Source organism: Actinoplanes sp. G11-F43, from assembly GCF_050589265.1.
GTDB lineage: Bacteria > Actinomycetota > Actinomycetes > Mycobacteriales > Micromonosporaceae > Actinoplanes.
In genome coordinates, this window is sequence record NZ_JBNZCE010000009.1 from 113588 (window position 1) to 171258 (window position 57671).

A 57671-nucleotide genomic window follows, 5' to 3' on the forward strand; every position below is an offset into this window, starting at 1 on the left:
GAGAGCAGCAGCTCGACCGCGCGGGCGCCGAGCTCCTGCAGTGGCATCCGGACCGTGGTCAGTGGGGGGTTCAGGTGTTCGGCCAGAGGCAGATCGTGGACCGCCACCACGGAGACGTCCTGCGGGACGCGCAGGCCGGCCCGGCGGAGGGTGTCCAGGACGCCCACCGCCATCGCCACGTTCGCCACGAAGACCGCGGTCGGGGCCACACCCTTGTCCAGCAGGCCGGACATGGCCTGCGCGCCGCCGCCGGGCGTGTAGTCGCCGCGGGCGATGTCGATGGGGCGGACCGCTATGCCCGCCGTCTTCATCGCCTGGCGGTAACCGGCCGCACGCCGTTTCGCCGTGTCCGTCGCGGCGGGGCCCGCCACATGGCCGATCCGGCGGTGGCCCAGGGACAGCAGATGTTCCACCGCCAGTTTCGCGGCCTGCGCGTCGTCCAGTATCACGTAGCGGTGATGGTCGCCGGTGTCGCGGCGGTTCACCATCATCCACGGCAGGCCCAGGCTCTGCAGCTTCTGATGTTCGCGGGCCGTCGTCGGGCCGGCCAGCAGCAGGCCGTCCACCCGGCCCTGGCCGAGCAGGTCCAGGTAGCGGTCCATGCTGCTGGACCTGGTGCCGGACGACGACCCGGCCACCAGCACGTGGCCGCGATCCAGGGCGGCGCTCTCCGCACCGGTGATGATCTCGGCGTAGACCGGGTTGGCGAAGTCCGGGATCACCAGGCCCAGGGTGCCGGCCTTGGCGGTACGCAGACTGCGGGCGGCGATGTTCGGGCGGTAGCCGAGACGCTGAATGGCCTCCACCACCCGCTCCCTGGTCTCCGGGCGGATGACCAGGGTGCGGTCCTCGTTGACCACCCGCGAGACGATGGCCTTGTCGACGGCGGCCAGCCGTGCGACATCGACGAGCGTCACCCGCGGTTTGCTGGCGCGTCGCGTCGTCATCGAGTCTGTACTCCCGGGTCGTCGAGTGGTGTGTGCATGGTACGTGTCAGGATGGCAGCCGATGCCGAGGCGGCTGGACCAGCTCCAGGGTGATGTCATCCGGGTCCAGGAAGTAGCAGGTGAATCCACCGGTGTTGATCCCGGCGGTGATCTCCTGCGGTTCGCTGACGAAACGCACCCCGGCCTTGCTCAGCCGGGCGTGCTCGCCGGGCGCGTCGGCGACACACATGGCCAGGTGGGCGGCGCCCGGACGGTTGCGGTGCGGGCCGAAGGGCGCACCCCTGGGCGTACGGTATTCGACCAGCTCCAAATCGTGGGTGGAGACGCCCCGTGGCTGGCCGGGCACCGCCAGCTGGGCGATCCGCAGGTCCGCGTCCGGGTAGCCGACCAGCCGCCGGGTGTAGTCGTTGTCCTGCTCCTGCCGGTGCACCAGCTCGAAACCGAGCAGGCCGGCGTAGAAGTCCACCGAACGGTCCAGGTCGGCGACGGTGAAACTGAAGTGCCAGACGCCGTACACGCCGCTCACCGCCCGGTCAGCGCGCGCAGCGCCGACACGATGTCACCGGTCTGCGGCAGCACCGCCTGCGCCAGCTGCACAGCCGCGGGAATGCGGGTGTCCAGTGCGCCGATCCGGCGCGGTGGGGCGCTCAACGGCACCCCGGACTCGCACACCCGGGCCACCACCTCGGCGCCGAATCCGCCGGTCAGGTTCGCCTCGTGCACCACCAGCAGGCGGCCGGTACGCCGCACGCTGGCCAGCACCGCCTCGGTGTCGAACGGGTTCAGCCACACCGCCTCGATCACGTCCGCGCTGATCCCGTCACCGGCGACCAGGTCCACCGCGGCCTCCACCGACCTGGTGATCGCGCCCCAGGTCACCACGGTCACGTCGTCGCCGGCGCGGCGCAGCCGGTGCCCGCCGATCGGCTCGACCGGGCCGCCGATCCGGATCTCCGACTTGGGACCCGGGTACAGCGTCCGGTTCTCGATCACCACCACCGGATCGTCGCAGCTCACCGCGGCAACCGTCAGGTCATGGGCGTCCTGCGCGGTGGTCGGCATGGCCACCCGGATGCCCGGCACGTGCAGCAGCAGCGCCTCCAGGTTCTGCGAGTGCTGCGCACACGCGCCCGGAGCATTCCCCTGCTGGGTACGGATCGTCAACGGCGCCGACATCCGGCCCTCGGAGACGTAACGGACGTTCGCCGCCTGGTTCACGATCTGATCGAACGCCACCAGCATGAAATCCGCCCACATGATCTCCACGATCGGCCGGCGGCCCATCATCGCCGCGCCGACCGCCGCACCCAGCATCGCCGTCTCCGAGATCGGGGTGTCGAACACCCGCTCACCGAACACCTTGCGCAGGCCACGGGTCACCCCGAAGACGCCGCCGGGCAGGGCCACGTCCTCGCCGTACAGCAAGGTCTCCGGCATCTGCTCCAGGCAGCGGGCCAACGCCGCGTTGATCGCCCCACCGTAGGTGAGCTTGGCGGTCTCAGACATAGAGGTGCTCCCGGGCGGTCGACGGGTCGGCGAGAGGTGCGGCCAGCGCGCGGTCGGTCGCGGCGGCGATTTCGGTACGGGCCCGCTGCTCGACCGCGTCCAGCGTCTCGGCGGGCACACCCTGGGTGGACAGGGCGCGCTTGAGCCGTACGATCGGCTCGTTCTTCTCGTCCTCGGCCAGCTCACCCGCCGGCCGGTAGTTCTGGGCGTCACCGATGTAGTGGCCGACGATGCGGCGGGTGGCCGCCTCGATGAACGTCGGGCCCCGCCCATGCTCGGCGGTGGTGATCGCCAGGCCGACCGCGGTCGCCACCTGGGCCGGGTCGTTGCCGTCGATCCGCACCGCCGGGATGCCCAGCGCGTGGGCGCGGGCCGACAGATCCGGGTTGCGGACCATGTCGTTGATCGGGGTCAGCTCCGAATACTTGTTGTTCTCGCAGATGAACACCACCGGCAGATCCATCGCGGCGGCCATGTTCATCGCCTCGGACACGCCACCCTGGTTCATCGCGCCGTCACCGAAGACGGTCACCGCCACCCGGCCGCTGCCGTCGAACTTCGCCGCCAGCGCCGCGCCGACCGCGATCGGGGCGCCCGCGCCGACGATCGAGTTCTCGCCGAAGAAGCCGTACTCCGGGGCGGAGAAATGTGCCGAACCGCCCCGGCCACCGTTCACACCGGTGCGCCGGTACAGCAGTTCGGCCAGAATGCCCACCGCCGGAACCCCGCGGGCCAGCGCCCAGCCGTGCCCCCGGTAGGTGCTGAACAGCGCGTCCTGCGGCCGCAACATCCGGCCGGCGCCGACCGCGATCGCCTCCTGCCCGTTCTCCAGATGCACCGACCCGACGATCCGGCCGTCCAGCCGCAGACTCAGGATCGTCTCCTCCAGCACCCGGATGCGCCACATCGCCAGCAGATCCGCCAATTGCTCGCCACTCACGGGCAGAGTCCTCTCCATCAGTTCATCTCCAGTCCGCCGTCGACGTTCAGCGCCTGGCCGGTCATGAACGACGCCAGGTCGCTGACCAGGAACGCGACGACGGAGGCGAGTTCGCCGGGATCGCCGGGCCGGCCCAGCGGGGTGCGGGCGGCGACGTCGTCCAGGTAGGCCGCGCCGGCGCCGGGACCGAACTCACGATCCCGGTCGGCGAGGATGCCCGACCACATGTCGGTCATGAAGACACCCGGGCAGACCGCGTTCACCCGGACCTTCGGGGCGTACGCCATCGCCGCCGACCGGGTCAGCGACAGCAGGGCGGCCTTGCTGGCGGCGTAATCCATCGCGTTCGGCCGGCCCGAACGCCCGGCGACCGAGCTGAGCAGCACGATGCTGCCACTCTCGGTCATCTGCTCGGCGGCCGCCCGGACGGTGTTGAACACGCCGGTCAGGTTGATGTCCAGGGTGCGCTGCCACTGCTCGTCGGTGATCTCGGCGGGCGGGCGGGTGCGCATCACGCCGACCGCCGACACCAGGATCCGCAGCTCTCCGCCGGCCAGCCGGGCCGCCTCGGCCGGGGCCTGCCGGCTCCGGACCGGATCGGACAGGTCGGTGCCGAGCGTGTGCACGGTGCCGCCCAGCGTGGCCAGCTCGGCGGCGGCCTTCTCCAGGCGCTCGCCGGGCAGGTCGGCCAGCACCACCGGGGCGCCACAGCGCAGCAGGGCGGCCGCGACGGCCCGCCCGAGCCCTCCGCCACCACCGGTCACCAGAGCGGGGCGTCCGGTGAGGTCGGCGGTCAGTGCCGGGCCGGGTTCGTTCTGCATGTCCGCCCACCCATTCGATCGTTCAAACGTTTGACCGACAGTATGTCGCGCACCACAGGATCGTCAAGAACAGTGGGCGTGCGCACCCGGACGGGCAGAACCGCATCCGCGCACGCTCGCGGGGTGCGGCGGTCGCGGCTCGCGCGAGTTCGACCTTCGGGCAGGGCACCGGACGTCCCGGGGTGGGCCCGGCGGAGGGAATCCAGGTCCCGTGACCGCCGACTTCGGGTGAACCCGGACGGGACCGCTGTCGACAGAGGCAAAATGGGCTACGGTTCTTTCGTTGACGAGTGGTTTCCCCCGCTCGTGCGGATTCTGCCGGGAGTTGTATGTCGTCGCGTTCACCGCACATGACCCGTTCAGGGGCCTTGCGATCTGCTGTCGTCCGCCGGCTGCGGCGTCTGCTGGCCATCGTCGTCACGGTGCCCGCGCGGGTCGTCCGGAGGGATGCCGTCGCCCCGCTGCCGGATCGGCCCCCGGAAGGCTCCGGGGCGCCGGTGGTGATGCCGGACCTCACCGCGCCCCGGCGTCCGAGTGCCGCGATGCTCGCCCATCAGCGCAACGCCGCCGCGCACCGCCTGTCCCGCGATCCACGGGGCACCCGTCGGCATGGCAGCCGTGAGTCAAATGATCTTCCTGGTCCGGCGAATGGCGTGAAACCCTGTGATGGCGGGCAAGAATCGATCTCGTGAGCCCGATTCGTACCTCTCCGCCGCCGTTGGACGCCACCGAGTTGACCGTGTGGGTGCTGGACTCGCCCAAGGAGCTGCGTGTGTTGCGCGCCGGGCTGATCGCCGCGCTCAACGAGCACGCGCTGTCATCGTGGGATGCTCTGGCCGACATTCCGGATCGTATGGTCTTGGTCGCTACCGAACTGGCCACCAACGCTATTAAACACGGCATACCGCCCACCATCGTCCGGCTGCTGCGCACACGGGACCAATTCGTCCTCGACGTCGCCGACCACGACCTCAAGACCTTCCCGGAACTCGCCGACACCCGGCCGCTCAACGCCGGCGGCCGTGGACTGCACCTGGCGCAGGCGTTCGCCCTCGTCGTGGGCTGGTACGCCACCGATACCACCAAACACATCTGGGCGGCCTTCCCGCTGGCGCCCTGAGGACCGCCGGGCCGGTTCCATTGTTCCGACACGTGTGCGAATCGTTGTACGATCTCCATCGGCTCGCAGATATTTGCTGGTAGACAAATATCCGTGGATCAGGAGTACTTCACCATCACGCGCCGGGCCCGCAGGCTGAGCACCGACGGGGTTCGGGAGAGTCTGATCCTGCTCAGCGGGGAATTCGACCTCGCGGCCCGGGACGAACTACGCGACACACTGCTCGCCGTCGTCGACAGCGACCGGCCGGGTCGGCTCATCGTCGACCTCGCCGACGTCACCTTCATCGACTCCGAAGCCATCGGCGCCCTCATCGACGGCTATCTCGCCGCCCGGGACGCCGGCACGGTTCTCCGGCTGGCCAACGCCGGCCGAATGATCAGGCGCGTCCTGCAGATCATGGAACTGCAGGAGATTCTGGATCCTGAACCACGGGAGACAACGCACCGGCCGAAGTGACGCACCGGCCGGGCGCTACCGGATTGCCACCGACCCGCACGCTTCTGCTCCGCAGTCATGGGCGTTTGTGGCGATGCGCTGCCGATGCATCGGGAATCCGGTGCCCCGCTCCAGGCGTGTCACCCGTACGTCGAAGGATGGCATCTCGTGGCCCGTCTCGCTGATCTTGGCGTTGCCAAGCGTCTCTCGCTGATAGTGGTGGCCGGTTCGATCACTCTCGGCACCGTCGCCGGTGTCGGCATGTACACCCAGAACACCATGGCGGACCAGTCGGAGCTGACCGCTTCGCTGCTCCGGGGTAAATCCGCGCTCAACCATCTCGACACCCGCGAGAGCGAACTGAAGGTGGACGCCCACCGGGCCGCCGCTGGTGACGATGTCACCCAGGACGTCGCCGACGACATCGCCAGCGTGGACGAGGCGTTCCGGGCCCTGGACGACGCGGGCATGCCCGCCGACCTGGACGCCCAGGTCGGGCAGGTCCGCGACGAGGTGCAGGGGTTCACCGCCTTCATCACCGAGTTCACCGGGAAGGCCGCCGAGGATCCGGGCGCGGTCGCCGGACAGACCGCGCAGATCGGCGAGAACAACGATGTGGTGGACGACGCGCTCAGCGCGCTGCACGAGCAGATCGATGCCGCCGTCGACCGCGAGCAGGCCGCCATGCAGAGCACCATCAGCCGGGGCCGGACGATCTCGATCGTCATCGCGCTGGCCGGTCTGGCGCTGCTGATCCTGTTGTCGATCCCACTGGTCCGTTCGATCCTTCGTCCGGTCACCGCGGTCGGCCGGGTCGTCGACGCGCTGGCCGCCGGTGATCTGACCCAGCGCACCGGCGTCTCCAGCCGGGACGAGCTGGGGCAGATGGCAGCCAGCCTCGACAGCACCCTGGACGGGTTGCGGGAGAGCGTCACCACGATGGGCGGCAACGCCGACACGCTCGCCACGGCGTCCAGCGAGCTGGCGGCGGTCGCGGCGCGGATCGCCGGTGCCGCACAGAGCGCCACGGCGCAGACCGGCGAGGCGGACACGGCCGCGAACGAGATCAGTTTCAACGTGCAGACGGTGGCGGCCGGCTCCGAGGAGATGCGGGCCGCGATCGCGGAGATCTCCAGCAACGCCAGCGCCGCGGCACAAACCGCGGGGACCGCCGTGAACGAGGCCCGTACCGCCGGTGACGTCATCCGCAAACTGGGCGAGTCGAGCGCAGAGATCGGCAACGTCATCAAGCTGATCACCGCGGTCGCGGCGCAGACCAACCTCCTCGCTCTCAACGCCACCATCGAGGCGGCCCGCGCCGGCGAGATGGGCAAGGGGTTCGCCGTCGTCGCCAACGAGGTCAAGGACCTGGCCCAGGAGACGGCCAAGGCCACCGAGGACATCAGCGCCCGGGTCGCCGCGATCCAGGCCGACGCGTCCAACGCGGTGGACGTGATGGATCGCATCAGCCTGGTCATCGAGCAGATCAACGACTACCAGACGACCATCGCCTCCGCCGTGGAGGAGCAGACGGCCACCACCGCGGAGATGAGCCGCAGCATCGGTGAGGTGTCGGCCAGCAGCAGCGTCATCGCCGGCAGCATCAGTGACGTCGCCGCCGCGAGCGCCTCGACGCTCGACGGGGTGAACCAGGCCAATGCCGCCGCCGGCGAGGTCAAGGCCGCCGCCGCCACCCTGCACTCCATCGTCAGCCGATTCACCGTCTGACACGATCCCGCCGCGGCCGAACCGTCCCGCGTCGGAAGGCTTCATCCGCACGGATGATTGCCGGGAACTCATGAGCCCGCTTAACTGGCCACAATCGACATCAAGGTCAGGACGCGTCATTGGGTGACACCGCACGGATCGAAGAACTTCGCCGGGAGTTCGGGCCCGCCTTCGATCCGGGGATCACGCGTGCCACGGACAGCCTCGATCTCCCGGACCCGCCGCCGGACGACTACAGCGACTTCGCCCAGCTGATCCGGGACCGTTTCGCCGCCACCGACGGTGACACGGTGGCCGTCCGGTTCCGGGGGACGAAGCTCGGCGTGTGCTCGCGCGCCAGCGTCGGGGCCGCCGGCGGGACCCTGTCCCAGGCGGAGCCGGTGCCGGTCGGCTCCGGGGATCGCGCCACCCTGCCCGGCGAGTCGGGGCAGTACCGGGCGATCCGCTACTACTGCACCGCGCACGACCACCAGGAGTTCCACATCTTCCACGACGACCGGATCCCGCGGAACTGTCCCGTCGGTGCGGAGCCGCTGGAGTTCGCATGGACCTGAGTTCACTGGACAGTCCGCTGGAGAGCCTGCGGGCCGGGCGGTTCCTGCTCGTCGGCTATCTTCCGGCCGCCGCCTCGGTCCTGTTCGTGCTGGTGCTGGTCTGGGCGGGCGCGCCGCTCGGCCCGCGCGGCGGCGACCACCTGTCGTTCAAGCACGCGTGGACGGTCGCGTCCGGGCTGAGCGTCGGCGAGGTGGTGCTGCTGGTGATCGGCGTGACGCTGATCGCGGCGGTGCTCGCGCCGCTGCAACTGTCGCTGATGCGGGTCCTGGAAGGCGGCTGGCCGAGGTTCCTCGGCTCCGGCCTGGCTCTGAAGCTGCAGCGCCGCCGCCGGGACCGGCTGGTGACGGCCAGCGCGCTGCCGGACCTCACCCCGGCCACCGTGGTCCGGGCCGGGCGGGCCGCCGCGAGACTGCGCCGCCGCTTTCCGCTGCCCGACCACCTGCTGCGGCCGACCGCCCTCGGCAACGCGCTCGCCGCCATGGAGGACCTGGCCGGCCGCGACTACGGGCTCGACGCCGTGGTGGCCTGGCCCCGGCTCTACCCGCTGCTCGGCGAGCCGGTCCGGGCCGTGGTCGACGACCGCCGGGACATCATGGACGCCGCCGGGCGCCTTGCCGTCACCGCCGCCGTCACCGCCCTGGTGACCGTGGGGCTCACCTGGGACGCGGCGTGGTGGTGGCTGCTCGCGCTGGTTCCGGCGGTGCTGGCGGTCGTCGCGTACTCCGGGGCGGTCGCCGCGGCCGTCGCCTACGGTGAGGCCGTCCGGGCCGCGTTCGACCTGCACCGATTCGATCTGCTCACCCCGCTGCGGCTGCCGATGCCGGCCGATCCCGCCGCCGAGCGGGCGCAGAACCAGGAACTGTGCGGCATGTGGCGGCAGGGTGTGCCGTTCACCGGCCCGTACCGGAGGGAATCGTGAAGCCCGAGGACGTGCGGGTCCTGCCCTATCACCTGATCGTCGGGCAGGAGGATCTGCGGCTGGCGCTGGAGATCGCCTATGTGGTGCCGGCGATCGGCGGGGTGCTGGCCACCGGTCAGAGGGGCACGGCAAAATCGACGACGGTACGGGCGTTCGCCAAGATGGTGCTCGGCCGGTTGCCGGTCACGCTGCCGATCGGGGCCACCGACGACCGGGTGCTCGGCGGCTGGGACGTGGAGAAACTCGTCGCCGACGGGACGCCTCAGCTCCGCGCCGGGCTGCTCGAACAGGCCCAGGCCGAGGGTGGCGGGCTGCTCTACATCGACGAGGTGAACCTGCTCGACGACTACCTCGTCAACATCATCCTGGACGCGGCGTCGGGCGGGGTGCTGCCCGTCGAACGTGAGGGCATCGACGAGCAGGCCCGTCCGGTCCGGTTCACCTTGGTCGGGACGATGAACCCGGAGGAGGGGCAGCTCCGTCCCCAACTGCTGGACCGATTCGGGCTGGTCGCCATGGTCGCCGACGAGTCCAGCGGGGAGACCCGTCGCGAGATCCTCCGCAACGTCCTCGCCTTCGACGCCACCCTCGACGGACAGGTCTCCTCCCTCGTCGACCAGGCCCGGCGCGAAGACGAGTCCTTCGCCGCCCAATTGGCCCAGGCCCGCAGTCTTGCCCCGCTCGTGCATCTGAGCGACGACATCATCGGCCTGTGCGCCGACATCGCCGGGAGTTTCGGTTCCGCGGGTCATCGTGGAGATCTCACGATCGCCTATGCGGCCCGTGGCCTCGCCGCGATGAGCAGTACGACGGCGGTACGCCCGGAGCACGTTGCCCGAGTGGCCCCGCTCGCCCTGGCACACCGCCGGGCCGGATCAGAATCGGGCACGATCGAGCCGTGGAACGAGGATGAGAAGGACCGCCTGAAGCAGCTCGTCGACGCGGCGAGCTGACCCGATGGCGCCATCCCGGGTCCACACCCTGCTGTCCTGCCTGGCCTACGACCACCGCATCGGCGGCCTGCTGCTCCTGGACGCCTGCCCCGGACTGCTGACCGCGATGGCCGCCGGACTCGCTCGCGCGCTGGCGCCCGAGGGCGCGAAACCGCTGGTGGTGACGGCCGGGGCCGGGGTCGGTGAGGACGACCTGTGGCTGCGGGCCCGGTTTGCCGACGGCGAGTTCCGGATGACACCGGGACTGCTCGTCGAAGGGGACGTGCCACCGGTCGTGGTGGTGCCCGACCTGGCCCGCGCGGGTGTCACCGTGGCCCGCGCGGCGGTCACCCTGCTCGGGGCGCCGGCCGCCACCGCCGAACGGCACGGGTGGAGCACGGCGTGGGAGCCGCGGGCACGCTGGATCGCCGCCACCGATCGAGGGGCCGCGGCCGGGCTCTCCCCACACCTGCTGGACCGGTTCCCGCTGCGGGTCGACGCGTCCGGAATCGACCCCGGGGATTTCACCGTGCCGGCGCCGGTGCGCGACCCACGTCCACCGTTGACCGACACGGCGCTCGACGCGGTGGTGCGTACCGTGATCGGGGGTCATCGTCTGACGCTGGCCCTGGCCCGTACCGCAGCTGCTCTCGCCGCTCTCGACGGCGACGGCAGAACCACCGACGATCATGTACGCCGTGCCGCCGACCTGCTCGGATTCGCCCGCCCGGAAGGACCGTCGGCCTCCCCGCCACCGGTGCCGGAGCCGATCGAACCGGAGACCGCCGCCGCCGAACCGGGCCCGGAGATCGTGGACGGCGAGGTCCGCACCGCCGACGAGCCGGTCCCGGTCGCCGACGACCCCGGCCTCTACCCGGAGGCGCTGCCGGACGCGCTGCCCGAACCCGCCTCGCTGCGCAGTCCCTGGTCCGGGGTCAGCCCGCGACGGCAACTGCGCGGGGCACGCACCGGCTCCGAACGCACCCGCTCCCGGTTCGACCTGGCGATCCTGCCGACCCTGCTGGAAGCCGCCAAATACCGCCGGGTCCGGCCGGACACCGGACGCCTGATCGTGCGGCCCGAGGACTGGCGGCGGTACCGGCGCGGCTGGACCCCGCACCGGCTGCTCGTGCTGGTCCTCGACCACACCTGCCACCGGGACTGGGACTGGATCCCCGACCTGGCACCGCACCTGCAATGGGCGTACGTGGAACGAGCCGCGGTCAGCGTGATCGATCTCGGGCACGAGTCGGCCGCCAGCGAACTGCGCGCCGAGCACTACCGGGCGGCGAGCGTCCGGGACGGCCGGGTGCTGCGCTCACTCCGGCACCGGCCCGGGAAGGCCACCCCGCTCGCCGACGGGCTGCACCTGGCCGTGCAGGAGTTGCTGCGCCGGCTGCGTCGTAGCCGGGCACACACCGACCGGGCCCGGCTGATCGTGGTCACCGACGGGCGCGGCAACATACCGCTGGAGGCGAGCATCCGCGGGGCCGTCGACGGCCCGGTCGGGCGGACCGGAATCACCGACGCGCTCACCGTCGCCGCCGAGGCCCGCACCATCGCCGGCCTGCACACCGTGGTCGTCGCGCCGGTCCTCGGAACGTACGCCACCCTGCCGTTCGAGCTGGCCGACGAACTCGGTGGGGTAGTGGCCGCACCGGCGAGACCGTCGTGACCGCGCCCACCGGCATGGCCGGCATCGTCCGGCCCGGCACCCGCACCCCGTCCACCGCCGTCGCCCAGCGCCCGTCCGCGCCAGCCGACACCGACGACCTGGTCACCTCCGCACCGACCGAACTGCCGGCCACCCCCGGGCAGGTGCCGCGGACCCTGCCCGCGGGCACCGTCCTGCTGCGGGTCATCCGCCAGCGCGACGACCTCGGCCACGAATGCTTCCGCCTCGAACTCCAGACCGACCGGGAATTCGCCAGCACCGGCGCCGCCCAGGACCTGCGCAGCCAGCGGCGACCGGAGATCCGGCTCTCGGTGGCGGCCGCCCGCAACGAGTGGACGCAGATCCTGCGGAGCATCAATACCTGGTCGGCCAACAAGGCGACCCTGCATGACTGGCTGGGCGCGCTCCGGAAGAAACACGGCACCGGCCTGCGCCTGATCGTCTGGGACGAGACCGGCTTCGAAATCCCGTGGGAACTCTTCGTCCTGCGCGACGCTGAACACCGCTGGCTGGCGGCCGGCGTCGAACTGATCCGCTGGACGTCGGCGAACGCCGGAACGGGCGCCGGATCGGTGTGCCACGGGCCGGTGCTCAGCTTCGTCGACCCGAGCGTCGGAACGGTCGCCGAATACTTCGCCGACTGGCCGTACCGGCAACTCGACACGATGCAACAACTGATCCGGTCACTCACCGACGACAAACACGAAGTGGGTCTTGTCCATGTGTGGGCGCACGGGAAGGTCGGCGCCAACGGGGCGGAGGCCACCCTCGGTGGGATGACCATGGACGATCTGCTATGGGACCCGATGATAGCGCTGGCCGGGCGGCGCACATTGGTGCTGCTCAACGCCTGCGGTAGCGCGCAGCTCATGGATGACGATCGGTTCAACGAGCAGGCCACCCGCAGTTTTGCCCAGGTGTTTCTGGAGTCCGGTGCGCCCGGGGTGGTGGCTACGGTCGGTGAAGTCGGCAGGGACTATTCGATCAACCTGCTCAACTTCCTTCTCCGGCGTACAGCTCATGGGCAGCGCAGTGTGTCGCAGGCGCTGCTCGACTATCGGGCACGGCTCGCCGGCCAGCTTCAGCGGACGCCGACCGATGAGATGGCGCAGAAGTTCGTCAACGGGTTCATGTACCAGTATCTCGGCTCCTTCGACACCACCCTGCACCTGACGACCAAAGGAGACGCCGGGTGACCGTCGAGGCCATTCCCCTGGAACCGGTGGTCAGCTGGCCCAGTGAGGCGGCGCCCGGTGGGCGGTATCTGATCACCGTCGATCTGCGTTCCGGTGGGCCGGAGGAATGGCCGTATCCGGATGAGGAGTATCCGGTCGGGCTCATGCTCAGCGGGCGACTCGGGTTGACCGTTGAGACGCTCGGTGAGGCCAGCGTCGTCCTTCACCGATTTGGGGGTACGTATGGTGAGGCTCGTTTTGTCCTGAGTGTTGACGAGAATCTTCGCGAGGGTACGAATACCGAACTCCGGCTCACTCTTCTGAGTAGCGGTGGTGTGCCCCTGCATACCGTTCCGTTGCCGATTCTGGTCACCCGGGACGCCCCTTATCGTCAGCCGGCGGCCGGTGTGGTGCTGCCGAATGCCCCGGAAACCGTGCGCTTCCGTTCCGCGGCGCTGGTCTCGTCGGTTTTGGTGCTAGGTGCGGATGACGGGTCGGTGCACCTGTGGGAGCCGGGGAAGCCGATGGTTCGCTGGGGTGAGGTCGGCCGTGGACCGGCTCTGGTCGTCGCGTCGAGTGTCCCCGGCCGGATAGTGACCGTTGCTGACGGCGCATTGTCGATCATGTACCTGGCTGTTCCGGGCACAGTCCGGTACTCCCGTGAGGAGAAGGAGTACTCGGCGCTCTGCGTAGTGCCTAATCCCTCCGGTGAGATAGCCGTGCTCTCCGGTACCAGCGGTGGCCTCGATCGCGTTCCTCTGGAAGTGCCTCTGTCCAACTTCGGTGAGGTCCTCGTCTCGAACGTGGCTATCCACGCCCTGTGTCACGTGTCGGCCATCGATGGTTCCGTTCTCGTGGTCGGCAGGGCCGACGGAGTGCTGGATGTCGTCGACTTCGCCTCGATGCGGGTTGTCGGCACGATGCGCGGGCACACCAGCCGGATCCGGCACCTGGTCACCATTCCGAGCACCCAGGGCCATGTCGTCTCGGTCAGCCATGGCTCGGTGCGGATCTGGAACGTCGCGGCCCGCCGGGAAGAGCGCCGGTTCGACCTGACTGAAGAGGTCAACGCGGTGACCGTACTGCCCGGGGACCCTCCGCGGATCGTCTGGGGTGACAAGGCGGGGGCGCTCACCTGGCTCGACGGCCCGCATCAGCCCGTTCGCGTCGACCGTCGGGCTACCGGTGCGGTGACGGCTCTGTCTCCGTTCCCGACGGCTGACGGCATAGCCCTGGCGGTCGTCCGGCGCGATCAGGTCACCCTAATCGAGGTGCCCACGGAGCCGGACCCGACCGCCCTGACAGGTCAGCGACTGATCGCGTACTTCTTCGCCTCCCTCGACGGACCCACTGCGCAGATCAGTGCACTCTGGCGCAACTGCCACAGCCATGTCGGAAGCGCGGATGGGGTACGGCGAGTACGTGAGGCCGGACGGCTTCTCACCGACCCGAGATCAGTTCCGGAAGGTACGTCCACCGACCTCCGGGAATCGGACACCGGGTTTTCGGCGATCCTCCGCCGGGACGAGGACTCGCTCAGCCTGACCATCACCATGGCATCGACGGTTGACGGGTCCAGCCTGTCGGGGCCGGGCTGGAACTACTTCGAGCGGGACTGGGCAAAAATCACCGAAGGAGGAATCGACGAGCTTCTCGGTAGTGCTCGGATCTATGTGGCGAGATCCCGCGAGGTGCGGGACTCCGCCATCGAGAGCGCCCTTCCGCTGGGCGCCGATGTGTCGCTTCGTCGCCTCGATCTCCGCGGATGTTCGGCATGGGACGCCACCGCGAGGGGGAACGAGACACATCGGCGTGTCGTAGTGGTCGGCGATGACGATGCGATCGAATCGGCCCTGTCATTGCTCGATGAGTATCTGATGTATGCCGTGGAGCTGGGGTTCTCGGCCCGCACCTTCCGGCCGAGGCCCGTCTCCGGTGACCTGGAAGCACTGCGGATATCGGTGCAGGAGACCAGACGGCGTGCTCAGTACCTCTGGGACCGGATGGCCCTGGCCCTGGGATCTCTGTTGCCGGGTGACCAGGCGGTGGCCACAGCTTTCATCAACGAACTTTACGACGTCGACACCGAGATCGATCGTGCCCTGGCGGCCCGGCCCAGAACCGAGGACCGCATCGGGTTCGCCGTCGACATCACCGGCTACGGCAGCCGTCCCGGTTCGTGGCAGCGGGCCGCCCGACGCCAGTTGCAGGATCTGTTGGAGCAGGTTGTCGAGGATCTCGGGCTGACGATGGACCAGGTCCACCTTCAGAGCCGGGGCGACGGCACGTTCGTGGTGCTTCCGCCGGAACTCTCGCCGGCCGCAGCCCTACCGGTCCTGTTGCGAGGCTGGCGCAACCTGCTGGCACACCGGCCGATCACTGCTGCCGACGGCCTGCGGCTCAGACTGGCCGTCGGGATGGGCGCCATGTCCCCGGCATCCGACGGTTTCGGTTTTGTCGGCGCCGAGATCGTCCAGATCAACCGTCTGCTGGACAGCAACGCGCTTCGCCGCGCCGCGAAAGATGATCCGATCGCCGCCTTGATCGCCGTCATCACCGATCAGCTGTACCAGAGTGTCGAAGACACGATCGACCTTGGTTTCGAGCAGATCCAGGCAGAAACGAAGACCGGTCGAGTGACCGCCTGGCTGTGGACCGGCGGCGACCCAGGCCCTCTGCCGCCCGGCTCCCGGGAGATAGTGCTGCTCCACAACGGCGACGAGCCGGTCCGCCGCGCCATGACCGACCTGCTGCGGGCGCTGGGCCTGCACCCGGCCGAGGTGAGCGACCTGTCCCCACCGACCGGAACCGCCCTGGAGAAACTCAACACGGTGCTCCGGGACTCTGCCGCCTCCGGCCGTACGGTGCTGGCGGTCCTGCCCCGAGGGGGCGCCAACGCCAACCTGAACCTGGAACTAGGCCTGGCCCTGGCTCTGGCCCCCCGAACCCTGGTCATCGACCTGGCCGATCAGCCGACCGCCACCGACTCGATGCCGGTGATCCGCTTCAACACCGACTTGACCGATTCGGTACGCCGCCTGGTCGGCCGCCTCCTGTCCCTGGGATGCCCGGTGGACCCCAGCGGCGTCGAACTCCTGGACCCGGCAACCCTGGCCGCGTTGCGACCGCGGCCTTGATGCCGGCCAGATCCACCGAATACGTTCCGGCTCGCGCGCCCGCTGGGTCTGCCATCACGACATCAAAGGCACGATCATCCCGATGCTCCGCCGCAAGGCCGGTGTCCCCACCGCCGACTTCGCCCGGTGCATCGTAAACCGCGACAACGCGTTCCTCCAGCTCGTGCCGTCCCGGGTCGCCTACTGTCACGGGGCGGACGCCACTTACCCAACCGGATCTTCAGTCGTGGGTATCGCGCTCTGACGCGTGGCGGGTCTCGATCACTACCTGGCTCGAAGCCGGCGAGCAGATGAGCAGACTCGCCTCTGACCTCTATGAGTTCTTGCCACTGCCGCGCAAGGTCAACTGAATCAACGTCCCCGCGAAACCCGACCCGAGAAGTCCGCCAGCATGATCACGCTGGCGACGATCGACAACCTCGCCCGACGGCTCACCGCCGAAACCACCCCACTAACGGAACCTGCCTGACACGAGTGGGTCAGCGCACGGGTCTTCTTTCGCGTGCCCTTGGCCCGGCGCTCGGCATGAAGCAGCCGCTACGCGTGATATCAGCAGCCTTGACGGCCAGGCCGGTGCCGGGAACGCGCGATCGCGTCAGGGAAACTCGGCGAGGGTGAGCGTGCCGTCGCCGGGGTGACCGACAGTGACGTCGAAGGTGCTGTCGTCCGCGAATTGGAGAGTGAAGTACGGGTTCCAGCCGTGGATCTCGCGGACATCGGCAAGCGTCGACAGGTTCTGCAGAGTCGCCCGTGTGAGGTCGGGGCTGATGGTGACCGGCCACGGGCCGACGGCCAGGGAGCCGTTGAGCCGCCACATCAGGTCCGCGGCCATGGGCTCATTCTGCCCGGCATCGCCGGAACCGCGATCGGGTGGAGTGGTTGTCGCATAGGGTCACGGCGAGGTGCGTGCCCGTCGGCCGAGAGGACGTTCACGGTGTCGTTCCCGGTCACGATTGTCATGTCCGAGGACGGGCCGGGCAGTGCGCTCCGGCCGCTTGAGCTGCTTGAGGAGGCCCTCGGGCGGGTGGGGCTGGAGGTTCGGCGGTCGGGGCCGATCGCCGCTGTCGCCCGGTCCAGTTCGGCCGTGCTCTACACCCTGCCGGGGGACGGTGCGGACGTCGCCGCGTTCGTGTCGGCTCTGCGGGGGCACAACGACCGGGTGCCGGTGCTGCTCTACGGGGAGCAGCTGACCGCCCGTACCATCCCGCCCTCGGTGCTGTCCCGGATCGACGGGGTGGTGAACGCGGACGAGGACACCCCGGACTTCCTGGCCCGCAAGATCCAGCGGGAGGTCGGTCACTATCTGGGGCAGCTGGCTCCGCCGTTCTTCGCCGCACTGATGCGGTACGCCAACGACGGCGCCTACTCCTGGCACTGCCCGGGGCACTCCGGTGGCACCGCGTTCCTGAAGAGCCCGGTCGGCACCCTCTTCCACGATTTCTTCGGTGAGAACCTGCTGCGCGCCGACGTCTGCAACGCGGTCGAGGAGCTGGGGCAGCTGCTGGACCATTCGGGGCCGATCGCCGACAGTGAGCGGATCGCCGCCCGTACGTTCCGGGCCGATCATCTGTTCTTCGTCACCAACGGCACCTCCACCTCCAACAAGATCGTATGGAATTCGCTGGTCGGGCCGGGTGACATCGTGGCGGTGGACCGGAACTGCCACAAGTCGGTGCTGCACGCGATCGTGCTGACCGGCGCGATCCCGATCTATCTGATGCCGACGCGGAACAGGGCGGGCATCATCGGGCCGATTCCGCGTAGTGAGTTCACCGCCGAGGCGTTGCGGGCGAAGATCGACGCGAGTCAGCTGATCACCGACAAGTCGCGGCGGATCCGGTTGCTGGCGCTGACCCAGTCGACGTACGACGGCGTCATCTACCGCGCCGACGAGATCCGCGCGGGTCTGGACGGGGTGGTGGACGCCCTGCATTTCGACGAGGCGTGGTTGCCGCACGCGTCGTTCCATCCGCTGTACGAGGGCATGCACGGGGTGGCCAACGACCGGCAGCGCACCGCCCGGACCGTCGTCTACGCCACCCAGTCCACCCACAAGCTGCTGGCCGGGCTGTCCCAGGCGTCGCAGATCCTGGTGCAGGACACCATCGACGGGCACTTCGACGAGCGGGTGTTCGCCCAGGCGTACCGGATGCACACCTCGACCAGTCCGCAGTACGCCATCATCGCCAGCTGTGACGTGTCGGCGGAGATGATGGCCGGCCGGCGAGGGCCGGCGCTGGTGGAGGAGGCGATCACCGAGGCGATGGAGTTCCGCCGGACCATCATCCGGATCGGGGCGGACACCCCGGACTGGTGGTACGGGGTGTGGGGCCCGGACACCCCACCCCGGACCGGGCTGCCGGACCGTACCGAATGGGAGTTGACCTCCGGGGCCGGCTGGCACGGTTTCGACACGGTGGACGACGGGTTCGCCATGCTCGATCCGATCAAGGTCACGCTGACCACGCCGGGCCTGACCGTGCACGGCGAGTTCACCGAGCCGAGTGTGCCCGGTGTGGTGCTGGCCCGCTATCTGGCCGAGCACGGGGTGGTGGTGGAGAAGACCGGGCTGTATTCGCTGTTCGTGCTGTTCACCATCGGCGTCACCAAGGGCCGGTGGAATTCGCTGGTGGCCGAGTTGCACCGGTTTAAGAGCGCCTACGACGGCAATGCGAAGGTGGAGCGGTTGATGCCGGCGTTCGCCGCGGCCCATCCCCGGTACGCCGGTCGCGGCCTGCGTGATCTGTGCGCCGAGCTGCACGCCACCTACCGGGACGCCGATCTGGCCGAGCTGACGACGGCGATCTACACCGAGCCGGTGGAGCAGGTGACGGCGCCGGCCGAGGCGTGGACGGCGATGGCGGCGGGGCGGGTGGAGCACGTGCCGGTGGAGAAGCTGGCCGGGCGTACCACGGCGGTGTTGTTGACGCCCTATCCGCCGGGGATTCCGCTGCTGGTGCCGGGGGAGCGGGTGAGTGCGGCGATCGTGCGGTTCCTGGAGCACGAGCGGGTGCTGGCCGATCGGTGGCCGGGTTTCACCGGGATCACCCACGGTGTGACCGAGGACGCCGACGGACATCGCACGGTGGCCTGCCTGTAAAACCTTACATAACAGACATTTCGCCTGTACGTGTAAGGAGTGCGCATGTTCTCATCAGTGCGACACCGGCTGGCGGCCACCGCGGCGGCCCTGCTCGGCGCGGTGCTCACCCCGGTCCTGCCGGCGGCCCCGGCCAGCGCCGCCACCAGCGTCATCGCCTACATCGCCGACAGCGGGTACAGCCGGGTGCTGGCCGTCGACACCGCGACCGACGAGGTCATCGCCCGGATCCCGCTGGCCGAGACCCCGGAGGGGGTGGCCGCGGCCCCCGACGGCAAGACCGTGTGGGTCACCAGCTACCGGGCCGACCAGGTCTCCCGGATCGACACCGCCACCAACACGGTGACCGCCACCGTCACCGTCGACAACCCCCGGGCCGTCGCCGTCCGGCCCGACGGCGACCGGGTGTACGTCGCCAGCCAGGTCCACAACGGCGTCCTGACCGCGATCGACACCCGCACCGGCCTGGTCACCGGCACCACCGAACTCGGCCCGGACGGCAACGGCAGCGCGGTCGCCGTCAACCCGCGGGGCACCCGTGCCTATGTGACCAACCCCGGCGGCCGGGTGCACGTGGTCGACCTCGCCGCGAACACGGTGACCGAGACGATCCCCGTCGGGCAGACGCCGACCTCGGTGGCCGTCGCGCCGGACGGCACCCGCGCCTACGTGACGAACCGGGACACCAACACCCTCTCGGTGATCGACACCGCCACGAACACGGTCAGCAGCACCGTCCCGGTCGGCGCCAGCCCGCGCTCCGTCGCGATCTCCCCGAACGGCTCCAAGATCTACGTCAACGCCTATCTCGACGACAAGGTCTCCGTGCTGGACGCCGCCACGAACACGGTGACCGGCACGATCCCCGTCGAACAGGTCACCAATCAGCTGGCGTTCCTGCCGAACGGCACCCGGGCCTACCTGACCAGCCAGAACAACGAACTCTTCGTGATCGACGCGGGGACCGACACGGTGCTGGCCAAACCGTCCCCCGGGTACGAGTACGCGGGCGGCATCGCGATCACCACGGTCAACCGGCCGCCGTCGGCCGACCTGCGGATCACCGTCGCCGACGGGCCCGACCCGGCCCCGCTCGGTGGCGCCTACACGCTCACCGGCACGGTGACCAACAGCGGCCCGTCCGCCGCCACCGCAGTCACCGCCAAAACCGTCCTGACCGGTGGTGCCGCCATCTCTACCACCGGCACCGGCGGCTGCACGGTCGCCGGCAGCACCGTCACCTGTGCCGTCGGCAACCTCGCCGCCGGTGCCTCGGTGCCGTTCACCGTGACGGTGGAGCCGCAGGCCGCCGGAACCGTCACCGCCACCGGCACGGTCCAGGGCGCCGAGGCCGACCCGGTCACCGGTGACAACACCGCCACCGCCACGACCGCCGTCAGCAACATCTACGGCTGCACCGTGATCGGCACCGCCGGCGCCAACTCGCTGTCCGGCACCAACGGCAACGACGTGAACTGCGGCCTGGGCGGCAACGACGCGATCAACTCCGGCGGCGGCGACGACCGGATCCACGGCGGCTCCGGCAACGACGCGATCAACGGCGCGGCCGGCAACGACACCATCGACGGCGGGCCCGGCTTCGACGTGGTCAACGGCGGTCCCGGCACCGACGTGTGCACCACCGCCGAATCCCAGGTCGACTGCAACCCTTAGCACCTGCCGTCACCCCGCGTGCCACCTTCCGGTCCAATCCGAGCCGCAAGTAACCACACGCCCGCCCGCACAGCGCCCCGCAGGGTTCCACGCGGTGCCCGCCCACAACCGTGTGCCGATTTGCGGTCGGATTTGCGCCGCAGGGTTCCACGTGGGGCCTGGCTGCGATCGTGTGCCGACTTGCGGTCGGATTTGCGCCGCAAGGTTCCACGCGGGCCCGGCTGCGATCGTGTGCCGATTTGTGGTCGGAATTGCGCCGCAAGGTTCCAGGTGGGGCGGTGAGTGTCGCATTCGCCCGGTGGGCGCCGGGCGGTCCGGTGGGTCGCCTGGCTCGCGGGGACGTGGCGGGGCGGTCCGATTTCTGTGGGCCTGAGAAGGCGTACCGGAGCGGGGTTTGAATTGTTTTATCCGTAAGGCTGGAATGGGATCGCCGTGGGTTTGGCGGCGTTCAGCAGATACTCGAACGACCCGTCTTTGATTTTGATGGTGGCCGAGCCGAAATCGGCCGCCATCAGACGGTCGCGCAATGCGGTGGTGGGGTAGCCGTTCCAGTCGACGAGCGGGGGACGACGCCAGTTGTGGTAGTGGTTCTCCGGCGGCTCGTCATTGCTGTTGGCCAGCCGGAAGAAATGCGTGGACGCGCCGTCCTTGTGATAGACCACCTTCGGATGACTGCCGTCGAAACGGACCTGCGAGCGGGTGTACGTCCGCTGCGAGCCGTGCTGGGTGGTGCTGACGTATTCCACCTGGTTGGACGACTGGTTCACCCAGGAGACCACGTGCTCCCAGTCGTGCCGGTGGCCGCCCAGCCCACTTCCGGCCACCGCCTGATCCTTCTCGAAATAGCTGGCGTAGACGATGGCGCACCAGCCGTTGTTGCATTTCGAGCGGGCGTAGGTCTGGGAGTTGTCCAGATCCGACTGGTCCCGGCAGTTGCCGTTGACCGCGCCGGTCGTCTTCAGGCCGCCGTTGAGTGTGCCGTCCGGCCCGATCGCGGGGGTGGCGTAACAGCCGTCGGTGTCGTAGTCGTAGGCGGGGGAGAACGACTGCTCGTACCCGCCGGCGTTCTGCGGCAGGTGGGGCGGGGGAGCGGCGAGGGCCGGGGCGGCCGACGCGACGAGAAGCAGCGCGGCGAATCCGGAGACGGTTCCGGCTCGAGCGAGGCGGCGATGACGAGGCATAAGCGATCTTCAACGCCGCCATCGACTCAAGTCAATAGCCGGATGCTCATCCCTGCGCGGCGTGCGCGACGTGCTCCCAGCCCGCCCAGGTCTGCAGGCGCTGCGCGTAGATGTGCTTGACCAGCTCGGTGGGCTGCGAGCCGAACAGCACTCGCAGCGGTGGGTTCTCCGCGTCCACGATCGTCAGCAGCGCGGACCCGGCGGCGATCGGGTCACCGTAGGAGGCGTCGCCGCGGCGGGCCGCCATCGCGTCACGGATCGGCTGGTAGGCGGACAGCGGCTCGGCGTGCACGGCCGACGAGCCGCCCCAGTCGGTGGCGAACCCGCCCGGCTCGACCAGGGTGACCTTGATGCCGAGCCCGGCGACCTCCTGGGCCAGCGACTCGGTCAATCCTTCGAGAGCCCACTTGGAGGCGTGGTAGCCGCCGAGCGATGGGAACGCGCCGATGCCACCGATCGTGGAGATCTGCACGATGTGGCCGCTGCCCTGGGCGCGCAGGATCGGCAGCACGGCCTTGGTCACGGCGAAGGCGCCGAACAGGTTGGTCTCCAGCTGGTCGCGCAGCTGCCGCTCGGTGATCTCCTCGACCATGCCGAACAGGCCGTATCCGGCGTTGTTGACCACCACGTCGAGCCGCCCGAACCGGTCGTGTGCCGCGGTGACCGCGGCGGTGACGGCCTCGGTGTCGGTGACGTCCAGGGTCAGTGGCAGGAGTGCGTCGCCGTACTTCGCACTCAGGTCGGCGAGGCTGCCGATGTCGCGGGCGGTGGCGGCGACGCGGTCACCACGGCCGAGGGCGGCCTCGGCGAACTGGCGGCCGAGCCCGCGGGACGTTCCGGTGATGAACCAGACCTTGCTCATGAGGGGTGTCCTTTCGGGTGGGAGCCCCACGGTACACGAAACTTGGACTGCGTCTAATTATGGATGCGGTATAAGTTACTAGGATCGCGATGTGAACCTGCGCGAACGTAAGAAGCTGGCGACCTGGAGAGCCATCCGGTCGGCGGCCTTACGGCTGTTCGAGGAGCGCGGGTACGACGCGGTCAGCGTCGAGCAGATCGCGGCCGCCGCCGACGTGTCCCGGGCGACGTTCTTCAACTACTTCGCCGGCAAGGAGGCCGTCGTCTTCGACCAGGATCCGGAGGAGCGGGCGAACCTGCGGGCCCTGATGGCGGAACGGCCCGGCGACGAGCCGCTGTGGACCTCACTGACCGCGATCATGATCGGGTTCAACGAGCGGCTGGCCGACCGGATGCCGCTGCAACGCCGGCTCAAGGCCCGGTCGCCGGGGCTGGCCCAGTCGACGCAGGAGTTCGGCGAACAGTTCCGGGCCGACCTTCAGGACTGGGTGACCGCCCGCAGCGGCGGCGCCCCGGACATGACGGCGATCCTGCTGATGAACCTCGCGTTCGCCGCGATGGGCTCGGCCTACCAGGCGTGGCAGGCCGACGAGCCGTTCGGCAGATACCGCGAGCTGGTCGCCGAATGCCTGGCCCGCACCGGCGCCGGTGTCGGTCGGGAGCCTTAGCCGAGGTGGCGCTCCACCTCGTCGGCTGCGGCGGGCACCCCGCCGGCTGCCGAGATCTCGGTGCGCATCCAGGTCAGCCGGTCGCGGACCGCCTCGTCGGTGGAGACCGACTCGACCGCTGACCACAGGGTGGCCGCTGTCACCTCGGACGGGGCCAGGGTCACGCCCAGGCCCAGTTCGGCGATGCGGTCGGCGTTGGCTCGTTGCTCGGCCATCTGGGGGACCGCCACCAAGGGGACGCCGAAGGACAGCGCCTCCATCGTGCTGCCCATGCCCGCGTGCGTGACGAACGCCCGCGCCTGCCGCAGCACCGGCACCTGCGGGACCTGGCGGTGCACCTCGACGTTGGCCGGGATCTCGCCCAGGATCGCCGGATCCACGTCACCGACGGCCAGCACCACCTGCCAGGGGCGGCCGGCGGAGGAGGCCACCACCGTACGGTAGAAGTCGGGTCGGTCGTTGTAGGCGGTGCCCAGCGACACCAGCAGCACCGGCAGGTCGCCGGCCGGCTGCCGAACGCCCTGGTCCGGAAACAGCGGGCCGACGAAGGTGTACCGGTCGGTGAAGGTCTCCCCGGCGTACTGGAAAGCCCGCGGCAGCGTCACCAGCCGGGCGGCGGCGCGATCGCCCCGCATGAAGGCCCGCATGTCGCCGGCGCCCTGTCGGCGCAGGAAGCCGCCCAGCCGGGCGGCCAGCAGCAGGAACGCGGGGCTGAGCAGGTTGACCGTGGTGTATTCGTCGGACATCGACCAGTGCTCGTTGCTGACCAGATTCGGCCACGTCTCCACCGACGGCACCTGCCAGCGGGAGGCCAGGATCCGGCCCCACCAGCCCATCGTCCCGTCGTGCACGACCAGGTCGGGGCGGGGCGTGCCGTCCAGTTGCCGCAGCATCGCCTTCGTCTCGGTGAACGCCATGCGCATCGCCCGGACGAACTCGCGGCCGTGCATCTGCGGCACCCCGGCGGCGCCGTTCTCCCAGGTGGAGACGACCGGGACGACCTCGGCTCCGGTGGCGGCGACGCGGTCGGCGTACACCGTGGTGGTGGCGTAGGTGACGTGATGCCCGCGGCGGACCAACTCGGCGGCCAGGCCGAGGGTGGGGTTGACGTGCCCCGCGGCAGCCGGGGCGTAGAACGCGATGGATGCCATGGCAAAGCATTCAACCGTCTGCGGGGGACACCGCGGAAGCGGCACGATGGCATCGTGGCGAAAGGTGATGAACCCGCCGATCGGGCTGTTGTCGGCATCGGGACCGTCGGTGTGCTGGCGATCGTGGTGTGGGCGGTGTCGGCGCCGGAGTCGGCGGCGCGGGCCGGGGACGCCGGGCTGTCCTGGACGATCAGCACCTTCGGCTGGTTCTTCGTGCTGGCCGCGGACGCGTTCCTGGTGCTGGCGGTGGTGATCGCGGCCGGGCGGTTCGGGCGGATCCGGCTGGGCGCCTCGGACGACGACGATCCGGAGTTCAGCACGCTCGCCTGGGTGGCGATGATGTTCAGCGCGGGGATGGGCATCGGCCTGGTGTTCTACGCGGTGGCCGAGCCGATCCAGCACTACGCGGGCCCGCCGCCGGCGTCCGGGGCGATCGCGCAGACCGGGCCGGCGGCGTCGGTGGCCATGCAGTACACGCTGTTCCACTGGACGCTGCACCCGTGGGCGATCTACGCGATCGCGGGGCTGGCGCTGGCGTACTCGACGTTTCGCAAGGGGCGCGGCAACCGGCTGTCGGCGGCCTTCGAGCCGCTGCTGGGCGCCCGGGCGGACGGCTGGATCGGGCGGCTGGTCGACCTGATGGCGGTGTTCGCCACCGTGTTCGGTTCGGCGACCAGTCTCGGGCTGGGCGCTCTGCAGGTGGCGGCCGGGCTGGGCATCGTCGCGGGGGTGCCGGACACCCGGACCGTCGAAATGATCATCATTGCGTCGCTGACCGGGGCGTTCGTGGCGTCGGCGTTCTCCGGGCTGGACCGGGGCGTGAAGTGGCTGTCCACGATCAATGTCGGACTGGCCGTGATGCTGATGGTGTTCGTCTTCCTGGTCGGGCCGACCGTCTACACCCTGGAGGTGCTGCCCGCAGCCGTCGGTGACTACCTGAACAACCTTCTGGTCATGTCGACGCGGACCGGCGCGTTCTCCGATCCCGGCTGGATGGGTTCGTGGACGCTGTTCTACTGGGCGTGGTGGATCTCCTGGGCGCCGTTCGTCGGCACGTTCATCGCCCGGATCTCCCGCGGCCGGACGGTCCGCCAGTTCATCGTCGGCGTGCTGCTGGTGCCCAGCGGCGCCAGCGCGGTCTGGTTCTCGATCATGGGCGGTAGCGCGTTGCGGGCCCAGATGTCCGGCTCGGCGGATCTGGTCGGCCGGGTCGAGGACGGCGCCGAGTACGCGCTGTTCGGTTTCCTGGAGTCGCTGCCGCTGTCCGGGGTGACCACCGCGCTGACCGTGCTGCTGGTCGGCCTGTACTTCGTCACCAGCGCCGACTCCGCCTCGCTGGTGCTGGCCTCGCTGTCGTCCCGGGGCGCGCTGCGCCCGCACCGGCTGCTGGTGGTGATGTGGGGTGTGCTGATCGGCGCCACCGGGGCGGCGCTGCTGCTGGCCGGCGGGCTGCAGGCGCTGCAGCAGGCCACCATCGTGGTGGCGCTGCCGTTCGTGGTGGTGATGCTGGCCCTGGCGGTGGCCCTGATGCGGGAGATGGCCGCCGATCCGGCCGCCGGGACCCGGCCCCGGCACACCCGCCCGCACGGTCTGGGCGACGCGGTCCGGACCGTCAACCCGGTCAAACAGAAGGATTGACGGTACGCCACCTCAGCATCGCCGCCGTGGCGTCGTCGCGCAGATCCCCGTTCTCGTACGACACGATGGTGTTGACCAGCCGCCGCATCACCTCCGGCGCGGGAATGCCCTGGGCCAGGGTGTCGCGCAGGAAGGCGGCCAGCCGGTCCGGCCCGAACAGCTCCCCGGCGGCGTCCCGCGCCTCGGTGATCCCGTCGGTGTAGAGGACCAGGGTGTCACCCGGTTCGAGGGCGATCTCGTCGACCCGCGGCGGCCGGTCGATCATGTGCCCGAGCCCGAGCGGCAGCGTGCCCGGAGTGGGCAGCGGAGGCAGCACCCGCCCGTCGCGCAGCAGGATCTCGGCCGGGTGCCCGGCACTGATCCGCCGGTAGAGGCCGGTGCCCATGTCCAGTTCGGCCAGCAGCGCGGTGACGAACGCCCGCGGGTACTGCGCGCGCACCCACTTGTCGATCGACCGGCAGGTGTCCAGCAGGCTCAGCCCCGAGCGGCGGGCGTTGCGGTACGCGTTGAGCGTCAGGGTGGCCAGCGCGCTCGCCGCGATCCCGTGCCCGACGGTGTCGAACAGCGCCAGGTGCAGCACGTCGGCGTTGGCGGCGTAGTCGAAGGCGTCGCCGCCGACGTCGTAGCAGGGTTCGAGGACGGCCGCGACGGTGGTGCCGTCGAGGGCGTAGGTGAGCGGCGGCAACTGATTCCAGATGATCTCGGCGGCCAGTTGCATGGGCAGCCGCCGCCGGGTGTGCTCGACCGCGTCACCGTAGAACCGCCGGCCGGCGATCAGCTCGGCGACCAGCGCCGCGATGATCTCCAGATCCCGCAGCACCGGCTCGCCCGGGGAGTCGATCATCCGCAGTTGCAGGACCCCGAACCGTTCGGCGCCGTGCATCAGCGGCAGATGCAGGAACTCGCCGTGCCACTGGTGGACCGAGGTGGTGAAGGCCCGGCCGGCGGCTGTCGCGTCCACCGCCAGCCCTTCGGAGTTCTGGTGTGCCGTGCGCAGCGGGTGCAGTGCCACCTGCCCGTAGTCGGCGAGCAGCACGGTGGCGCTGTGCGCGCCCAGCAGCGGCGCGGCGGCGGCCAGAACCGAGGGCAGATCCTCGGCCCGGCCGCTGTGCCGTAGGTCCATCAGCCGCCGTACGGCCTCCATCGATTCCATCGAGACCATCATCCGGCCCGGAGGCCGAAAGCGCGATGCTCAGACGAGTGGCGGGAACCTCAAGATTCGGTCGTCGGCGCCGGCCGGGGTGCCGCGGCCGTCGCGGTTGCTGGTGGTCACCCAGAGGGCGCCGTCCGGGGCGCGTTCGACGGTGCGCAGCCGGCCGTACTGGTTCTGCAGGCGGGCGATCGGGGTGCCCGCGCCGCCGGCGCCGGTCAGCGGCACCTGCCACAGGCGCTGGCCGCGCAGGGCGGCGACGTACAGGTTGCGGCCGTCGATCGCGGCGCCGCTGGGGGAGGCCTGGGCGGTGCTCCACACCGTGATCGGGTTCCGGAACCGGGTGTCGCTGCCGTTGCCCTCGACGGTCGGCCAGCCGTAGTTGCCGCCGGCCACGATCAGGTTGACCTCGTCCCAGGTGTTCTGGCCGAACTCGGCGGCGTACAACCGGCCCTGGTCGTCCCAGGCCAGGCCCTGCGGGTTGCGGTGGCCGAGGCTGTAGACCAGGGAACCGGCGAACGGGTTGCCGGACGCGGGCACGCCACCGTCCGGGCGCATCCGCAGGATCTTGCCGTTGCGGCTCTGCGGGTTCTGGGCGTTCGCGGTCACGCCCGCGTCGCCGACGGTGGCGTAGAGCATGCCGTCCGGCCCGAACTTGATCCGGCCGCCGTCGTGGGTGCTGGCCCGGGCCAGGCCGCTGAGGATCACCTGCCGGCTGTTCGGGGTGTCCAGCCGGAACCGGGCGATCCGGTTGTCGGAGGCGGTGGTGAAGTAGACGTACACCAGATTGTCCTGGGTGAACGTGGGGGAGACGGCCAGTCCGAGCAGGCCGGCCTCGCCGGTGGCCGAGACGCCGGGGATGGTGGTGACGGTGGTGGTCGTGCCGCCCGGGGTGATCCGCAGCACGCGGGCGCTGTTGCGTTCGGTCACCAGGGCGCTGCCGTCGGGCAGGAAGCCGAGGCCCCACGGGACGGTCAGGCCGGTGGCCAGCACCCGGGGATTCGCCAGGTCGGGCTCCTGGGCGAGGGCGGGCGGGCCGGACACCAGTAGCGTGGCGCTCAGACCCAGGGCGATGATCGTGCGGCGCATGCGCACCTCCAAAAATAGACAAACCTCAATGTACTACCGAAGGTGGGTGCCCGCCGCCGGAACCGATCAGCTGTCCCCGCGCGCGTCGGCCGTCACCGATGGTGGAGTGCTGAGCAGACGTTCCGTCGTGCCCGCCCGGCCGGGTAATGACAGTTCTGTGACGGATGGTGGTCTATGAGCTGGGGATACGTACACTCTCCCGGGTTGGAACCGGGGAAGGAACACCATGTACGACCAGTACCAGCCGCCCGCCGACCCGAACGCCGGGGCTATCGCGCTCACCGCGCGTTACCACTGGATGACCTTCATCCTCGGGCTGTTCCGGCCCAAGGTGGCGATCAACGGGCACCCGTCCGACCTGACCTGGGGGCGCACCGTCATCCCCCTGCCGGCCGGGCAGTACCACGTCGGCGTCCATGTGCCGTACCTGCTGCCGCCCCGGATCGGGGTGGCCGAGACGGTCGTGCCGGTGTACCCGGGTCAGGTCGTCGAGGTGGAGTACCGGGCGCCGGTGATGGCCTGGATCGGCGGGTCGATCGGGCCGCCGCCGCAGCGGTACCGGGGGATGAGCGCCGGAATCGCCCTGATGATCATTCCCCTGGTGGCTCTGCTGTGCGTCTGCGGGTTGTTCGGTGCGCTCGCCCTGACCGATCGGGACACCGAGGCGCTGCCGTCGCGGCCCACATATACCGCACCGGCTCGGCCCACCTACTCCGCGCCGCCGCCTCCCACCCGTTCCGCTCCGGCCCCCGACGCCGGTGCGCCCACGCTGCGGTCCACTCCGGCGCGCACCCTGGTCGGGCCGTCGTATGCCGCCGGGGACGAGACGTACACGATGGCGATCAGTGGGGTGCCGTTCGCGTTCCGCACCCCGCCGCAGTGGGGCTGCCTCACCGGCAAGATCGACATTCAGGGCGCGAAGGCCTGGGTGTGCATCCACGAGGGTGACCCGTTCGACGCCGGCGCCCCGAAACCCGACCGGGGCAAGCGCCTGCAGTTCATGCTGCGCCCCTGCCCCGGCTCCTGCGCGGCAGCCGTCCGCGCCGACCTGAGCGGAGACTGGTTCGACGCCGGTGCGAAACCGGTCACCATCGGCCGGACGTCGTACGTGGAGACGGCCCGCAACGCCGAGGGCCGCTACACGCTGGACATGAGCCACTTCATCACCGACGCGAGCGGCGCGAACTGGCAGCTGGCGGTGGGCGTCCACAGCCAGCCGGCGAGTAAGGCAGTGGTCCAGAAGATCGTCAACGACATGTTCACCCAGGCCGGCTGAGCCACGGTGACCGGGAACGCCGGCGACCGGTGCGACGACATCTGATCCACCTCACCGGGACGTCGCAACGATGCGCAGCGGCAGCGCGATGGCGGCACAGACGCACTCGCCGAGGGCCGGGCCGGTCCAGACGCCGGTCAGGCCGGTGAGGCTGAGCGCGGCGACCAGCGGCATCTTGCTCAGCAGCGGGCCGCCGGCCGAGAGCAGACACGACGGGACCGGCCGGCCCGGCGACTGGATGTCCCACCGCAGCCGCCCGATCGGCAGGGTGCCGAGCGCCCCGGCGGTCGCCGTCTTCAGCGCCCGGCCCGACCGAACAGGGCCATCACCTCGTGCAGGCGGTCGCGGGCCCAGTCGCACTGCACGGTGTCGGTGTGACCGCGATAGTTCGTCTCAATGATCATGATGAGGATCAGGTAGAGGGTGTAGAGGTTACGGCGGCGTCGCTCGGTCGCGGTCAGCTCGGCCTGCCCGTACCCGCGCAGGAAGGCCGTGGGGTCGCCGAACGCGGGCAGGTCGATCGCGGTGAACCCGGCCTCCATCAGGTGGTCGCCGTAGAAGGCGCGCTCGTGGTCGATGACGCAGACGATCTCCCCGCCGCCGATCATGACGTTGCTGTCCCACAGGTCCCACTCGACGAAGCGGGGCTCGGTCACCTCGTCCAGGCAGTCCTGATGTTCGGTGATCACCGAGCGGACCAGGTCGTAGCCGTACCCGAGGTCGACGGTGCGGCGCTCGCCGTCGGCCAGCACGTCGCCGATCATCCGGGTGAAGGCGGCCCGCCAGGTGGGCTCGCCGGGACCGGCGATCGGACCGAACCACCGGCCGCGAATCGCGTTCAGGTCGCGGGTGGCCGCGCCGAGAGTCTCGTCGTACGCGGCCCGCTCCGCCGTCGACAGGGTGTCCCTGACGATGCCGAAATTGTCGGCGTCGATGTACGGCATGAAGAAGTAGCCGGCGTCGCACAACTCCCGGCTGTGATCGGCGAAGTGCACGTCCGGCACCGGCACCGCGGTGTTCTCCCGGATCAGGCGCAGCGACGCCAGTTCGATGTCCATCGCCCCGTGCTCGTACGTCATCACCTGGACGTGCGGCGGCGGGGCGATCTTCAGGACCACCCGGTCGCCGCCGCGCAGCCGGATCAGGTACGCCACGTTGAACCAGCCGTGCCCGAGCTCGCTGTACCAGCCCGGGTCGTCCGCCGGCACCTGATCAGGGCCGTAGGCGCGTTCGATCATCGCCCGCAGGGTCGCCGGGGACTGCCGGTTCTTGGTGATGCTCTCCATGAGGCGCACGGTAGGAGCGAGAGCGCTCTCTTGCCAAGGTGCACTCCCGTACCACTACCAGTTCGACGTCGAAGCGCTGCCGGAACCCGACCTGATGCGTGCCGTCCGGCGGCAGCCTGGTCGCGCCGGCGTCGTACCCGCCCTCGCGGCGGAACCAGCCGACCGCGTCGGCCGGGGTGAGCCCGAAGTCCCGTACCGCCCGCGGATAGCCGGCCGGCCGGTCGATGGCGCACGAGTCGTCGTCCGGCCCGTGGATCGCCGCGATCCGGTCCAGGGCGCCCGGCGCGCGCCGGGCTGCTTGTTGATCACCCGGGACACCCCCGCGACCCGTGCGACGTCGTGCTGACTCTCACAGGTTGACGGGACGTGTCACCATAACGACCACATTGGACAGTGCGGTCGTTTTCCGGGGGAAGGGCGAACTGTTGCGCCAGGAAGAGATCCGGACGGTTTCGTCACTCCTCAGAAAGAACGTTCGTTCTCGCGGGGACCGGCTGGCGTTCGCCGACGACCACCGCCGCGTCACCTGGGGTGAGCTGGGGGAGCGGACCGCCCGGATCGCCACCGGGCTGGGCGTCGAGCGCGGCGACCGGGTGGCGTTCCTCCTCGGCAACAGTGTCGAGCTGGTGGAGTACGTGCTGGGCACGGTCCGGGCGGCCGCGATCGGGGTGCCGCTGAGCCCGCACTCCACCGACGCCGAGCTGGCCGCGCTGCTCGCCGACTGCGCTCCGGCCGTCCTGGTCACCGACGAGTCACATCTCGCCCAGGCCCGCCGGGTGACCGCCGGCCGGCCGGAGACGCGGCTGATCGCCGCCGGCGCCGAGCCTCCTCCGGACGGTACGCCCCGGGACGACCTGGGACTTGATGAGCCGGCGTTCATGCTCTACACCTCCGGGACCACCGGGGCGGCCAAAGGCGCGGTGTCCACCCAGCGGGCGGCGCTCTGGTCGGCGTTCGCCTGCTACCAGCCGGTCCTGCGGATGACCGCCGACGATCACCTGCTCTGGCCGCTGCCGCTGGCGCACAGTTTCGCCCACTCGTTCTGCGTTCTCGGGGTCACCGTGGCCGGGGCCAGCGCCCGGATCGCCGGGGAGCCCGGCGCCACCCACGTGGCCCGGCTGATCGCCGAGGAGTCACCGACCGTCGTCGCCGGGGTCCCGGCCGTCTACCGGCAACTGCTCGACGGCGGGCCGATCCGGGGCTCCTCGCTGCGGATGTGCCTGACCGCCGGAGCGGTGAGCGATCCGGCGCTGCGGGCGGACGTGGAAGCGCTGTTCGGCGCACCGCTGCTGGACTGCTATGGCACCACCGAGACGTGCGGGATGATCGCCGTCGAGCGCGTCGGTTCGGTGCGGGCCGCGGGATCCAGCGGCCCGCCCGCGCCCGGTGTCGAGGTCCGGCTGGTCGACCCGGTCACCGGTGCGGAGGCCGCGGCCGGCGGTGAGATCTGGGTGCGCGGGCCGAACCTCATGCTCGGCTACCACCAGCGGCCGGAAGTGACCGCTGACGTGCTGGTCGACGGCTGGTACCGGACCGGTGACCTGGGGCGCCTCGACGCCGGCGGGAATCTCAGCGTGGTCGGCCGGGTCAGCGACGTGATCATCCGGGGTGGGCTCAACGTCGACCCGGCCGAAGTGGAACTGGCCCTGATCGCCCTGCCGGAGGTGGCCGACGCGGCGGTGGTGGCCCGGCCCCATCCGCTGCTCGGTGAGGTGCCGGTGGCGTTCGTGGTGACCACCGGCGAACTCGGCGACCCGCACGGCCTGCTGCGGGGACTCGACCGGGTGCTGTCCGCGCACAAGGTCCCCGAGGAGATCATCCAAGTTCCGGTCATTCCGCGTACGCCGTCCGGAAAGCCCCGCCGCCACCTGCTGAGAGAGACCTTCACCGTCGAACCGGGCCCGGTGGTGCCGGCGGACCTGGTCCACGCTGAGATCACCGCGCTCTGTGGGCCGTTCGACGACCCGGGCACCGCGTTCGCCGACCTCGGGATGACCTCGATGGGCGCGATGACGGTGTGGAATCGGCTGAGCCGGGCCACCGGGCTGCGCCTGCCGGCCACCCTGCTGTGGGACCACCCGAGCCCGTCCGCGCTGATCACCTACCTGGAGAACCGGCTGGCCGATGAACCTGTCGGCGGGCGGTCTCTCGTGGCGAGAGCGGCCACCGAACCGATCGCGATCGTCGCCGTCGGCTGCCGCTATCCGGGTGGCGTGCGCACCCCCGACGACCTGTGGCGGCTCGTCGCCGACGGGGTGGACGCCACCGGTGACTTCCCGGCCGACCGGGGCTGGGACCCCGATTTGTACGACCCCGACCCCGACCGGATCGGCAGGAGCAGCACCCGGCGCGGCGGCTTCCTGTACGACGCCGCCGACTTCGACCCGGCATTCTTCGGCATCTCGCCGAAAGAGGCACTGGCCGCCGACCCGCAGCACCGGCTGCTGCTGGAAGTGGCCTGGGAGACCTTCGAACGGGCCGGGATCGCGGCGCCCAGCCTGCGCGACAGCGACACCGGGGTCTTCCTCGGGCTGATGCACGGCGGCTACGGCCCCCGTGGCGACGCCCACGAGTTGGAGTCCCACCTCGGCATCGGCTCGGCCGGCAGCATCGCGCCCGGCCGGATCGCCTATCTGCTGGGGCTTCGCGGGCCGGCCATGACCATCGACACCGCCTGCTCGTCGTCGCTGGTCGCGATGGACCTGGCCGCCAAGGCGCTGCGGGCCGGCGAATGCTCACTGGCCCTGGCCGGTGGCGCGACGGTGATGGCGTCGGCCCAGTCGTTCGTGATGTTCAGCAGACAGCGGGGACTGGCCCCGGACGGGCGGTGCCGGTCGTTCGCGGCAGGCGCCGACGGCACCGCCTGGGGTGAGGGCGCCGGGCTGGTGCTGCTGGAACGCCTCGACGACGCGCTCCGCAACGGGCATCCGGTGCTGGCCGTACTGCGCGGATCGGCGGTCAACTCGGACGGCGCCTCCAACGGGCTGACCGCGCCGAACGGCGGGGCCCAGCGGGAACTGATCGGGCTCGCACTCGCCGACGCGGGACTCGGCCCGGCCGATGTGGACGTGATCGAGGGGCATGGCACCGGCACCCGGATCGGGGACCCGATCGAGGCCAACGCGCTGCTGGACACGTACGGCAAAGGTCGTGATCTGCCGGTGTGGCTCGGCTCGGTGAAATCGAACCTGGGGCACACGCAGGCAGCCGCGGGGATCGCCGGGGTGATCAAGATGATCGAGGCGATGCGGCATGGTGAGATGCCGCGATCGCTGTACGCCGAGGATCCGTCCCCGCGTGTGGACTGGGACGGGGGAGCGCTGCGGCTGCTGGACACGGCGCGGCCCTGGCCGGCCGGGGACCGTCCACGGCGGGCGGCGGTGTCCGCTTTCGGTCTGGGCGGCACGAACGCCCACGTGATCATCGAGGAACCGCCGCCGGCTGATATCGATGGGCTTTCGCCGGCCGGGGTGACCGTTGACGTTCAGCCGGGCGGTTGGGATCACGCGCCGTGGCTCATCGGCGGCGCTGACGAGGCCGGGCTGCGGGCTCATGCCGCCCGTCTGGCTGACCTGCCGCACGGCCGGGACACGGCGTTTTCGCTGGCCACCGGCCGGGCGCCACTCGGGGTGCGGGCGGCGGTGCGGGGTGGAGACCGGGACGGCCTGGCCGCGCTGGCCGCCGGAGTGCCGCATCGGAGCGTGCACCGGGCGCCCACCCGGCGGGACCCTCAGCTGTCCTTCCTGTTCACCGGGCAGGGCGCGCAACGGATCGGGATGGGACGGGAGCTGGCGGCGGCGTTTCCCGACTTCGCCCGGGTGTACGACCGGGTCTGTGCCGCCTTCCGCCCGCACCTGGACCGGCCGCTGCCCGAGGTGATCGGCACCGAACTGCTGCACCGGACCGATCATGCCCAGCCGGCGATGTTCGCGTTCGAGGTGGCGTTGCACGCGCTGTACGAGGCGTGCGGTGTCCGGCCCCGGCGGCTGGCCGGGCATTCGATCGGGGAGCTGGCGGCCGCGTACGTCGCCGGGGTCTTCTCCCTCGACGACGCGGCCCGGCTGGTCGCGGCCCGCGGGCGGTTGATGGCGGCGCTGCCCGGTGGCGGTGCGATGATCGCGGTGCGGGCCGGCGAGGACGAGGTGGTGAAGCTACTCGCCGACAGCGGCGGTCCGATGTCGATCGCCGCGGTCAACGGGCCGGATTCGGTCGTGATCTCCGGTGCCGAGGCGGCGGTGACGGAGCTGGCCGGGCGGCTGGACGGCCGGTACGACCGGTTGCGGGTCAGCCACGCGTTCCACTCGCCGTTGATGGAGCCGATGCTCGACGATTTCCGGGTGGTCGCGGAGTCGGTCGCCTATCACCGGCCGTCGATTCCCCTGGTCGTCTCGGGTGATCCGGGAACCGCCGACTACTGGGTACGCCATGTGCGGGACACGGTTCGGTTCGCTGACACGATGGCCGGGCTGGACGCCAGCGCCTATGTGGAGATCGGGCCGGCCGCCGTGCTGTCGGTTCTCGCCGAACGATGTGTGACCGCGGACGCGTTCGTGCCCGGTGTGGTCGGGCCGGCCGGATTCCTCGACGGGCTCGCCACCCTGCATGTGCACGGGGTGCCGGTGGACTGGGCCCGGGTGTACGCCGGTAGTGGTGCTCGCCGCCGTGACCTGCCGACATATCCGTTCCAGCGGCAGCGATACTGGCTGTCGTCGACCTCCGCCTCGCATTCATCCCCGTCCGCGGGGGAGGAGACCGGCCCGATGATCGGCGGGCCCCGGGCCGATGCCGACGGGCCGCGGATCCGGTACTCCGGAGTGCTGTCCACGAACCGTCAGCCGTGGCTCGCCGACCACGTGATCGGCGACGATCTGATCGTTCCGGCCGCCGCCCTGCTGGAACTCGCCTTCCAGGCCGCGCCCGGCGCCCGGATCACCGAGCTGTCGCTGGACGCTCCGCTTCTCGTCTCAACGTCTCCATCCTCCTCCTTCTCCTCCTCCGACGTGCAGGTCGTGGTGGACGGCGACCGGCTCACCATCTGGGCACGGCCCACCGGCTCGGCGGACCCGTGGACCGGTCACGCCACCGCTGTCCTCGCGACCGCTTCTGGTCATCTTCCGGAGGCGCCTGCGGTCTGGCCGCCGGATGGTGCCGAGCCGGTCGCCGTCGACTACGGGCGGCTCGCTGAGCGGGGATTCCACTACGGTCCGGCGTTCCGCGGGGTCACCGCGGTCTGGCGGGGGAACGGCGAGATGTACGCCGAGATCACCCTGCCGTCCGTCGACACCACCGGCTACCTGGTGCATCCGGCCCTGCTCGACGCGGCCCTGCACGCCTCCCTGCTGGCGGAGCCGCCGGACCGGCTGCGGGTGCCGTTCGTCTTCGGTGGCGTCGAGCGGCACGGCGCCGGGGTCGGCACCGCGCGGGTGGTGCTGACCCCGCTCGGTCCCGACGAGGTCCGGGTCACCGTCACCGACCGTGCCGGGCGACCGATCGTGACCATCGCATCGCTTGTCACCCGGGCGATCGACATCCAGGACGCGGTGACCCGGCGGTCGCTGCACCGGCTGAGCTGGGTTCCGGCACCGGGCGCACCGGGGGAGACCCCGATCAAGATCATTACCATTGCCGGTACGGCCGGAAGTGACGTCCCCAGCCGCGCCCGCCACCTGCTGGGCGAAACGCTCGCCCTGGTGAACGGCTGGCTCGACACCGACCGCCCGGAACGGCTCGTGGTGGTCACCGAGCGGGCCACCGGTCCCGACCCGGATCCGGCCGCCGCCGCGGTGTGGGGGTTGCTGGGCAGCGCGGTGGCCGAACATCCCGGCCGGATCAGTGCCGTCGACCTGTGCGGGGCTCCGGAATCGGCCGCTGCTCTGGAGCAGGCGGCCGCACTCGCCGAACCTCGGCTCGCCGTCCGCAACGGCCTCGTGCTGGCACCGCGCCTGATCCCGTCCGGGGCTGCCGACGCGGTGCCGCCGGTACTCGCGGGCGGGACAGTGCTGGTGACCGGCGGGACCGGTGCCCTCGGCGCGGTGCTGTCCAGGCATTTGAGCAGCGCGTACGGCGTTCGGCGGCTGGTGCTGGTGAACCGTACGGGGCACGTACCGCAATGGGTCGAAGATCTTGATGTTGACGTGACCGTCACGGCCTGTGATGTCGGTGATCGGGCTGCGGTGGAAGCTCTGATCGCCTCCTGCGGTCCGGAATTGATCGCCGTGTTCCACCTGGCCGGGGTCCTCGACGACGGGGTGCTGACCGCGATGACACCCGCCCGGATCGACGCCGTGCTGGCCCCCAAAGCGGACGCCGCCTGGCACCTGCACGAGGCGACCAGGGACCTGGACCTGGCCGCGTTCGTGCTGTACTCGTCGGCGTCCGGAATGCTGGCCCGCCCCGGCCAGGCCAACTACGCCGCCGCGAACGCCTTCGTCGACGCGGTAGCCGCCCACCGCGCCGCGATCGGCCTGCCCGCACAGTCACTGGCGTGGGGCTTGTGGGCGACCGAAAGCGGCGGAATGCCGGATCGAGTGACATCCGGCGCGGCCCGCCGTTACCTGACCGGCGGCGGCATCCACCCGATCAGCGAGTCGCAGGGCATGGCGCTGCTGGCCCGCTCGCTACGGACCGCCGCGACATCCCTCGCCCCGATCGCCTTCGCCGCTCCCACCCCGGAATCCCGCGACGGCGCCCTGTCTCCCGCCTCTTCTTTTGGCGTCTCGCCTTTCGGAGTTCCCGCTCCCGGCCCTGCTTCCCACGGGCCTCGCGACTGGCGGCACACTCTTGCCGCACTGCCGGAAAGCGACCGCCCCGAAGCCCTGGCCCGACTGATCCACGCCGAGATCGCCGAACTGCTCGGATTCCCGGACCCGTCAGCGGCCGACCTCAGCAACGGCCGGCATCTGGCCGATCTCGGATTCGACTCACTGGCCGCCATTCAGCTGAGAGACCGGCTCGGCACGATGGCCGGTGTCCGTCTGAAAGCGACCCTGGTCTTCGACCACCCCACCCTCGAAGAGTTGACCGCCCACGTATACGAATCCCTGCCCGCCCCCGATCCGCTCCCGCCCTCCCCGGGTCCCATCGCATCGCCGCCGGTCTCGCCCTCGCCGGGTACTGCCTCGTCCGGGCGGGCTTTCTCCCCGACCGCGGCTGCGCTTTCCGGGCCGTCGTCGGCTACCGATCGTTTCACCGCCATCTACCACCGGGTGATCCGCGAGCGGGGCCCGGCCGAGGCGATGGCGTTGCGCTACCTGGCCTCTTACGGACTGCCCACCTTCAGCGCCGAGGAACTGCAAGACCACACCCTTGCGCCGGTACGCCTGACCAACGGCACCCCCGACCAGCCACTACTGATCTTCCTGCCCGGCTATCTGGCCCTGCACGATCCGGCCCCGACAGCGCTGGCCAGGGCATTCGACGGTGATTTCGATATGTGCATGCTGGTGCATCCCGGGTTCGGGAACCGGCGCGCAGTCCCCGACAGTGTGCTCACGTTGGCCCGTGCGCACGCTGACACGGTCCGCTCCCTGTCGGCAGAACGAACGTTCTATCTAGTCGGTGACAGCGCTGGCGGCCTGGTAGCCCACGCGGTAGCCACAGCTTTGTTCGCCGACGGCACCCCACCCGCCGGAATCATCCTGATCGACTCCCACCTGGGCGGCCGCGACGACCCGCGCGCGCTGGCACTGGTAGCCGCCGACCGCCGCCGCCCAGCCGAACTGTTCCACGGTGTCTTCGCCGACACCACCATGATCGCCGGTGGAGCCTACGTCCGAATCTTCGAAGACTGGCACCCCGAACCCTTCCCGCCCGCCCAACCCCAGCCGCTCGGAGAGAGCCTGCCTGAACTGGCCGGGAAAAGCCTGCCCGAACCGGTCGAGGCGAGTCTGCCTGAACTGTTCGGGGAGGGCTTGGGCAAACCGGTCGAGGCGAGTCTGCCTGAACTGTTCGGGGAGGGCTTGGGCAAACCGGTCGAGGCGAGTCTGCCTGAACTGTTCGGGGACGGCCTGCCCGAACCGGTCGAGGCGAGTCTGTCCGAACCGGTCGGGGAGGGCCTGTCCGAACCGGTCGAGGTGAGTTTGACCGAACCGGTCGGGGAGGGCCTGCGTGAACCGGTCGAGGAAAGCCGGTTCGAAGCGGTCGAGGGCAGACTGGGCGAGCCGGTCGAGATTCGGCGGGCTGGAGTGCTCGACGATCCTCTGGGCGATCCGATCGAGGGGCTACGGTTCGAACCGGTTGTGGGCCCGCTACCCGAGTTGATCGAGGATCGGCCGTCCGAGTTGATCGAAGACCCATTGACCGCGCCGTCCGAGGACCGGCGAGCTGAACCGGATCGCGTTTCCGCCGCTGCTCAAGAGACGGCCGGGGTGCCGACCCTGCTGCTGCGAGCCGCCCCGACCCGGGAGATGCGCGAGGCGGACCCGGATCGGGACTGGAGTCCGCACTGGCCGTTACCGCACGCAACCGTGGACATTCCCGGCGATCATTGGACGACCACCACTACCGACGCCCCCACGACCGCGAACGCCATCCGCCACTGGCTCTCCACCCTCGCGACGCCAGCCGGCCCGATGGGGTGACGTCGGGACCCGATCAGGGTCCCGCTGATCACGTCTTCTTCTTGGCGGAGGGCCGGGTGTTGCCCAGCGTGAAGGGCCGGCTATCGCGCAGCGTGAAGGGCTGGCTGTCGCGCAAATCTTCGGCCGGTGACTGGACTTCCGCCCCGGTACGGGAGCACTGTGGCCAGTCATGCGCAGGCGCGGACGCCCTGGGCCCGGTGGGGGATCACGGTCCACCGGTCGTGTTCCTGCGCCGGTATTGGCGGTCTGACCAGCGCATACGAACCGCGAAAGTGTGCGCGGGTCGGGCCAGGCCGGGGCGTCGTCAGCGGATGACGGCCGAAGACACTTAATAGCGTCTTGTTCTCGGTTGCCTGATCACTTGCGGTCAATCCCTCGCGGGGGCAACCCGTCCAGCCGAGATCTTGGCGGATTTACCACCGTAAACGGTGGTAAATCTACCAAGGTCGGCCAGGGCGGAGCTGGAAGGTGGACACTCGCGCGAGGAATTGACCGCGAGCGGGGCAGCAGCTGAGAGGAAGGCTCTATCCGGTGGAAAATCCGCCAAGATCGGCCAGGGCAGGGCCGGAAAGCGGGCACTCGCGCGGGGAATTGACCGCGGACGGGCCAGCGGCCCAGAGGAAGACTTAATAGGGGGTTTTACCTACCGAGATCTGGCGGGAAGTGCGTCTGTAGCGCCAGGTGGGGCTGTGGCGCGCCGGGTGGGGCTGTGGCGCGCCGGGTGGGGCTGTGGCGCGCCGGGTGGGGCTGGGGCGCCGGGTGGGGCTGGGGCGCCGGGTGGGGCTGGGGCGCCGGGTGGGGCTGGGGCGCCGGGTGGGGCTGGGGCGCCGGGTGGGGATGTGGGGTCGGGGCTGGTGTTGGCTTCGTGCTTGGGGGCGGTGACCACCGCATTCGCCCGGTGGTCGCCGGGCGGTCCGGTTGATCGCCGGCGTCGCGGGGACGGGGCGGGGCGATCGGATTTCTGTGGAGCCGATGGGCGTACCGGAAAGGGGTGGAGAACCGGTCGCCGAGTCGGAGAGGGACGGCTACCTGGAGTGGCGCTGGTTCGGGCGAGTCGGGACGGGTGCGTCGACGATGGTCGCGGAGGGTGGGCGGGAGGCTCTGTCCGGGCGGTTCGGGCGCCCCGTCGTGCCGTAATAGCGGCGACGCCTTGTCTTAACATCGATCAGTGCCTATCGTCCACAGGAAAGCGCTTTCCCCCCGCTTGAAGGCGCGACAAATCCCCAACACGAAGGTGAGTCCTCGATGAACAGACCCGCATTGTTGCGGTGGTCGGCTGTGGGCGCGACCGCGGTGGTCAGCGCCGCTATCGCGATGGCACTGCCGACCGGTTCCGCTCTGGCCGCCGACAACCTCAGCATCGGTGCCGGAGCGGACGGCTCCAGCAAGGCCAGCGGCACCAGCTACGGCAACGTGATCGACGGCAACACCGGGACCTACTGGGCGCCGGGCAGCGCCACCGGCAGCGTCTCGGTCAAGTGGAGCAGCGCGAAGTCGGTCTCCTCGGCCGTCATCCAGCAGGCCTCCGGCGGTGGCTCGATCAGCGCCTGGCGGGTGCTCAACCACGACACCGGCGGCGTCCTGGCCTCCGGCAGTGGCAGCCCGAGCACCATCAACTTCTCCTCGACCTCGCTGAAGAAGATCACCTTCGAGATCACCAGTGCCTCGGCGGCGCCGCGCATCGCCGAGTTCCAGACCTTCTCCAGCGGTGGTTCCAACCCGACCACCAGCCCCACCTCCGGGCCGACCAGCCCGACGCCCGGCCCGACCGGCAACCCCGGCACCCCGACCGGCGCGTGGCCGTCCTCGGCCGGCAACGTGAGCATCTCCGGCACGGTCAACGTCTCCGGCACCTTCGACGGCGGGATGAAGACCTACTGCTGCATCGGCGACGGCGGGCAGGGCGAGTCCCAGGACCCGATGTTCAAGATCGCCAACGGCGGCACCCTGCAGAACGTCATCCTCGGCTCCCCGGCCGGCGACGGCGTCCACTGCGAGGGCACCTGCACCATCCGTAACGTCTGGTGGAACGACATCGGTGAGGACGCCGCCACCTTCAAGGGCACTAGCGGCGGTACGAGCTACGTGATCGGTGGCGGCGCCCGGAGCGGCAGCGACAAGACGTTCCAGCACAACGGCAACGGCACGGTCAACATCTCCGGCTTCTACCTCAGCGGCTCCGGCAAGCTCTACCGTGGCTGCGGCAACTGCACCAACTCGTACCAGCGCCACGTGCGGATCGACAACGTGCTGCTGAACGACATCGACATGGTCGCCGGCATCAACAGCAACTGGGGCGACACCGCCACCATCACCCGGGTCACCCTGACCAACGCGTCCAGCGCCACGGTCTGCGGCAAGTACCAGGGCGTCGCGAAGGGCAGCGAACCGAAGTACCTCGGTGAGGGCTGGAACGACGCCAACTGCAAGGTCACTCAGAGCGACATCACGCGCAGGTAGTTCGCCACCGGGTCCGGGCGCTCATCCTTCGATGGGCGCCCGGACCAGCATGTATCCGTGTGCGGGCTGCGAACCCTCCGGCGGGGTGCTCGCCTGGATGATCAGCGTGAAGCCGGCGGCAGTGAAGAGGTCCGCCATCTCCCGGGCGGAGAGCCAGTACCGGTCGTAGTCGACGCCGAGGCTCTCCACGACGCTGCCGGGCTGGTTGCGATGCGCTGAGCCGTCGCCGTGTTTGAAGACCGTCACCAGGTACCCGCCGGGTTTCAGCACCCGGGCGAGCTCGGTGAACGCGGGCACCCGGGCGTCCGGGGCGAGAAAGATCAGCGAGAACCAGCACACCACCCCGGCGAGCGAGGCGTCCTCGAACGGCAGCGCGCGCAGATCGGCGACCTGGTAGTCGAAGCCCGGATTCGCCCGGCGCGCCGTCTCGATCATGCCGGGGGAGAGGTCCACACCGCGCGGCGCCAGGCCCCGATCGGCGAGGTGCGGCATCAGCCGGCCGGTGCCACAGCCCACGTCGGCGACCTCGGCGCCCACCTCCAGGGTGGCGGCGGCGAACTGGTCGAGCATCGTCAGCTCCACCGGCAGGCCGTCCAGCACGCCCGTCAGATTCTCGGCGTACCACGGCGCGAGCACGTCGTGTGCGTCCCGCAGTTCGGCGGTGCTGGCGTCCATTCCCCGTCGACCTCCACTTCGGATCGGTGCGGCGAGGAATCTACCGCCCGGCGGCTACCGCCACGTGACCGGGAACACTTTCGAGACGATGCCGTTCCGATATTGCGGGTGGGGCGTTAGCTTGCATTGTGAAACGGAACGGTTCCGTTTCGAAAAGGGGCACGCGCAGATGGACACCCAAACTCAACCTCGGACCGGGCATCCCCGGCGCTGGCCGATCCTCGGCGTGCTGGTCATCAGCCTGCTCGTGGTCGTGCTCGACAACACGGTGCTCAACGTCGCGATGAGCACCATCGCCGACCCGCAACGCGGCCTCGGCGCCACCCAGAGCGAACTCGAATGGGCGATCAACTCGTACACCCTGGTCTTCGCGGGCCTGCTCTTCACCGCCGGGATCCTCGCCGACCGGCTCGGGCGGCGGCTCAGCCTGGTCGTCGGGCTCGCCGTCTTCGGCATCGCGTCGCTGATCTCCGCCTACGCCACCTCACCCGACCAGCTCATCGCCGCCCGCGCCCTGATGGGCCTCGGCGCCGCCGCCGTCATGCCGGCCACCCTCTCGATCATCGCCAACGTCTTCGACCCCCGCGAACGGCCGCGTGCCATCGGCGTGTGGGCCGGTGCGGTCGGCCTGGCCGTCGCGATCGGGCCGGTGCTCGGCGGGGTGCTGCTGGAACACTTCTGGTGGGGCTCGGTCTTCCTGATCAACGTGCCGATCGTGGTGGCCGGGGTGGCACTGGTGCTGATCCTGGTGCCGGAGTCCCGCGACCCGAAACCGAACCGCATCGACGTGGTCGGCGTGCTGCTGTCGATCGTCGGGCTGACCCTGCTCACCTACGGAGTGATCAAAGGCGGAGAAGACGGCTTCGGTACGGCCCCCGCATGGTCCACCGTCGTCACCGGACTGCTGGTGCTCGTCGCCTTCGTGATCTGGGAGCGCCGGATCGCGTACCCGTCGCTGGATGTCCGGCTCTTCACCAACCGGCAGTTCTCCGCCTCCACCGGCATCATCGGCCTGGTCTTCTTCGCGGCGATGGGCTCGATGTTCTTCGGCGCGTTCTACCTGCAGATGGTCCGCGGGTACGGGCCACTGGCGTCCGGCGCGCTGTTCGTGCCGTTCGCCGTCGGGCAGATGATCTTCGCGCCGGTCAGCGCCTCGATGGTCAAACGGTTCGGCCCGAAAGCGGTCAGCACGGTCGGCCTGCTGCTGGTCTCGGCCGCCCTCGGCCTGTGGGTGTTCATCGACGTGGACACCCCGATCGCCCTGGTCGCGGTGGCGTTCTTCGTGCAGGGCGTGGGCATGGCCAACGTGATGCCCCCGGCCACCGAGGCGATCATGGCGACGCTGCCCCGGGAGAAGGCCGGGGTCGGCTCGGCGGTCAGCAACACCATCCGCCAGCTCGGCGGCGCGCTCGGGGTGGCCGTGCTCGGCGCGGTGGTGTCCTCGGTCTACCGGGCGCACCTGACCGAACCGGCCGGGCTGCCCGGCGCCGCCGCCGACCTGGCCCGCGAGTCGATCGCCGGCGCGTACGCGGTCGCCGGTCAGGCCGGCCCGGCCGCACCCGCCCTGCTCGACGGCGCCAATGCGGCGTTCGTCACCGGCATGCACTACGCGGCCGTCGGCTCCACCGTGTTCGCCCTGCTCGGAGCCCTGGTGGCGGTGCTCTGGCTGCCCAGCCGCAAGACCGTCACCAGCCCGGCCGAACCGGAACGGCAACTGGCCGACGCGTAACCCGGCGGTAACAATGAACGACATGACCAGCAGCACCACGGCCGGCCAGGAGCGTAAGGCTCCGGGCCGGCCCCGCAGCGCCCAGACCGACGAGTCGATCCTCGACGCGGTGCTGGGGATGCTCAGTGACGGACAGAGCGCCGCCGCCATCACCATCGAGGCGGTCGCCGCCAAGGCCGGCGTCGGCAAGGCCACCATCTACCGCCGCTGGCCGAACAAGGAGGCGCTGCTGATCGACGCGGTCCGGTCGATGAAGGGCCCACTGCCCGAACCGGCCGGCCGGTCGGTCCGCGAGGACCTGATCGCCCTGATCAACGCGAACCGGACCCCACGTGCCCAGCGTTACAGCAAAGTCACCGCCTGCCTGCTGCCCGAGCTGCAGCGCGACGGCGAGCTGGCCCGGATGTGGCACGACTTCATCGAACCCCGCCGCGAGGTGACCCGGCAGGTGCTGCGCCGGGGTGTCGAGACCGGCGAGTTGCGCGCCGACCTCGACATCGAGCTGACCCAGCTGATGCTGTCCGCCCCCGGCATGGTCCAGTCGATGCTGCGGCGGCCCTCCCCGGTGCCGGAGGAGCGGTTCGCCGAAGCCCTGGTCGACGCCGTCCTGCGCGGCGCCGCCGGGCCGAACCTCAGCCCCGGCCTCAGCTGAACCTCAGCCTCGGCCTCGGCTGAACCGCACCCTCAGCTGAGGCGCCGGATGTCGCCGTAAGCCCGGTAGAAGCCGCCGCGGGACGCCTCCCGGATGCCGCTGACCACGTAACGGGTGCCGCGCTCACGGATGCCCTTCGGGAACTGGACCTGCCAGTCCTGGTGGTAGCCGGAGGTCACCACGCGGATGCGCAGCCGGCCGGACTCCTCGACACACTCCACCACGATGCCGTCGGCCGGGTCGTGCACGACCTCGACGGTGGTGGACGGCGCCACCTCGGCCATCCGCGGCGGCGCCTTCACGTCCACCACCTGCGGCACCGTGCCGTCCACCGCCGCGCGGATCGCCTGCTCGCTGGCGTCGATGCAGGCCAGCGAGCCGTCGGTGGTGACGATGTAGAGGCGCTCGTTGTGGTACTGCATGGAGTAGGCCGAGCCGCAGCCGGTCCCCAGCTTCCACAACCGGTTGCCGGCGGCGTCGAAACAGTAGATCGACGACGAGCTGTCACCGGCGAAGACATAACGACCGTCCTCGGCGGCGGCACACGAGAACACCGCGGCGTCACACTGGTAGGTCTGCCGGCGGGAGCCGTCCTTGCCGAACTCGGCGACCAGGCGGTCGCTCGTGCCGGCGTAGACGGTGTCCCGCTCCTGCCAGCCGAACAACACCGCGCCGCGGGTGCCGGTGTGCCACAACTCCTTGCCGGTGCGCCAGTCGTAGCTGGTCACCCCGGCACTGTGGCCCTGGTGCACGGCGTCGTCGTCACAGCGGACCATCCAGCCCGACGAGCCACGGCCGGGCCGCTGCCACAGGAACTCGTCCTCGTGGTCGATCGCCGAGATGCCCCCGTTGGCGTCCGACACACCGAGGACACCGTCGTGGATGTCCAGCCAGTAGATGTCGATCTCGGGCGCGATCCGGTACGCCAGACGGGGCACCTTGCCGGACAGGTCGTAGACGTTGCCGTCGTCGCAGCCCGCGTAGATCCAGCGGTCGTCGGCGACGATGCACTTCACCCCGTCCGGCAGGCGGAACTGCTGACGCACCTCGGCCTGGTGGCTGAGCGTGGTGATCAGCCCGGCCTCGTTGCCGACCATGCACACCTCGTCGTCGACGAACACGCCGAACGCCGGGCTGCCGCTGCGGTAACGCCACAGCACCGGCGCGCTCTTGGCGGTCGACCGGGTGCTGACGATCTGCCGGCGGGTGATCGACCGCGGCTGCCGCTGACCGATCACCGCGGGGGCGTACCCCTTGCGGACCTTCTCCCCGATCTTCTTGGCCGCCTCGGACTTCGCCTTGTCCTCAGTGGCATACGACGTCTTCTTGACCTGGCCCTGGTCGCCGATCCGCCCGTAACGGACGGTCAGATCCATGCCGTCGATGGTCACCTCGTAGAACTTGTGGGCGGACCCACTGTCTTCGGAGAGCTCGAGGTACGTCGTGTCGGCCGGCATCGGGCCACCTTTCCGCGTGGAGGGGGAACACCGAAGAACTTAGCCAGGGGGTACGACATTTCCTTCACACGTACGGATGAGCAGCGAAACTATGCCGTCGGGCGGGCTCTCGAACCAGGTAGTCGAAGCCCCGTCCCGAGGAGAGCGCCATGAGGATTCGTACCATCGCCGGAGCCGTCGCCCTGTCCGCCGCCCTGCTGTTCGGCTCGCCGGCCGCCGCGCGGGCCGCCGACACCCCGCTGCCGGTCAGCGGCGACACCGCGGCACTGATGGAGCAGATCAACGGCCAGCTGGCGACCGCCCGCGAACTGGCCGACGTGAACGAGCCGCTGACCGGCTCGGTGAACGCGCCCTTCATCTCGCCGTCGGTTCAGGACACCCTGGACATGCTGCGCGGCCTGCAGGACGGCGACCCGGGAGCCCTGGGCAAGATGTCCGGCCTGATCGAGGGCGAGATCTACCGCAACCAGGTCGGCACCGACGTCTACCGCTACCACCAGGGCACCGGCGAGCCGAACGGCCACGTCGAGTACTGAAGACCCGGTGACCGGTGGCGGCTCCAGCCTAAACCGCGGAGCGCCACCGGTCACTCGGCCGTTTCACCCCTTTCGGGGTGCGGGGTCGCCTTCTACTGTCGGGATCTCCCGGCTGCCGGAGGTTGATCCTGAGTAACGACGACGACATCGGACGGGCCTGGCTGAGCGGTCTGGCCCGCAACCCGAACATCCCGCCCATGCTGCTGCGCCGCATCGTCGATGACCATCGTGACGTGCTGCGGTGGCCCTACCTGGACCGGAGGGTGTGGACCGGCGGGCAGTTCGACGCGCTCGCCGATCATCCGGATCAGCGGGTGCGCGAGTGGCTGGCCGAGGCCCTGCACGTCACCCCGGAGCAGCGGGCCCGGCTGGTCGAGGACCCGGCGATCCAGGTGCTGCGGATCCTCGCGCTGGGTCAGGACCGGTTCGTGCTCGCCGTGGACACCTGGGAGCCGCCGCCGGCTCTGCCCGCCTGGGCGTACGACCGTCTGCTCGAACGGGAGCCGAGCCTGCTGCCGTATCTGCGGGACAACCCGGACGCCCCGCAGTACGTGGCGTACGAATGGCCGCAGCCGGTGGAGGAGGAGGACCGGGACCCGGCCGCGTACGACTTCCCGGTCGGTCCCGACGAGCGGATCCCACCGGTGCGCTGGGCGGTCGGCACCACCGATCCGGAGACTCTGCGGGAGTGCGCCCACTCGCCGCACATCGCGTTGCGCCGCAGCGTGGCCCGCAACCGGAACCTGCCGGCCGGCCTGATCGCCCTGCTGGCCGAGGACGACGACTTCGCGGTCCGGCTGATGCTCTGCGAGTCGCACCGGGACGTGCCGCCGGAGGCGCTGCTACGGGTCTACCTGGAGGCGACCACGATGAGTCATTTCACGTTGCAGGGGCATCCGGCGTTTCCGCGCACCGGGTTGGCCCGCCTCGCCGATTCGCCCGATCCGAAGGCCCGTGCGCTGGTCACGCGGGATCCGGACGCCGGCACGGAGGTGATCGACCGGCTCAGCCGCGACCCGGATCCCACCGTCCGGGCCCGGGCCGCCGCCGACCCGCGACTGTCGTTCGAGCGGCTCGGTGAGCTTCTCGACGACCTGTCCGTCGCGGCGCCGGCGGCGGCCAACCCCCGGGTGTCCCAGGGGTTCATGGAGCGGGTCGTCAGAGAGGCGGCAGCGCCCGGATCACCGTCTGCGTGACGGTGGCGGCCCGGCCCGCGGCGGTCACCCGCAGCGAGGTGTGACCGTCGCGGGGGACCACGGCCCGGTACGTGCCGTCGGCGTCCCGCCGGGCCACGGTGCTCTGCCACGTCGTACCGTCGTCGGTGGAGAACCGCAGGGTGACCGACCCGGTGCCGGCCGGGACCCGCATCCGCACGCCGCCGCCGGCCGATGGGGTGATCCGGACGGTGTCCAGGGCGGGCACCACCGCCGGGTCGGTGAAGGTCCAGTCGACGGTGGTCGCGGTGGACGTGGCGAACGCCTCCGGCCGGGTCTGCTCGACGCGCAGCCGCCAGTCGGCGCGGGCCCGGCCGAGCCGGAAGGTGGCGTCGCCGCCCCGGTCCGAGGCGGCCACCTCGGCGCCGTCGCGGAACAGGGTGGTGCCGCCGGGCACGTTGCTGGTGGTGCCGGGGTGGCCGGCGCTGTCGCAGTTCATCGCCACCCGGACCCGCAGCCGGTCGCCGGTCCACGTGCTGCCGGTGGGGCAGGGCGCGACGACCGGGGCGTTGTAGGTGGCGGTGTACCGCCGTCCGGGCTGGTAGCGCCGCGGTTCCCCGGCGGTGCGGATCTCCTCGTACCCGCCGTCCTCGCGGTACTCGTTCATCGACGTGCTCCAGCGGATGCCCCCGGCGGTGTTGAAGTGCCGGGTGGCGGCCTGGTCGGTGCTGAGCCCGGCGAGGGTCAGCGGGATGCCGGGCACGTGCACGCCGGCCTCCATGTAGGCGATGCTGCCGGGTGCCTGCCGGTGCATCTCACCGGTCTCCACCGCGAGGTCGCGGGCGGTGACGGCGCCGGTGAAGCCGGTCGGCACCCGGCCCGTCACCGGCCAGGCGAGATGGTAGGCCCCGGAGGCGGCGGTGTACGCCAGCCGCAGCACGGTACGGAACCGGTCGTCGCCGTCCGCACCGAGCTGGGCGCTGTGCAGGGTGCCGCCGTAGCTGTTGACCGCGTACGACGTCCAGCCGTGCGGGGCGCGTACCCCGAAAGCGACGGTGCCCGCCTCGAATCCGGCGTCCGCGGCCGGGACCCGGGCCGTCACCGGCTTCGCGATCCGGGTGTCCACGGTGATGTCGGTGGTGCCGGTGACGGTGACCGACGGCTGGGCGACGGCGGTGCTGGCCCAGCTGCCGTCCTCGGCGGCGGTGAAGTACTGGGTGATGATCGCGTACCGGCCGGTGGGCACCCGCAACGCGAGGTCGGCCGTCGACGGGTACTCGTAGAGGCTGTCGTACAGGTACGGCGTGTCCAGCCCGATCACCTGCGTGTAGTGCTCGTCGGTGGGCTGCCCGTCCCGGCCCAGGACGTGCAGGTTCAGGTCGGTCCTCGTGGTCTCCCGGACCACCGCGACCGGGGTGGTGACGTCCTGCCCGCCACCGGTGGCGGTGAGCCGCCCGGTGTTGGCCCCGCCGCTGGTGCCGGCCGGGGCGGTGACGTTCGCGGTGGCGGTGCCGCCGGCCGGGACGGTCAGCGAGGTGGTGTCGACGGTGAACGGCGCGGTCACCCGCAGCGTCACGGTCAGCGGCGCGGTGCCGTGGTTGCGGTAGGTGACCGCTCCGGTGGTCGTCTGACCGGCGGTCTGGTCACCCAGGCTCAGGGCGGGCGGGTCGGCCAGCAGGGTGGTGCGCACCGCGCGGGACACGTCGGCACGGCCGGCGCCCTGGGCGTACGCGCTGAGTCCTTCGGCCGGTTCGGCGCTGCCCATCAGGGCGGCCTTGAGCTGGGCGGGGGTCCAGTCGGGGTGCTGCTGGGCGAGGATCGCGGCGCTGCCGGCCACGTGCGGGGAGGCGAACGAGGTGCCGTCGCCGGACGCGTACGAGCCGTCTCCGGCGTCGCTGCTCCGGGCGTGTGTGATGGCGACCCCCGGCGCGGTGATCTCCGGTTTGATCGCCTGGCCGTCCCTGCCCGGACCGCGGCTGGAGAAGCCGGCGAGCCGGTCGTCGCGGTCCACGGCGCCGACGCTGAGCGCGGCCGGGGCGTCGGCGGGGGAGTTGATCTGGTAGTCGTCGCTGTTGTTCGGGTCGTTGCCACTGTTGCCGTCGTTGCCGGCGGCGACCACGAACAGGGTGCCGTACCGGCCGGTCAGTTCCTCGACGGCGGCTTCCAGGGGGTCCAGGCCGGGGGTGTTGGGGAAGCCGAGGCTCATGTTGACGACCTTGGCCCGTTCGGTGCCGGCGGTCCACTCCATCGCGGCGATCACCGCGGATTCGGTGGGCTCCCAGTCGCCGGCCTTGGCCGAGACCAGCCGGGCGCCGGGGGCGACGCCCCGCTGCCGGCCGCCGGAGGCCGCGCCGCCACCGGCCAGGATCGAGGCGACGGCGGTGCCGTGCCCCAGTATGTCCTTGATGTCACCGGTGGCCGGGACGCCGGTGGAGAAGTCGACCTGCGCGGCCACGTTCGCCAGGTCGGGGTGGGTCACGTCGACCCCGGAGTCGATCACGCCGACGGTCACGCCCGCACCGGTGAACCCGGCCTGCCAGGCCAGGGTGGCGCCGATCTGCTCGGCGCCGTCGGCGGCGGTGTACCGGCCCTTGGCGTCCAGCCACACCTTGCCCGCGCCGGTCCGGTTCTGCCAGGACCGGGCAAGATCCTTCTTGGGGGTACGGGTGACGACCGCGTCGATGCTGGCCAGTCGCCGCACCCGGGCGCCGGCCGGGGTGGCCCCGCCGCTGGTGATCAGCGGGAGGTCGGCGCGCCGGTCGTCGTAACCGGCCGCGATCAGCCCGGTGACGTCGAACAGCCGCCGGTCGAGCCACCCGTCCCGGAGCAGTGGCAGCGCGTCGGCCGGGACCACCCGGGTACGGCCGCCGGCCGTGCTGGTCGCGAAGGGGATGCCGGAGCGGCCGGGCGCGGGCCGGACGCTGACGGCACCACCGGTGACGGTGACCCGGTCACCGGTGATCAGCGTCACGGTCTGCGCCGGATCGGCGGCCGGGGCCGGTGCGGCGGCGGCCGGCGTGGCACCGGCCGGAACCGCGGACAGCGCCACGACCAGCGCGGTCGCCGCGGTCAAGGATCTTCTCAGGGGTGTGAACACACCCAGGAAGACGAAGATGGATCGAATCCTGTGCACATCGGACAAAGAATTTCCGACGTTCCGCCGACGTCCGCCCCACTGTCCCGTCCAGGCCGGGCCGTCCTATTCTGGTCGGCGTCAAGTCCTCATGATCGGGCCGACCGGGTCGATGAACCCTCCAGCCTGATCGGTGGCCGCTCGGTCCCGGTGTTGAGGGGAGACGGCTTGACCACCGTGAACGCGACCGACAGCGACTCCCTGCCGGTGCACGTCCTGCTGGAGCGGGCCGAGGAACGCCGGCTGGCCGGGGACTACCAGGTCGGCGGCGAGCTGGCCCGCAGCGCCGCGGACCTGGCCGCCGCGATCGGGGACGCCGCGGGCGAGGCGGCCGCGCTGCGCTCGCTGGCCAACCAGGTGATGCGGGTGGGCCGGCAGGAGGAGGCGATCGCGGCCTGCCGCCGGGCGGCGGTGGCCCTGGAGGGGCTGGACGACCCGGTCGGCCTCTGCGAGGTGCTCACCCTGCAGGCGATGCCGCTGCTCGAACTCGGCATGCACGACGAGGCCCTGGAAGTGCTGGCCACCGCCCGGGACATCGCCCAGCGGCTGGGCAACCGGGAGCTGCTCTACTGGGTGCACAACCGGACCGGTGTGGTGCACGGCAGCATGGGCAACCGGGAGATGAGCACCGAGACGCTGACCCGGGCGCTGGACATGGCCGACGGGATGAACGCCGAGGCCCGGTTCTGCATCCTCAACAACGTCAGCGACAACGCGGTGTACGAGGTGACCCGGCTCCGTGGCCGGGGGGAACGCGAGGCGGCCGAGTCGATGCTGGCCGACGCTCTCGGGCACGTGACCGAGGCGCTGCGGCTGGCCCGCGAGGCCGGGCACCCGTACCGGGAGGCGATGAGCCTGGACAACCACGGGATGCTGCTGGCGCTGGCCGGTGACCTGGACGGGGCGGCTGGGCTGATCGAGGAGTCCCGGCGGATCGCGGTCCGGTCCGGGTACCGCTCGCTGGAGTCGGCGGCCCTGCAGCACCAGGCCCGGATCCGGCTGATGCGCGGCGACCACGCCGAGGCCATCGACGGCCTGCTCCAGGCGCTGGACCGGGCGCGGCAGGCCGGGGAGAGGCCGATGGCGATGGAGATCTCCCGGGAACTGTCCGAGGCGCACGAGCGGATCGGGGACTTCGTCGCCGCGCTGGCCCACTACCGGGACTTCCACGATCTGGAGCGGGAGCTGCACAACGAGGTGGCGGCGGCCCGGGCCCGGATGGCGGCACACCACTTCGAGCTGGACAACGTACGGCTGGAGGCGGAGAACGCCCGCCTGGAGGCCGAGCTGCACCGGGCCCGCAGCGCCGAGCTGGCCGCCGACAACCTGCTGTGGCAGCGGCAGGCCACCGAGGACGCGCTGACCGGCCTGCCGAACCGGCGCTCGGTCGACGAGCGGCTGCCGAAACTGCTCGCCACCGGTGGCCCGGTGTGTGTCGCGGTGGCCGACGTGGACCTGTTCAAGCGGGTCAACGACCGGTACGGCCACTTCGTCGGCGACGAGGTGCTGCGCCGGATCGCGGCGATCCTGCTGGACCGGATCGGGGAGACCGATCTGGTGGCCCGGTTCGGTGGGGAGGAGTTCCTGATCGCACTGCACGGGTCCGGGATCGAGGACGCGCGTGCCCAGTGCGAGCTGCTGCGGGCGTCGGTGGCGGCGTACCCCTGGGAGACGATCGAGAAGGGGTTGACCGTCACCATCAGTCTGGGCCTGGCCGAGGTGGCCGGCCCGGCTTCGCTGGCGGACGCGATGAGCCGGGCCGATCAGCGCCTCTACGACGCGAAACGTAACGGCCGCAACCGGGTGCAGGCCGACTGAGTCACCGCTTGGGGTAGAGGGTGGAGACGAAGCGGGCGTCGGCCGAGCTGACGTCGGCGCCGCCCTCGACCGCCACACCGTCCTTCATGATCGCGGCGGGCAGCTCGTAACACATGATGGAGTGCTGGTCGGGTTCGGCGGTGGCGTTGAGGGCCGACCGGTCCAGCGGCGTCAGCACGTTGTGGATGGTCAGCTCCGGCGACCAGCCGATCTCCCGGCGGAACCAGTCGATGGCGGCCTGCCTGTCGATCCGGGCGATGATCTCGCGGCGCAGGTGTTCGTGCGGGAAGCCCAGGGTGTGGCCGGTCTCGTGGCGCACGATCCGGGTGAACTGGCGCTCCGGGGTCTTCATGGTGAAGCCCTGCAGGTTCATCGTGGGCCGGCCCTTGGGGATGCGCAGCACGTCGGTGCCCAGGTAGGACCAGAAGCCACCGTTCTCACCGCCGGCGCGGGCGATCCGCACGTGCGGGTCGGTGGCGGACTCCACGAAGCTGACGTTGGCCCAGCGGTTCCACGCGTTCATGTGGGACAGGATGCGTTTGCGCAGTTCGGGCTCGGGGTTGTCGAGGAAGCCGACGGTCAGGCGGACGCCGCTGGGACCCCAGTACTTGGCGGTCAGCACGGCGAGGTGGGCCGGTTCGATGACGACGTCCGGGGCGATCTCGCGCAGGGAGCCGAGGGAGAGCGCGTTCGCCGGGTTGATCTCGGCGGCCGCTTCGGCCGCCGGCACCCACTCCTCCGGGGCCAGGGTTTTGATGGTGCAGGTCATGGTTTCGGTAAGCGTGTCCATGACGCAGATGGTTCGCCTCCCGAACGGAAAAATCCGGCTAAACCTGTCCAATTACGCTCTAAGGGTAACGAAATCAGGTTTGAAGGTGACCACGCGGCTTCAGTAAGGTTTCCTAAATTGACACGCGTAGATCTCGCGATGGAGGACCCCCATGCCCCGTCCCCGCTGGCTCGTCGCCCTCACCTGTCTGACCCTGCTCGGCAGCCTCGCCGCCGGACAGCCCGCCTCGGCCGGCCGCACCACCCTCGGCGGCGCCGACCCCAGCGTCATCAAGGTCAACGGTTTGTATGTCTCGGCCAAATCGGTCGACGGCGGAGTGGCCGTGCGCACCGCGACCACCCTGGCCGGCATCGCCACCGCCCCGAAGAACCAGGTGTGGCGGGACACCGGCGGCCTCGGCGAGGTGTGGGCGCCGGAGATCGTCCACCACGACGGGCAGTACCGGATCTACTTCGCGGCCGGCACCGGCGCGGCCCACCGGATGTACCACATCAGCTCGGCCAGCCCCACCGGCGGATATTCGGCGGCCACCAAGGTGGCGCTGCCCAACGACAAGTGGGCCATCGACGGGGTGCCGTTCACCTACCAGGGACAGCGCTGGTTCGTCTGGTCCGGCTGGTCCGGTGACACCAACGTGGAACAGAACCTCTACGTGGCCAGGATGAGCAGCCCCACCACCACGACCGGTGCCCGGTACGTCATCTCCCAGCCCCGCGAGCCGTGGGAGCGGGTGGTCGGCAACCCGTACATCAACGAGGCGCCCCAGCCGATCCTGGACCCGAACGGCCGGCTGCACATCGTCTACTCCGCGAACGGCAGCTGGAGCAGCCGGTACTGCCTCGCCGACCTGCGACTGCGGGCCGGCGGTGATCCGTCGTACGTCTGGGACTGGTACAAGAGCAACGGCTGCCAGTTCGGCTCGCACGCCTCCGAGCTGATGTCCGGCTGGGACCCCACCCTGCACGCCGACGGCCCCGGTCACCACACCTTCGTCCTGGAGCGCGGTGACATCGCCACCAGCCCGCCGTCCGGCAACCGCTTCCCGACGATGTACCACGCGGTCGCCAAGGGCACCCCGTACTCCTGGTCCAACCGCTACTGGTACACCGGCACCGCGGTCTGGTGGGGCAACGTCACCTACCGCCGCGCCAACGTCCCCGGCGCCACCACCGACACCGGCTTCGGCCTCAAGTTTTTCGAGTGACACCGACTGTCCGATGCCGACCGCCCACGGGGCTGCTAAGAATGCCTGATGCCCGCCCAGGACACCGCTGAGATCGTCGCCGCCGTCCGCGCACAGTTCGGCCCGGCGTTCGTGGCCGACCGCGTCGCCGCCGAGGACCAGGTGCGAGCCTTCCTCGGCGAGCGGCTCGGCGCGATGGACGCCGCGCAGATCGTCACCCTCGGCCGGTTGATCAACCGGCACGGCAAACTCGGCCGGGAGCGGTACGACCGGTTCACTCCCGGATTCACCGGCGCGGTGATGAACCGGCTCGGTGCCGACCTGGACACCTTCAACCGGATGACGAGCCGGCTGTGGCGGGAGCCCATCCCGGACGCCCTGCACACCCTCGGCGGCGTGTACGCGGTGCGGACCCGGTTCCCACACGCCGGGTCCTCGCTGCCGAGTTTCCTGCTCTACCTGCGTGACCCGGAGCAGTTCGGGATCTGCGTCAACGCCACGATGATCGGGCTCGGCCACGAGTCCGGCACCACGTACAGCGCCCGGAGCCTCGCCACCTACCAGCGGTTCTGCGCCGACCTGCGGGCCTGGCGGGAGCGGTACGGGGTGGCGCCGCAGGAGGCCGACGCGATCCTGACCGCCGTCATGCGGGAGCACCGGCAGCCCTCCGCCGAGCCGGAACTGCCCGCGCAGGCGGGTGTCGAGGAGGTCGCCGAGGGCTGTCACCTCGAGGTGGAGCGGGTCGACAAGTGGGTTCAGGCGCTCACCACCGGGATGCGGCAGGCGGTCTTCCACGGCCCGCCCGGCACCGGCAAGACACACGTGGCCCGGCTGCTCGCCCGGCATCTGGCCACCTCGCCGGAGAACGTCGAGCTGGTGCAGTTCCACCCGGCGTACTCGTACGAGGACTTCATCGAGGGCCTGCGGCCGCAGGCGACCAGCGGCGGACTGGACTACCAGGTGCGGTCCGGGGTCTTCGCCCGGCTCTGCGACCGGGCCCGGAAGGCGCCGGGGGAGTCGTTCGTCATGATTATCGACGAGATGAACCGGGCCGATCTCGCGGCGGTCTTCGGTGAGCTGCTGTACCTGCTGGAGTACCGCGACCACGAGATCGTCCTGCCTTACTCGCAGCGCCGGTTCTCGGTGCCCGCCAACGTCTTCCTGCTCGGCACCATGAACACCGCCGACCGCAGCCTCGCCATGCTCGACTTCGCGCTGCGGCGCCGCTTCAACGCCTTCCCACTGCCACCGGACGAGAATGTCCTGGAGCGCTGGACCCGGGGCCGCCCGGACCTCAACGCCGAACTGGCGGTCGGGGTCTTCCGGCTGATCAAGGAACGGGTCGGCCCGGACGCGCCGGTCAGCCCCGGACACTCCTACTGGATGACCGAGACGCTGGACGCGGCGACCGCCGAACGGATCTGGGACTACCAGCTGCGGCCCTACCTGGCCGAGTACTGGTTCGAACAGCCCGCCGAACTGGACCGGCTGGACGCCGAGGTGCGCACCCTGATCGCGGAGCTGGCCTGAGATGTTGCGGCTGGCCGAGTACGAGGTCGCGACGGTCCACCTCACCCCGGCCGAAGCCGCCGAACTGGCCGGCATGACGGTGGGGGCTCGCGGCGCCGGCGGCCGGCCCCGGGTGATCGAACGGCTAGTCCCGACCGCCGGCCCGAACGTGTACGATCTGCAACCGGGCCCGTTCGTCGGCCGGTTCCGGCTGCTCAGCGGACGGACCGTGGAGGTGTCCGGCCGCTTCCCGTTCCACGACCTGGCCACGCTCCTCGGGCTGGGCCGCCGGCCCGCGCTGCTCACCGAGGCCCCTACCGACGGAGACGGCGCCCACGGCCTGGTCGACCTGATCGCGCTCGCGTTCGTCCGGGAGGCCGAACGTCTCACCGGCCAGGGGCTGGCCAAGGAGTACCGGCGGCGGACGTTCACCCGGCCGCCCTATGCCGGGGCGCCGTCGGTGCCGCTGCATCTGCGGGCGCACGCGGGCCGCCCGGACCGGCTGGCCACCACGGCCAACCGGCTCACCGTGGACGTGCCGTTGAACCAGGTGATCGCCACCGCGTATCGCCGCCTGGCCGGTGTCGCCTCGCCGAACGCCCGGGTGCGCGCACTGGCGCCGGCCTTCGGTGGCGTCACCGTGCTGCCGGGGCGGCCACCGGTGCTTCCCGCGGTTCCTGCTCGCTACCGGGAGATCGAGAAGCTCTCCCGTCTCGTGTTGTCCGGGCGCAGCGTGCTGCCGGCCGGGTCCGGGGTGTCCGGTGCGAGCGTGCTGTTCGACATGACCCGTGTCTGGGAGGACTACGTCGGCGACTGGCTGCGCCGCGGGTCTCCGGGTCGGGTGGTCGTCGCGCAACAGCCGATCCCGTTGACCGACACCGGGCCGCGGCGGACCGGTTACGCCGACTACGTGGTCCATCAGGGCGGAAGACCGATTGCGGTGTACGACGCCAAGTACCGGCCGTGGCATCCTTCGCCCAGCACCGACGAGATCTATCAGCTGTTCACCTACGCCCAGCGGCTCGGTGT

The 57671-nt window shown here is 70.5% G+C and carries 41 protein-coding genes and 1 pseudogene (2 of these 42 running past the window's edge); 25 read left to right on the forward strand and 17 right to left on the reverse strand.

The window, feature by feature from the left end; genetic code table 11:
- The 5 genes in view from ACQ0O7_RS10615 to ACQ0O7_RS10635 are tightly spaced (at most 46 nt apart) and all read right to left on the reverse strand, a layout consistent with a single transcriptional unit that may run on beyond the window.
- Positions 1 to 947, reverse strand: partial view of a LacI family DNA-binding transcriptional regulator gene (locus ACQ0O7_RS10615; protein ID WP_430781745.1) — the 5' portion only. Its footprint begins 127 nt before the window's first position; 947 of the gene's 1074 nt are visible here — the first part of the coding sequence; the start codon lies at positions 945 to 947; the stop codon falls past the left edge of the window.
- A 46-nt stretch (positions 948 to 993) separates the two neighbouring features.
- Entirely contained in the window at positions 994 to 1473 is a 480-nt protein-coding gene (locus ACQ0O7_RS10620; RefSeq protein ID WP_430781747.1) for a VOC family protein, read from the reverse strand.
- A complete protein-coding gene (locus ACQ0O7_RS10625) occupies positions 1470 to 2453 on the reverse strand; it encodes an alpha-ketoacid dehydrogenase subunit beta (protein WP_430781749.1) in 984 nt (327 codons plus the stop codon). The genes ACQ0O7_RS10620 and ACQ0O7_RS10625 overlap by 4 nt, the downstream gene beginning before the upstream one ends.
- Positions 2446 to 3411, reverse strand: coding sequence for a thiamine pyrophosphate-dependent dehydrogenase E1 component subunit alpha (locus ACQ0O7_RS10630; RefSeq protein WP_430781750.1), 966 nt, complete (start codon positions 3409 to 3411; stop codon positions 2446 to 2448). Before ACQ0O7_RS10630 ends, ACQ0O7_RS10625 begins: the two co-directional genes overlap by 8 nt.
- Positions 3411 to 4214 (reverse strand): SDR family NAD(P)-dependent oxidoreductase, encoded by an 804-nt coding sequence (locus tag ACQ0O7_RS10635; protein WP_430781752.1) that lies wholly within the window; start codon positions 4212 to 4214, stop codon positions 3411 to 3413. Before ACQ0O7_RS10635 ends, ACQ0O7_RS10630 begins: the two co-directional genes overlap by 1 nt.
- 688 nt (positions 4215 to 4902) lie before the next feature.
- Between ACQ0O7_RS10635 and ACQ0O7_RS10640 the strand changes: the two genes are divergently transcribed.
- From ACQ0O7_RS10640 to ACQ0O7_RS10685, 10 genes and pseudogenes are all read left to right on the forward strand, one after another.
- The gene (locus tag ACQ0O7_RS10640; protein WP_430781754.1) at positions 4903 to 5334 is read left to right on the forward strand and encodes an ATP-binding protein; all 432 of its coding nucleotides are present in this window, start codon (positions 4903 to 4905) and stop codon (positions 5332 to 5334) included.
- A 93-nt stretch (positions 5335 to 5427) separates the two neighbouring features.
- On the forward strand, positions 5428 to 5793 hold the full coding sequence (locus tag ACQ0O7_RS10645) for an STAS domain-containing protein (protein ID WP_430781755.1): 366 nt from the start codon (positions 5428 to 5430) through the stop codon (positions 5791 to 5793).
- A 147-nt stretch (positions 5794 to 5940) separates the two neighbouring features.
- Positions 5941 to 7500, forward strand: a complete 1560-nt coding sequence (locus tag ACQ0O7_RS10650; protein ID WP_430781756.1) for a methyl-accepting chemotaxis protein — start codon at positions 5941 to 5943, stop codon at positions 7498 to 7500.
- A gap of 119 nt (positions 7501 to 7619) precedes the next feature.
- Positions 7620 to 8054, forward strand: coding sequence for a hypothetical protein (locus ACQ0O7_RS10655; RefSeq protein WP_430781757.1), 435 nt, complete (start codon positions 7620 to 7622; stop codon positions 8052 to 8054).
- The gene (locus ACQ0O7_RS10660; protein WP_430781758.1) at positions 8045 to 8974 is read left to right on the forward strand and encodes a hypothetical protein; all 930 of its coding nucleotides are present in this window, start codon (positions 8045 to 8047) and stop codon (positions 8972 to 8974) included. The genes ACQ0O7_RS10655 and ACQ0O7_RS10660 overlap by 10 nt, the downstream gene beginning before the upstream one ends.
- Entirely contained in the window at positions 8971 to 9927 is a 957-nt protein-coding gene (locus ACQ0O7_RS10665; RefSeq protein ID WP_430781759.1) for an AAA family ATPase, read from the forward strand. The genes ACQ0O7_RS10660 and ACQ0O7_RS10665 overlap by 4 nt, the downstream gene beginning before the upstream one ends.
- Positions 9928 to 9931: 4 nt before the next feature.
- Positions 9932 to 11581, forward strand: a complete 1650-nt coding sequence (locus tag ACQ0O7_RS10670) for a hypothetical protein (RefSeq protein WP_430781760.1) — start codon at positions 9932 to 9934, stop codon at positions 11579 to 11581.
- Positions 11578 to 12777 (forward strand): CHAT domain-containing protein, encoded by a 1200-nt coding sequence (locus tag ACQ0O7_RS10675; RefSeq protein WP_430781761.1) that lies wholly within the window; start codon positions 11578 to 11580, stop codon positions 12775 to 12777. The genes ACQ0O7_RS10670 and ACQ0O7_RS10675 overlap by 4 nt, the downstream gene beginning before the upstream one ends.
- A 335-nt stretch (positions 12778 to 13112) precedes the next feature.
- Complete coding sequence (locus tag ACQ0O7_RS10680) at positions 13113 to 15893, forward strand: CATRA conflict system CASPASE/TPR repeat-associated protein (RefSeq protein ID WP_430781762.1); 2781 nt, start codon at positions 13113 to 13115, stop codon at positions 15891 to 15893.
- Between the two features lie 218 nt (positions 15894 to 16111).
- Positions 16112 to 16243, forward strand: a pseudogene (locus ACQ0O7_RS10685) (DUF6228 family protein); the annotation flags it as partial.
- A 245-nt stretch (positions 16244 to 16488) separates the two neighbouring features.
- On the opposite strand, the gene ACQ0O7_RS10690 reads toward ACQ0O7_RS10685, so the two are convergent.
- A complete protein-coding gene (locus ACQ0O7_RS10690) occupies positions 16489 to 16725 on the reverse strand; it encodes a hypothetical protein (protein WP_430781763.1) in 237 nt (78 codons plus the stop codon).
- Positions 16726 to 16827: 102 nt separating this feature from the next.
- Here ACQ0O7_RS10690 and ACQ0O7_RS10695 point away from each other — a divergent pair, with 102 nt between their 5' ends.
- Both ACQ0O7_RS10695 and ACQ0O7_RS10700 read left to right on the forward strand, forming a co-directional pair.
- Positions 16828 to 18993: an Orn/Lys/Arg decarboxylase N-terminal domain-containing protein gene (locus ACQ0O7_RS10695; protein ID WP_430781764.1), complete on the forward strand. Its 2166-nt coding sequence runs from the start codon at positions 16828 to 16830 to the stop codon at positions 18991 to 18993.
- A 45-nt stretch (positions 18994 to 19038) separates the two neighbouring features.
- The gene (locus tag ACQ0O7_RS10700) at positions 19039 to 20667 is read left to right on the forward strand and encodes a beta-propeller fold lactonase family protein (RefSeq protein ID WP_430781765.1); all 1629 of its coding nucleotides are present in this window, start codon (positions 19039 to 19041) and stop codon (positions 20665 to 20667) included.
- Positions 20668 to 21071: 404 nt separating this feature from the next.
- Here ACQ0O7_RS10700 and ACQ0O7_RS10705 read toward each other — a convergent pair whose 3' ends face one another.
- The gene (locus tag ACQ0O7_RS10705; RefSeq protein ID WP_430781766.1) at positions 21072 to 21848 is read right to left on the reverse strand and encodes an NPP1 family protein; all 777 of its coding nucleotides are present in this window, start codon (positions 21846 to 21848) and stop codon (positions 21072 to 21074) included.
- A gap of 46 nt (positions 21849 to 21894) precedes the next feature.
- Positions 21895 to 22710: an SDR family oxidoreductase gene (locus tag ACQ0O7_RS10710; RefSeq protein WP_430781767.1), complete on the reverse strand. Its 816-nt coding sequence runs from the start codon at positions 22708 to 22710 to the stop codon at positions 21895 to 21897.
- Between the two features lie 91 nt (positions 22711 to 22801).
- Between ACQ0O7_RS10710 and ACQ0O7_RS10715 the strand changes: the two genes are divergently transcribed.
- Positions 22802 to 23377 (forward strand): TetR/AcrR family transcriptional regulator, encoded by a 576-nt coding sequence (locus ACQ0O7_RS10715; RefSeq protein WP_430781769.1) that lies wholly within the window; start codon positions 22802 to 22804, stop codon positions 23375 to 23377.
- Here the strand turns inward: ACQ0O7_RS10715 and ACQ0O7_RS10720 are convergent.
- Positions 23374 to 24528, reverse strand: coding sequence for a macrolide family glycosyltransferase (locus ACQ0O7_RS10720; protein ID WP_430781770.1), 1155 nt, complete (start codon positions 24526 to 24528; stop codon positions 23374 to 23376). The genes ACQ0O7_RS10715 and ACQ0O7_RS10720 overlap by 4 nt on opposite strands.
- 54 nt (positions 24529 to 24582) lie before the next feature.
- Here ACQ0O7_RS10720 and ACQ0O7_RS10725 point away from each other — a divergent pair, with 54 nt between their 5' ends.
- Entirely contained in the window at positions 24583 to 26166 is a 1584-nt protein-coding gene (locus tag ACQ0O7_RS10725) for a BCCT family transporter (protein ID WP_430781771.1), read from the forward strand.
- On the opposite strand, the gene ACQ0O7_RS10730 is transcribed toward ACQ0O7_RS10725, so the two are convergent.
- Positions 26150 to 27319, reverse strand: coding sequence for a PP2C family protein-serine/threonine phosphatase (locus ACQ0O7_RS10730; protein ID WP_430781772.1), 1170 nt, complete (start codon positions 27317 to 27319; stop codon positions 26150 to 26152). The two genes, ACQ0O7_RS10725 and ACQ0O7_RS10730, sit on opposite strands and share 17 nt — an antisense overlap.
- A 39-nt stretch (positions 27320 to 27358) precedes the next feature.
- Positions 27359 to 28405 carry a PQQ-dependent sugar dehydrogenase gene (locus ACQ0O7_RS10735; RefSeq protein ID WP_430781773.1) on the reverse strand — a complete coding sequence of 349 codons (1047 nt, stop codon included), beginning with the start codon at positions 28403 to 28405 and terminating at the stop codon, positions 27359 to 27361.
- 226 nt (positions 28406 to 28631) lie between these two features.
- Between ACQ0O7_RS10735 and ACQ0O7_RS10740 the strand changes: the two genes are divergently transcribed.
- Positions 28632 to 29681, forward strand: coding sequence for a hypothetical protein (locus ACQ0O7_RS10740; RefSeq protein ID WP_430781775.1), 1050 nt, complete (start codon positions 28632 to 28634; stop codon positions 29679 to 29681).
- Between the two features lie 51 nt (positions 29682 to 29732).
- Here the strand turns inward: ACQ0O7_RS10740 and ACQ0O7_RS10745 are convergent, their stop codons facing one another.
- Positions 29733 to 29855: a hypothetical protein gene (locus ACQ0O7_RS10745; protein ID WP_430781776.1), complete on the reverse strand. Its 123-nt coding sequence runs from the start codon at positions 29853 to 29855 to the stop codon at positions 29733 to 29735.
- A 122-nt stretch (positions 29856 to 29977) separates the two neighbouring features.
- Positions 29978 to 30967 (reverse strand): phosphotransferase family protein, encoded by a 990-nt coding sequence (locus tag ACQ0O7_RS10750; protein ID WP_430781777.1) that lies wholly within the window; start codon positions 30965 to 30967, stop codon positions 29978 to 29980.
- 425 nt (positions 30968 to 31392) lie between these two features.
- On the opposite strand from ACQ0O7_RS10750, the gene ACQ0O7_RS10755 reads away from it, so the two are divergent.
- Both ACQ0O7_RS10755 and ACQ0O7_RS10760 read left to right on the forward strand, forming a co-directional pair.
- Entirely contained in the window at positions 31393 to 39546 is an 8154-nt protein-coding gene (locus tag ACQ0O7_RS10755) for a beta-ketoacyl synthase N-terminal-like domain-containing protein (RefSeq protein ID WP_430781778.1), read from the forward strand.
- A gap of 1245 nt (positions 39547 to 40791) precedes the next feature.
- The gene (locus tag ACQ0O7_RS10760) at positions 40792 to 42006 is read left to right on the forward strand and encodes a pectate lyase (RefSeq protein ID WP_430781779.1); all 1215 of its coding nucleotides are present in this window, start codon (positions 40792 to 40794) and stop codon (positions 42004 to 42006) included.
- Between the two features lie 21 nt (positions 42007 to 42027).
- On the opposite strand, the gene ACQ0O7_RS10765 is transcribed toward ACQ0O7_RS10760, so the two are convergent.
- A complete protein-coding gene (locus tag ACQ0O7_RS10765; protein ID WP_430781781.1) occupies positions 42028 to 42681 on the reverse strand; it encodes a class I SAM-dependent methyltransferase in 654 nt (217 codons plus the stop codon).
- A 169-nt stretch (positions 42682 to 42850) separates the two neighbouring features.
- On the opposite strand from ACQ0O7_RS10765, the gene ACQ0O7_RS10770 reads away from it, so the two are divergent.
- Both ACQ0O7_RS10770 and ACQ0O7_RS10775 read left to right on the forward strand, forming a co-directional pair.
- Complete coding sequence (locus ACQ0O7_RS10770; protein WP_430781783.1) at positions 42851 to 44410, forward strand: MFS transporter; 1560 nt, start codon at positions 42851 to 42853, stop codon at positions 44408 to 44410.
- Positions 44411 to 44432: 22 nt separating this feature from the next.
- The gene (locus ACQ0O7_RS10775) at positions 44433 to 45062 is read left to right on the forward strand and encodes a TetR/AcrR family transcriptional regulator (protein WP_430781785.1); all 630 of its coding nucleotides are present in this window, start codon (positions 44433 to 44435) and stop codon (positions 45060 to 45062) included.
- Positions 45063 to 45094: 32 nt separating this feature from the next.
- Here ACQ0O7_RS10775 and ACQ0O7_RS10780 read toward each other — a convergent pair whose 3' ends face one another.
- The gene (locus ACQ0O7_RS10780) at positions 45095 to 46519 is read right to left on the reverse strand and encodes a WGR domain-containing protein (RefSeq protein WP_430781786.1); all 1425 of its coding nucleotides are present in this window, start codon (positions 46517 to 46519) and stop codon (positions 45095 to 45097) included.
- A 149-nt stretch (positions 46520 to 46668) separates the two neighbouring features.
- Here ACQ0O7_RS10780 and ACQ0O7_RS10785 point away from each other — a divergent pair, with 149 nt between their 5' ends.
- Both ACQ0O7_RS10785 and ACQ0O7_RS10790 read left to right on the forward strand, forming a co-directional pair.
- On the forward strand, positions 46669 to 47055 hold the full coding sequence (locus ACQ0O7_RS10785) for a hypothetical protein (protein WP_430781787.1): 387 nt from the start codon (positions 46669 to 46671) through the stop codon (positions 47053 to 47055).
- Positions 47056 to 47177: 122 nt separating this feature from the next.
- Positions 47178 to 48251: a hypothetical protein gene (locus ACQ0O7_RS10790; RefSeq protein WP_430781788.1), complete on the forward strand. Its 1074-nt coding sequence runs from the start codon at positions 47178 to 47180 to the stop codon at positions 48249 to 48251.
- Here the strand turns inward: ACQ0O7_RS10790 and ACQ0O7_RS10795 are convergent.
- Positions 48214 to 51282: a S8 family peptidase gene (locus ACQ0O7_RS10795; protein ID WP_430781789.1), complete on the reverse strand. Its 3069-nt coding sequence runs from the start codon at positions 51280 to 51282 to the stop codon at positions 48214 to 48216. The two genes, ACQ0O7_RS10790 and ACQ0O7_RS10795, sit on opposite strands and share 38 nt — an antisense overlap.
- Positions 51283 to 51519: 237 nt before the next feature.
- Here ACQ0O7_RS10795 and ACQ0O7_RS10800 point away from each other — a divergent pair, with 237 nt between their 5' ends.
- Positions 51520 to 53160, forward strand: a complete 1641-nt coding sequence (locus tag ACQ0O7_RS10800) for a diguanylate cyclase (protein ID WP_430781926.1) — start codon at positions 51520 to 51522, stop codon at positions 53158 to 53160.
- Between the two features lies 1 nt (position 53161).
- Here the strand turns inward: ACQ0O7_RS10800 and ACQ0O7_RS10805 are convergent, their stop codons facing one another.
- Positions 53162 to 53950: a M12 family metallopeptidase gene (locus tag ACQ0O7_RS10805; protein ID WP_430781791.1), complete on the reverse strand. Its 789-nt coding sequence runs from the start codon at positions 53948 to 53950 to the stop codon at positions 53162 to 53164.
- 151 nt (positions 53951 to 54101) lie between these two features.
- Between ACQ0O7_RS10805 and ACQ0O7_RS10810 the strand changes: the two genes are divergently transcribed.
- The 3 genes in view from ACQ0O7_RS10810 to ACQ0O7_RS10820 are tightly spaced (at most 48 nt apart) and all read left to right on the forward strand, a layout consistent with a single transcriptional unit that may run on beyond the window.
- On the forward strand, positions 54102 to 55154 hold the full coding sequence (locus tag ACQ0O7_RS10810) for a glycoside hydrolase family 43 protein (protein ID WP_430781792.1): 1053 nt from the start codon (positions 54102 to 54104) through the stop codon (positions 55152 to 55154).
- Positions 55155 to 55202: 48 nt separating this feature from the next.
- Positions 55203 to 56663 carry an McrB family protein gene (locus ACQ0O7_RS10815; RefSeq protein ID WP_430781793.1) on the forward strand — a complete coding sequence of 487 codons (1461 nt, stop codon included), beginning with the start codon at positions 55203 to 55205 and terminating at the stop codon, positions 56661 to 56663.
- A 1-nt stretch (position 56664) separates the two neighbouring features.
- A protein-coding gene (locus tag ACQ0O7_RS10820; RefSeq protein ID WP_430781794.1) for an McrC family protein crosses the window boundary here: on the forward strand, positions 56665 to 57671 show its 5' portion. 130 nt of this gene lie beyond the right edge of the window; the window shows 1007 of its 1137 coding nt (coding positions 1–1007); the start codon lies at positions 56665 to 56667; its stop codon lies beyond the right edge, outside the window.

Coding starts and splice junctions, on each gene's coding strand:
- ACQ0O7_RS10700 (WP_430781765.1), top strand. CDS start 19,039: ATGTTCTCATCAGTGCGACACCGGCTGGCGGCCACCGCGGCGGCCCTG.
- ACQ0O7_RS10660 (WP_430781758.1), top strand. CDS start 8,045: ATGGACCTGAGTTCACTGGACAGTCCGCTGGAGAGCCTGCGGGCCGGG.
- ACQ0O7_RS10780 (WP_430781786.1), bottom strand. CDS start 46,519: ATGCCGGCCGACACGACGTACCTCGAGCTCTCCGAAGACAGTGGGTCC.
- ACQ0O7_RS10750 (WP_430781777.1), bottom strand. CDS start 30,967: ATGGAGAGCATCACCAAGAACCGGCAGTCCCCGGCGACCCTGCGGGCG.
- ACQ0O7_RS10670 (WP_430781760.1), top strand. CDS start 9,932: ATGGCGCCATCCCGGGTCCACACCCTGCTGTCCTGCCTGGCCTACGAC.
- ACQ0O7_RS10760 (WP_430781779.1), top strand. CDS start 40,792: ATGAACAGACCCGCATTGTTGCGGTGGTCGGCTGTGGGCGCGACCGCG.
- ACQ0O7_RS10765 (WP_430781781.1), bottom strand. CDS start 42,681: ATGGACGCCAGCACCGCCGAACTGCGGGACGCACACGACGTGCTCGCG.
- ACQ0O7_RS10690 (WP_430781763.1), bottom strand. CDS start 16,725: ATGGCCGCGGACCTGATGTGGCGGCTCAACGGCTCCCTGGCCGTCGGC.
- ACQ0O7_RS10720 (WP_430781770.1), bottom strand. CDS start 24,528: ATGGCATCCATCGCGTTCTACGCCCCGGCTGCCGCGGGGCACGTCAAC.
- ACQ0O7_RS10705 (WP_430781766.1), bottom strand. CDS start 21,848: ATGCCTCGTCATCGCCGCCTCGCTCGAGCCGGAACCGTCTCCGGATTC.
- ACQ0O7_RS10710 (WP_430781767.1), bottom strand. CDS start 22,710: ATGAGCAAGGTCTGGTTCATCACCGGAACGTCCCGCGGGCTCGGCCGC.
- ACQ0O7_RS10805 (WP_430781791.1), bottom strand. CDS start 53,950: ATGGACACGCTTACCGAAACCATGACCTGCACCATCAAAACCCTGGCC.
- ACQ0O7_RS10815 (WP_430781793.1), top strand. CDS start 55,203: ATGCCCGCCCAGGACACCGCTGAGATCGTCGCCGCCGTCCGCGCACAG.
- ACQ0O7_RS10635 (WP_430781752.1), bottom strand. CDS start 4,214: ATGCAGAACGAACCCGGCCCGGCACTGACCGCCGACCTCACCGGACGC.
- ACQ0O7_RS10625 (WP_430781749.1), bottom strand. CDS start 2,453: ATGTCTGAGACCGCCAAGCTCACCTACGGTGGGGCGATCAACGCGGCG.
- ACQ0O7_RS10735 (WP_430781773.1), bottom strand. CDS start 28,405: ATGCGCCGCACGATCATCGCCCTGGGTCTGAGCGCCACGCTACTGGTG.
- ACQ0O7_RS10785 (WP_430781787.1), top strand. CDS start 46,669: ATGAGGATTCGTACCATCGCCGGAGCCGTCGCCCTGTCCGCCGCCCTG.
- ACQ0O7_RS10740 (WP_430781775.1), top strand. CDS start 28,632: ATGTACGACCAGTACCAGCCGCCCGCCGACCCGAACGCCGGGGCTATC.
- ACQ0O7_RS10745 (WP_430781776.1), bottom strand. CDS start 29,855: ATGCCGCTGGTCGCCGCGCTCAGCCTCACCGGCCTGACCGGCGTCTGG.
- ACQ0O7_RS10630 (WP_430781750.1), bottom strand. CDS start 3,411: ATGGAGAGGACTCTGCCCGTGAGTGGCGAGCAATTGGCGGATCTGCTG.
- ACQ0O7_RS10730 (WP_430781772.1), bottom strand. CDS start 27,319: ATGGAATCGATGGAGGCCGTACGGCGGCTGATGGACCTACGGCACAGC.
- ACQ0O7_RS10770 (WP_430781783.1), top strand. CDS start 42,851: ATGGACACCCAAACTCAACCTCGGACCGGGCATCCCCGGCGCTGGCCG.
- ACQ0O7_RS10810 (WP_430781792.1), top strand. CDS start 54,102: ATGCCCCGTCCCCGCTGGCTCGTCGCCCTCACCTGTCTGACCCTGCTC.
- ACQ0O7_RS10775 (WP_430781785.1), top strand. CDS start 44,433: ATGACCAGCAGCACCACGGCCGGCCAGGAGCGTAAGGCTCCGGGCCGG.